At 66.4% G+C, this 57,157-nt stretch carries 50 protein-coding genes and 1 tRNA gene (2 of these 51 cut by a window edge); 35 read left to right on the top strand and 16 right to left on the bottom strand.

Annotated features, from left to right (window positions below):
- Both efeB and efeO read left to right on the top strand, forming a co-directional pair.
- A protein-coding gene (gene efeB / locus F9929_RS01815; RefSeq protein ID WP_152044811.1) for an iron uptake transporter deferrochelatase/peroxidase subunit crosses the window boundary here: on the top strand, positions 1–1,029 show its 3' portion. The gene continues 273 nt to the left of window position 1, outside the view; the window shows 1,029 of its 1,302 coding nt (coding positions 274–1,302); the start codon falls outside the window, past its left edge; its stop codon occupies positions 1,027–1,029.
- 16 nt (positions 1,030–1,045) lie between these two features.
- Positions 1,046–1,867: an iron uptake system protein EfeO gene (gene efeO, locus F9929_RS01810; RefSeq protein WP_152044810.1), complete on the top strand. Its 822-nt coding sequence runs from the start codon at positions 1,046–1,048 to the stop codon at positions 1,865–1,867.
- A gap of 189 nt (positions 1,868–2,056) precedes the next feature.
- On the opposite strand, the gene F9929_RS01805 is transcribed toward efeO, so the two are convergent.
- Complete coding sequence (locus tag F9929_RS01805; RefSeq protein ID WP_152044809.1) at positions 2,057–4,549, bottom strand: cation:proton antiporter; 2,493 nt, start codon at positions 4,547–4,549, stop codon at positions 2,057–2,059.
- 169 nt (positions 4,550–4,718) lie between these two features.
- On the opposite strand from F9929_RS01805, the gene F9929_RS01800 reads away from it, so the two are divergent.
- A complete protein-coding gene (locus tag F9929_RS01800) occupies positions 4,719–5,933 on the top strand; it encodes an aminotransferase-like domain-containing protein (RefSeq protein WP_152044808.1) in 1,215 nt (404 codons plus the stop codon).
- Positions 5,934–5,945: 12 nt separating this feature from the next.
- Here the strand turns inward: F9929_RS01800 and F9929_RS01795 are convergent, their stop codons facing one another.
- The 6 genes from F9929_RS01795 to F9929_RS01770 all read right to left on the bottom strand — a co-directional run bounded on the left by F9929_RS01795 (position 5,946) and on the right by F9929_RS01770 (position 11,384).
- On the bottom strand, positions 5,946–6,917 hold the full coding sequence (locus F9929_RS01795) for a nucleoside hydrolase (protein ID WP_152044807.1): 972 nt from the start codon (positions 6,915–6,917) through the stop codon (positions 5,946–5,948).
- Positions 6,918–6,980: 63 nt separating this feature from the next.
- Complete coding sequence (locus tag F9929_RS01790; RefSeq protein WP_152044806.1) at positions 6,981–8,021, bottom strand: sulfate/molybdate ABC transporter ATP-binding protein; 1,041 nt, start codon at positions 8,019–8,021, stop codon at positions 6,981–6,983.
- Positions 8,022–8,033: 12 nt separating this feature from the next.
- On the bottom strand, positions 8,034–8,930 hold the full coding sequence (cysW, locus tag F9929_RS01785) for a sulfate ABC transporter permease subunit CysW (protein WP_152044805.1): 897 nt from the start codon (positions 8,928–8,930) through the stop codon (positions 8,034–8,036).
- Complete coding sequence (cysT, locus tag F9929_RS01780; RefSeq protein WP_152044804.1) at positions 8,927–9,775, bottom strand: sulfate ABC transporter permease subunit CysT; 849 nt, start codon at positions 9,773–9,775, stop codon at positions 8,927–8,929. Before cysT ends, cysW begins: the two co-directional genes overlap by 4 nt.
- A gap of 48 nt (positions 9,776–9,823) precedes the next feature.
- Positions 9,824–10,840, bottom strand: a complete 1,017-nt coding sequence (locus F9929_RS01775) for a sulfate ABC transporter substrate-binding protein (protein ID WP_152044803.1) — start codon at positions 10,838–10,840, stop codon at positions 9,824–9,826.
- 88 nt (positions 10,841–10,928) lie between these two features.
- Complete coding sequence (locus F9929_RS01770; RefSeq protein WP_152044802.1) at positions 10,929–11,384, bottom strand: RrF2 family transcriptional regulator; 456 nt, start codon at positions 11,382–11,384, stop codon at positions 10,929–10,931.
- 256 nt (positions 11,385–11,640) lie between these two features.
- On the opposite strand from F9929_RS01770, the gene F9929_RS01765 reads away from it, so the two are divergent.
- Positions 11,641–12,015: a DUF6481 family protein gene (locus F9929_RS01765; protein ID WP_152044801.1), complete on the top strand. Its 375-nt coding sequence runs from the start codon at positions 11,641–11,643 to the stop codon at positions 12,013–12,015.
- 164 nt (positions 12,016–12,179) lie between these two features.
- On the opposite strand, the gene F9929_RS01760 is transcribed toward F9929_RS01765, so the two are convergent.
- On the bottom strand, positions 12,180–13,196 hold the full coding sequence (locus F9929_RS01760; protein WP_152044800.1) for an LLM class flavin-dependent oxidoreductase: 1,017 nt from the start codon (positions 13,194–13,196) through the stop codon (positions 12,180–12,182).
- 424 nt (positions 13,197–13,620) lie between these two features.
- Between F9929_RS01760 and F9929_RS01755 the strand changes: the two genes are divergently transcribed.
- The 10 genes from F9929_RS01755 (at position 13,621) to F9929_RS01710 (ending at position 25,546) form a co-directional block, all read left to right on the top strand.
- Complete coding sequence (locus F9929_RS01755; RefSeq protein ID WP_152044799.1) at positions 13,621–13,902, top strand: STAS domain-containing protein; 282 nt, start codon at positions 13,621–13,623, stop codon at positions 13,900–13,902.
- Between the two features lie 30 nt (positions 13,903–13,932).
- Entirely contained in the window at positions 13,933–14,301 is a 369-nt protein-coding gene (locus tag F9929_RS01750; RefSeq protein ID WP_152044798.1) for a response regulator, read from the top strand.
- Between the two features lie 2 nt (positions 14,302–14,303).
- Positions 14,304–16,298 (top strand): chemotaxis protein CheA, encoded by a 1,995-nt coding sequence (locus F9929_RS01745; protein WP_152044797.1) that lies wholly within the window; start codon positions 14,304–14,306, stop codon positions 16,296–16,298.
- A gap of 11 nt (positions 16,299–16,309) precedes the next feature.
- Complete coding sequence (locus F9929_RS01740) at positions 16,310–16,798, top strand: chemotaxis protein CheW (RefSeq protein ID WP_152044796.1); 489 nt, start codon at positions 16,310–16,312, stop codon at positions 16,796–16,798.
- 47 nt (positions 16,799–16,845) lie between these two features.
- Entirely contained in the window at positions 16,846–19,023 is a 2,178-nt protein-coding gene (locus F9929_RS01735; protein ID WP_193227569.1) for a HAMP domain-containing methyl-accepting chemotaxis protein, read from the top strand.
- A 107-nt stretch (positions 19,024–19,130) separates the two neighbouring features.
- Positions 19,131–21,224, top strand: a complete 2,094-nt coding sequence (locus tag F9929_RS01730; protein WP_152044794.1) for a HAMP domain-containing methyl-accepting chemotaxis protein — start codon at positions 19,131–19,133, stop codon at positions 21,222–21,224.
- The gene (locus F9929_RS01725) at positions 21,221–21,742 is read left to right on the top strand and encodes a chemotaxis protein CheW (protein ID WP_235918946.1); all 522 of its coding nucleotides are present in this window, start codon (positions 21,221–21,223) and stop codon (positions 21,740–21,742) included. Before F9929_RS01730 ends, F9929_RS01725 begins: the two co-directional genes overlap by 4 nt.
- 41 nt (positions 21,743–21,783) lie before the next feature.
- On the top strand, positions 21,784–22,674 hold the full coding sequence (locus F9929_RS01720) for a CheR family methyltransferase (RefSeq protein WP_152044793.1): 891 nt from the start codon (positions 21,784–21,786) through the stop codon (positions 22,672–22,674).
- Complete coding sequence (locus F9929_RS01715) at positions 22,671–23,765, top strand: protein-glutamate methylesterase/protein-glutamine glutaminase (RefSeq protein ID WP_152044792.1); 1,095 nt, start codon at positions 22,671–22,673, stop codon at positions 23,763–23,765. Before F9929_RS01720 ends, F9929_RS01715 begins: the two co-directional genes overlap by 4 nt.
- Positions 23,762–25,546: a hypothetical protein gene (locus tag F9929_RS01710; RefSeq protein WP_152044791.1), complete on the top strand. Its 1,785-nt coding sequence runs from the start codon at positions 23,762–23,764 to the stop codon at positions 25,544–25,546. Before F9929_RS01715 ends, F9929_RS01710 begins: the two co-directional genes overlap by 4 nt.
- An 81-nt stretch (positions 25,547–25,627) precedes the next feature.
- Here F9929_RS01710 and F9929_RS01705 read toward each other — a convergent pair whose 3' ends face one another.
- Positions 25,628–26,536: a sugar phosphate isomerase/epimerase family protein gene (locus F9929_RS01705; protein ID WP_152044790.1), complete on the bottom strand. Its 909-nt coding sequence runs from the start codon at positions 26,534–26,536 to the stop codon at positions 25,628–25,630.
- 184 nt (positions 26,537–26,720) lie between these two features.
- Here F9929_RS01705 and F9929_RS01700 point away from each other — a divergent pair, with 184 nt between their 5' ends.
- The 10 genes from F9929_RS01700 (at position 26,721) to F9929_RS01655 (ending at position 38,253) form a co-directional block, all read left to right on the top strand.
- Positions 26,721–27,746, top strand: coding sequence for a LacI family DNA-binding transcriptional regulator (locus F9929_RS01700; RefSeq protein ID WP_235918944.1), 1,026 nt, complete (start codon positions 26,721–26,723; stop codon positions 27,744–27,746).
- 26 nt (positions 27,747–27,772) lie between these two features.
- Entirely contained in the window at positions 27,773–28,783 is a 1,011-nt protein-coding gene (locus F9929_RS01695; RefSeq protein WP_152044789.1) for a substrate-binding domain-containing protein, read from the top strand.
- Between the two features lie 61 nt (positions 28,784–28,844).
- Positions 28,845–30,338, top strand: a complete 1,494-nt coding sequence (locus F9929_RS01690) for a sugar ABC transporter ATP-binding protein (RefSeq protein WP_152044788.1) — start codon at positions 28,845–28,847, stop codon at positions 30,336–30,338.
- A complete protein-coding gene (locus tag F9929_RS01685; protein ID WP_152044787.1) occupies positions 30,331–31,356 on the top strand; it encodes an ABC transporter permease in 1,026 nt (341 codons plus the stop codon). The genes F9929_RS01690 and F9929_RS01685 overlap by 8 nt, the downstream gene beginning before the upstream one ends.
- Positions 31,349–32,419, top strand: a complete 1,071-nt coding sequence (locus F9929_RS01680) for an ABC transporter permease (protein ID WP_235918942.1) — start codon at positions 31,349–31,351, stop codon at positions 32,417–32,419. Before F9929_RS01685 ends, F9929_RS01680 begins: the two co-directional genes overlap by 8 nt.
- Positions 32,416–33,804: an FGGY-family carbohydrate kinase gene (locus F9929_RS01675; RefSeq protein ID WP_152044786.1), complete on the top strand. Its 1,389-nt coding sequence runs from the start codon at positions 32,416–32,418 to the stop codon at positions 33,802–33,804. The genes F9929_RS01680 and F9929_RS01675 overlap by 4 nt, the downstream gene beginning before the upstream one ends.
- A complete protein-coding gene (locus F9929_RS01670; RefSeq protein WP_152044785.1) occupies positions 33,801–34,505 on the top strand; it encodes a class II aldolase/adducin family protein in 705 nt (234 codons plus the stop codon). Before F9929_RS01675 ends, F9929_RS01670 begins: the two co-directional genes overlap by 4 nt.
- A gap of 145 nt (positions 34,506–34,650) precedes the next feature.
- The gene (locus tag F9929_RS01665) at positions 34,651–36,234 is read left to right on the top strand and encodes a sugar ABC transporter ATP-binding protein (protein WP_152044784.1); all 1,584 of its coding nucleotides are present in this window, start codon (positions 34,651–34,653) and stop codon (positions 36,232–36,234) included.
- Positions 36,231–37,220 (top strand): ABC transporter permease subunit, encoded by a 990-nt coding sequence (locus tag F9929_RS01660; protein ID WP_152044783.1) that lies wholly within the window; start codon positions 36,231–36,233, stop codon positions 37,218–37,220. Before F9929_RS01665 ends, F9929_RS01660 begins: the two co-directional genes overlap by 4 nt.
- An 82-nt stretch (positions 37,221–37,302) precedes the next feature.
- Positions 37,303–38,253, top strand: a complete 951-nt coding sequence (locus F9929_RS01655) for an ABC transporter substrate-binding protein (protein ID WP_152044782.1) — start codon at positions 37,303–37,305, stop codon at positions 38,251–38,253.
- Positions 38,254–38,298: 45 nt separating this feature from the next.
- On the opposite strand, the gene F9929_RS01650 is transcribed toward F9929_RS01655, so the two are convergent.
- The 5 genes from F9929_RS01650 to F9929_RS01630 all read right to left on the bottom strand — a co-directional run bounded on the left by F9929_RS01650 (position 38,299) and on the right by F9929_RS01630 (position 43,686).
- The gene (locus F9929_RS01650) at positions 38,299–39,546 is read right to left on the bottom strand and encodes an ABC transporter permease (protein WP_152044781.1); all 1,248 of its coding nucleotides are present in this window, start codon (positions 39,544–39,546) and stop codon (positions 38,299–38,301) included.
- Entirely contained in the window at positions 39,543–40,217 is a 675-nt protein-coding gene (locus F9929_RS01645) for an ABC transporter ATP-binding protein (protein WP_152044780.1), read from the bottom strand. Before F9929_RS01645 ends, F9929_RS01650 begins: the two co-directional genes overlap by 4 nt.
- Before the next feature lie 11 nt (positions 40,218–40,228).
- Entirely contained in the window at positions 40,229–40,690 is a 462-nt protein-coding gene (locus F9929_RS01640) for a hypothetical protein (protein ID WP_152044779.1), read from the bottom strand.
- Between the two features lie 82 nt (positions 40,691–40,772).
- Positions 40,773–42,515 carry an alkaline phosphatase gene (locus F9929_RS01635; RefSeq protein ID WP_152044778.1) on the bottom strand — a complete coding sequence of 581 codons (1,743 nt, stop codon included), beginning with the start codon at positions 42,513–42,515 and terminating at the stop codon, positions 40,773–40,775.
- 136 nt (positions 42,516–42,651) lie between these two features.
- Entirely contained in the window at positions 42,652–43,686 is a 1,035-nt protein-coding gene (locus F9929_RS01630) for an aldo/keto reductase (RefSeq protein WP_152044777.1), read from the bottom strand.
- A gap of 368 nt (positions 43,687–44,054) precedes the next feature.
- On the opposite strand from F9929_RS01630, the gene fdnG reads away from it, so the two are divergent.
- The 9 genes from fdnG to F9929_RS01585 all read left to right on the top strand — a co-directional run bounded on the left by fdnG (position 44,055) and on the right by F9929_RS01585 (position 54,426).
- Positions 44,055–47,144, top strand: coding sequence for a formate dehydrogenase-N subunit alpha (fdnG, locus tag F9929_RS01625; protein WP_210251292.1), 3,090 nt, complete (start codon positions 44,055–44,057; stop codon positions 47,142–47,144).
- Positions 47,141–48,115 carry a formate dehydrogenase subunit beta gene (gene fdxH, locus F9929_RS01620; RefSeq protein ID WP_152044775.1) on the top strand — a complete coding sequence of 325 codons (975 nt, stop codon included), beginning with the start codon at positions 47,141–47,143 and terminating at the stop codon, positions 48,113–48,115. The genes fdnG and fdxH overlap by 4 nt, the downstream gene beginning before the upstream one ends.
- The gene (locus tag F9929_RS01615) at positions 48,115–48,804 is read left to right on the top strand and encodes a formate dehydrogenase subunit gamma (protein WP_152044774.1); all 690 of its coding nucleotides are present in this window, start codon (positions 48,115–48,117) and stop codon (positions 48,802–48,804) included. Before fdxH ends, F9929_RS01615 begins: the two co-directional genes overlap by 1 nt.
- A 109-nt stretch (positions 48,805–48,913) precedes the next feature.
- Positions 48,914–49,831 (top strand): formate dehydrogenase accessory protein FdhE, encoded by a 918-nt coding sequence (fdhE, locus tag F9929_RS01610; protein ID WP_152044773.1) that lies wholly within the window; start codon positions 48,914–48,916, stop codon positions 49,829–49,831.
- A gap of 1 nt (position 49,832) precedes the next feature.
- Positions 49,833–51,233 (top strand): L-seryl-tRNA(Sec) selenium transferase, encoded by a 1,401-nt coding sequence (gene selA / locus F9929_RS01605; protein ID WP_152044772.1) that lies wholly within the window; start codon positions 49,833–49,835, stop codon positions 51,231–51,233.
- Entirely contained in the window at positions 51,230–52,012 is a 783-nt protein-coding gene (locus F9929_RS01600; RefSeq protein ID WP_152044771.1) for a tetratricopeptide repeat protein, read from the top strand. The genes selA and F9929_RS01600 overlap by 4 nt, the downstream gene beginning before the upstream one ends.
- Positions 52,009–53,916 (top strand): selenocysteine-specific translation elongation factor, encoded by a 1,908-nt coding sequence (gene selB, locus F9929_RS01595; protein WP_152044770.1) that lies wholly within the window; start codon positions 52,009–52,011, stop codon positions 53,914–53,916. The genes F9929_RS01600 and selB overlap by 4 nt, the downstream gene beginning before the upstream one ends.
- 15 nt (positions 53,917–53,931) lie before the next feature.
- A tRNA-Sec gene (locus F9929_RS01590) sits at positions 53,932–54,028 on the top strand.
- A 23-nt stretch (positions 54,029–54,051) separates the two neighbouring features.
- A complete protein-coding gene (locus F9929_RS01585; RefSeq protein WP_152044769.1) occupies positions 54,052–54,426 on the top strand; it encodes a hypothetical protein in 375 nt (124 codons plus the stop codon).
- A 2-nt stretch (positions 54,427–54,428) separates the two neighbouring features.
- Here the strand turns inward: F9929_RS01585 and F9929_RS01580 are convergent, their stop codons facing one another.
- Both F9929_RS01580 and selD read right to left on the bottom strand, forming a co-directional pair.
- On the bottom strand, positions 54,429–54,791 hold the full coding sequence (locus F9929_RS01580) for a hypothetical protein (protein ID WP_152044768.1): 363 nt from the start codon (positions 54,789–54,791) through the stop codon (positions 54,429–54,431).
- 59 nt (positions 54,792–54,850) lie between these two features.
- On the bottom strand, positions 54,851–55,927 hold the full coding sequence (selD, locus tag F9929_RS01575; RefSeq protein ID WP_152044767.1) for a selenide, water dikinase SelD: 1,077 nt from the start codon (positions 55,925–55,927) through the stop codon (positions 54,851–54,853).
- Positions 55,928–56,152: 225 nt separating this feature from the next.
- On the opposite strand from selD, the gene F9929_RS01570 reads away from it, so the two are divergent.
- Together F9929_RS01570 and F9929_RS01565 are read left to right on the top strand one after the other, a co-directional pair.
- Complete coding sequence (locus F9929_RS01570) at positions 56,153–57,124, top strand: aliphatic sulfonate ABC transporter substrate-binding protein (protein WP_152044766.1); 972 nt, start codon at positions 56,153–56,155, stop codon at positions 57,122–57,124.
- A protein-coding gene (locus F9929_RS01565; protein WP_152044765.1) for an ABC transporter permease crosses the window boundary here: on the top strand, positions 57,121–57,157 show its 5' portion. Its footprint extends 800 nt past the window's final position; only the first 37 of its 837 coding nucleotides appear in the window; it begins with the start codon at positions 57,121–57,123; its stop codon lies beyond the right edge, outside the window. Before F9929_RS01570 ends, F9929_RS01565 begins: the two co-directional genes overlap by 4 nt.

Below are 57,157 nucleotides of genomic sequence, written 5' to 3'. Positions count from 1 at the left end.
GAGCGGCTTTTCCGCGTTCTCACCGAACGCTGCCGTTTCCTTGCCGAAGGCGGCACCGTGCCTGAACTCGACCCGAAGCTTCCACCCGCCGATTCCGGCATTCTGGGGCCGGTGATCGCGCCGGACAGCCTGACGGTCACCGTTTCGCTCGGCGCCTCCTTCTTCCATGATCGCGAATGGCTGGCGCCGTTGAAGCCGGCGCGCCTCCAGCGCATGACGAAGTTTCGCAACGACGCGCTGAACGCCGACCTCTGCCACGGCGACCTGTCGCTTCAGATCTGCGCCAACACGCCGGACGCGACGATCCATGCCCTGCGCGACGTCATCAAGTCGCTGCCCGATCTGATGGTGATCCGCTGGAAGCAGGAAGGCACCGTGCCGATCCTGCCGCCCCGGCCGGACGGAGCCTCGGAAAGCGCCCGCAACCTTCTCGGCTTCCGCGACGGCTCGGCCAATCCGAACTCGGGCGATGCGACCGAGATGGAGCGCGTCGTCTGGGTCGGGGCTGACGATGGGACGGAGCCCCGCTGGACGGCGGACGGCACCTATCAGGCCGTGCGCATCATCCGCAATTTCGTGGAGCGCTGGGACAGGACGCCGCTGGCCGAGCAGGAACGCATCGTCGGGCGGCGCAAGGCGAGCGGCGCTCCCTTCGACGGCAAGACCGAAAGCGACGTGCCGGATTTCGGGCGCGATCCCGACGGGGCGACGACCGCGATGGATTCCCACATCCGGCTCGCCAATCCGCGCAACCATGGCTCTGAGGCCAATCTCATCCTGCGCCGGCCGTTCAACTATTCCAACGGCGTCACCAAGAACGGCCAGCTCGACCAAGGCCTCCTGTTCATCGCATATCAGGCCGATCTCGAAGCCGGCTTCATCACCGTCCAGAAGCGCCTCGATGGCGAACCGCTGGAGGAATACATCAAGCCGGTCGGCGGCGGCTACTTCTTCACCCTGCCTGGCGTGCGCGACGCGCAAGATTTCCTCGGCCGTTCGCTCCTGGAAGCGGCGGCGGCCCGTTCTTGAGAAGGAGTATCCGCCCATGACCTCGTTTTCCGCGCGAAGCCTCGGCCTCGCCGTCCTCCTCGCCACCACGGGCCTCGCCTCGGCCAATGTCTTGCCGCTCGACATCGTCCAGCCGGTGGCCGAGTACAAGATCTACGTCTCCGAGAAGCTCCAGCAGCTCACGGCGGACACCAAGGCCTTCACCGACGCCGTGAAGGCGGGCGACGTGGAGAAGGCCAAGGCGCTCTTCGCCCCGACGCGCATGAGCTACGAGGCGGTGGAGCCGATCGCCGAACTCTTCAGCGATCTCGACGCCTCCATCGATTCGCGCGCCGACGACCACGAGCAGGCCGAGAAGGACCCCGGCTTCATCGGCTTCCACAAGATCGAGCACGGGCTTTTCGCCGAAGGCACGACGGACGGCCTCGCGCCCGTCGCCGACAAGCTGATGGCCGACGTGTCGGATCTGGAAAAGCGCATCGGCGAACTGGCCTTGCCGCCCGAGAAGGTGGTCGGCGGCGCGGCGGCGTTGATGGAGGAAGTCGCAGCCACCAAGATTTCCGGCGAGGAAGACCGCTACAGCCGCACCGATCTCTGGGACTTCAAGGCCAATTTCGACGGCTCGAAGAAGATCTTCGATCTCGTGCGCCCGTTGATCGAAAAGAACGATGCGGCGTTCGTGACGAAGGTCGATACGAGCTTCAAGACGGTGGACGAGACGCTCGCCAAGTACCGCGCCGGCGAAGGCTTCCAGTCCTACGAGAAGCTGACGGACGGCGACCGCCGGGTGCTGGCCGCCAACGTCAACACGCTGGCCGAAGACCTCTCGACGCTACGCGGCAAGCTCGGCCTCAATTGAAACTCTAGAAACGCAAAAGCCGCCGAATGCTGATCCGGCGGCTTCCTTGTCGTCCCCGACTTTCGTCTCGCCAGTACATCCGTGGTCGGACTGGATCGGGGACTGTCGCACCCGCGCGGCCTTTGCAGGCCGGGATGCGTTGAAAGCAATATGTGGCGCCCTTCCCTCCCCTGCAAGGGCTGACGCCAACTATTCGGCGGCGACCGTTTCGGACCGGGCGTTCTCGTCCAGCCGGCTTCGCCCGATCGCCTCGATGCTGTGGCGAAGGTCGGGATGGGCGGCGAGGAAGCGGTCGAAGTCGGCCTTGGAAAGGCGCAGCATCGTGGAATAGGCGATGGCGCGCACCGTCGCCTGCCGCCGGACGTCGAAGAGAAGCGCCAGTTCGCCGAAGAACTCGCCGCGCCCCAGCCGATGGACGCCGCGCCCCGTGTCGATTTCGACGGCACCGGACGAGATGAAATAGGCCTCCGTCCCCCGGTCGCCGCGATGAATGATCGGGAAGCCCGGCACCTCGAAACTCGGGCGCAGCAATCTGGCGAGACCGTCCTTGTCCTTTTTGCCGAGCGGATCGAAGAGCGAGCACTGGTCGATGAGCTTTCTCGGATCGATCCGAAGATCGAGATCGGGGCTGCGCATGGACCATCCGCCCCGGCGGTTCAGCCCTTTCAGCGCGTCGCGCTCGACCTCCTGGTTGATGAGGCCGGTGGCGCGCATCTCGCTGACCTCGGCGATCTCGAAGGCGTGAAGCGAGCGCTCCACGATCCATCGCTCCAGCTCGCGCACGTATTTGGGATATTGCAGCCGGACGGCGGCGATCTCGCGGTCTATCCGCGTTTGGCGCTCAGTGATGAGGTCGCCCGCCGCCTCGGCCGCTTCCGCGCCCAAGATCGGCTGGAGGCCGGTGCGGCAGAATTCCAGGAGATCGTTGAGGATCAGCGTGGTGTCCATCAGCTTCTGGAAACGCGCGGACAAGCGGCGGGCGAGCGGACGGCTGAGGCCGAAGCGCCGCTGGAGCGAGACCGCGACGCTGTCGAGCCAGATGAACTCGACCTCGTCGGCGGTCATCTCGCGATAGCCTTCCGCCCCCGACGCGCGAACCGCGTCGAGACGCCGCCTGCCGTCGGACACAAGCCAGCGGGCGATCGCCGGGGATACCGTGCCGCGCGCGAAATGCGACAGGATGAGGTCGCGCTCATGCGCCGTCACGGAGATCAACGCCAGGGTCAGGCGCTCGGAGGCTCCGAGCCCTTCGGTTTCGCGCTCCCTTTTTTCCTCCGACACGGGAAGCGAGGAGGTCTCAGGGCGCTCGCCGCTTTTTTCGGCCAGATGCGCGACGAGTTCCGTCTTCAGCGCCGAAACGCGCATCGCCGTGGCATCCAGCGCGAAGTCGCGGACCGCCCGGTCGATGCCGGTAAGTTCGGTGAGGCCGAGGCGCTGGATGACCCAGCGCAGCGTCGTGCCCTGCACGAAAAGCGTCAGCAGCGTATAGCCGGTGGCGAGCGTCGCGACAAAGGCGGCGACATTGCCGGGGATCGCCGGGTTTTCCGTCACGGCCAACGCCAGCGCCAGGGTCATGGAACCGCGAAGCCCGCCCCACAGCGTCACGAAGCGGAAGGGCGCGGTGAGCGGCGGCGTCAGATCGAGGCGCGATAAAAGCGGAAACAGGCCGTAGAGGATCACCGCGCGGGCGCCAAGCGCCGCGACGAATAGAATGGCGAGCAGGCCGAAATCTGCCCATTGCGCCCCCGCGACGAGTTTCGGCACCAGAAGCGCCGTCATGAAGAAGATCAAGACCGCCGACCACGCGGCGAGCTGCTCCCAGATATCCTGCAGGTAGCGCCAGATTTCCGGCGTCATGCGGCCGGGCGCGAGCGAGGCAAGCGTGACGCCTGCCACCACGAGGGCGATGATGCCCGACACGTGGAATTCGTGCTCGGCCGCCCAGAAGGAGATGAACGGCACCATCAAAGATAAGGACACGGCGGCGAGCCGGTCGTTCGGCACGAAGCGCAGAAGGAACAGGAGCGTCCAGGCGAGAAGGAAACCGACCGCCGCGCCCCCGAGCGGCATCACAGCCAGGGACAACAGCGCCTGCGACATGCGAAAGCCGTCCGGGGCGACCAGCGCGCCGGTGAAGATCAGGAACAGCGAGATCGCCGCCGCATCGTTGAAAAGGCTTTCCCCTTCCACGAGGCGCGTCAGGCGCTCGGGCGCGCCGACATCCTTGAAGATGCCGATCACGGCCACCGGATCGGTGGTGGCGACGAGCGAAGCGAGGATCAGGCAGGCGAGGAGCGGCAGGCCGGTGAAGGGCGTCAGCGCATAGGCGACGCCAAAGGTCGCGACCACCACCGCGACGAGCGCCAGGATCAGGATCGGCAGCAGATCCTCGCGCACACGGTGGATGTCCACCTGCAGCGCGCTCTGGAAGATCAGCGTCGGCAGGAAGACATACAGGAAAAGCGAGGAGCCGATGGGCAGCGAGGTCATCGCCTTGGCAAATTCCACCGGCACCACGGCGCCCGGATGAACCAGTGAATAATGGCTGGCGAAGCCGATCACGAGGCCGGCGAAGGCCAGCACCACCGAGGAGGGGATACGCAGCCACGCGGCGACCGGCTGCGCCAGTGCCCCAAGCGCCAGGATCGCCACGAAAAGGATAACGGCATCGGAAAGCGCCATGACGACTCGCTGCCGGGAACGTGATAGAATCGTTGATAGAAAGCTTGTTGCCGGCACGCAATATCGATGGCGATGCCGACCTGCTCTCACGCAGCCGAAGCCCGATAATTAGGTCAGCACTGTTGACCTATCTTGCCCGGCATGGCATCCACCCGGTCGGAGGATTTCCATGACCCTGACCGAACTCTTCGCCACCCGTTCCGACCGCATGCGCGCATCGGAAATCCGCGAGCTTCTGAAGCTTCTGGACCAGCCCGACATCATCTCCTTCGCGGGCGGCATCCCGGACCCGGCCCTTTTTCCGCGCGAGGAGTTCCAGGCGGCCTATGCCGACGTCCTTGGCGGCAAGGAGGCCTCGGCGGCCCTGCAATATCAGGTGAGCGAGGGCTACCTTCCCTTGCGCCGCTGGCTCGCGACTGAGATGGGCAAGCTCGGCGTGTCCTGCGACGAGGGCAACATCTTCATCACGTCGGGCTCGCAGCAGGGGCTCGATTATCTCGGCAAGCTGTTTCTGTCGCCGGGCGACACGGCGCTGGTGACATGGCCGACCTATCTCGGCGCGCTTCAGGCCTTCAACGCCTACGAGCCGCGCTACGACCGTCTGTCGCCCGCTGGGGGCAACATGACGCCCGCCGCCTTCGCGGACGCGGCGGCGGCCAACGGCGGCAAGGCGAAGTTCGCCTATCTCGTGCCCGACTTCGCCAATCCGACGGGCGAAACCATGGCGAAGGAGCAGCGGCTGTCGGCGCTGGATCTGGCGCAAGAACTCGGCGCCGTGGTGATCGAGGACGCCGCTTATCGGGCGCTGCGCTACGAGGGCGAGCCCGTCGCGCCGATCCTCGCGCTCGATTGCGAGCGCTCAGGGGGCATCGAGAATGCCCGCACGATCTATTGCGGCAGCTTCTCCAAGATCCTGGCGCCGGGCCTTCGCGTCGGCTGGATCTGCGCGCCGCGCGCGATCGTGGACAAGCTCGTCCTCATCAAGCAGGCCTCCGACCTCCACAGCCCGTCGATCAACCAGATCGTCATCCACCGCGTGGCGAGCCAAGCTTACGACGCGCAGATCGAGAAGCTGATCGCCGCCTATGGCGCCCGGCGGAACGCGCTGCTCGGCGCCTTGGAGGCGACGATGCCGGCCGGCATCCATTGGAGCCGGCCGGAAGGCGGCATGTTCGCCTGGCTGACGCTGCCCGAAGGCGTCGACACGACGGCCCTTCTCGCCGATGCGGTGCGCGACGCGCGCGTCGCCTTCGTGCCGGGCTCGGCCTTCTTCGCCGATGGCTCCGGCACCAACACCCTCCGCCTGTCCTTCACGCTGGCGGACAGGCGCGCGGTGGAAGAAGGCATCCCGCGTCTCGCCGCGCAGATCGCGCAGCGTCTTTAAGGCGCGCGAAAGTCAGCGGGTGGAGAGTTCCACCATCCGCTGCTTATAGAGCGCGAGGAAGGCGGTCGCATCGACGCCCGTCGCGATGAGGTGCGAGCGGCGGTTCTCCCAGCCCTCGACCTCGTGCTTGCGCGTGTCCGGGCGCTGCACGGTGAGGCCGCGCACGAAATCGTCCAGAACCACGCGAATGGCCCCTGCCCTGGTCGAGACGAGTTCGGGCGCCGTCAGATAAGCGGCGGCCAGCGAGTCGTGCGCGAAGATGCCGTCGACGCCCATGACGGAATGATAGAAGCCGGCATAGGACCGCGTGATGTCCCAGACGAACTGCCCGACCGCGCCGGATGCATCGCGCAGATCGGCCAGGTAGGCGTTCGACATGAGCGTTTCCATGGTCGCGTCGAGCCCGATGGCGACGAGCGGCCAATCGGCGGCGAAAACCATGTCGGCCGCTTCCGGATCGTTCCAGATATTGGCCTCGGCGGAGGGCGAAACGTTGCCGAGATGGCCGTTATAGCCGAAGGCCCCGCCCATGATCACAACCTCTTTCACGAGGCTGGCGAAACCTGCGTCCTCGCGTAGCGCGAGCGCCAGATTGGTCATCGGCCCGACTGCGAGGATCGTCACCTCGCCAGGATTCGCCCGAACCGTGTCGATGATGAAGCGATGGGCGGGGCGCGGATCGATGCGGGCATCACCGGGTTCCGGCAGTTCGATATCGCCGAGCCCGTTCTGGCCGTGAATGGCCGGATCGGTTTCCACCGAGCCGCCGCGGATGGACCCGGCCGCGCCCTTGGCGACGGGCGCGTGGAAGCCGAAACGCTCTTTCAGGAAAAGCGCGTTGCGCGTCGTCGTCTCAACCGTCGCATTGCCCCAGACCGTGGTGAGCCCCAGAAGCTCCACCGCCGGGTCGGCCAGAAGGAACAGGAGCGCGGTGGCGTCGTCGACGCCCGGATCGGTGTCGAAGATGACCTTGCGTGTCGTCATGGCGGCGCTCCCGGAGAAGTTTTGCCGCCGCGATAGCACGTGGGCCGCGGTCCCGCGAGGCCGTCAGGCGGCGGGAAAGAGCTTCCAGCGCTTGGGCCGCACATGCACGGTGCCCGACAGATGCACGGCATCCTCGGCGGCTAGTTCGATCTCGACGCGGGTCTTCGCCGCGCCGGCCTCGATCTCGATCATGCGAACCGGCCCGGCGCGACGCACCACGCTGACCTCGCCGGAAATCGCCCCTTCCGCGCTTTCCACGAACTGGAGATCGTGGGGCCGCGCGAACAACCGCGCTTCGCCGTTCGGCGTGCCGCTGGCGTCGATATCAAGCGGGCGGCCGTCGAAAAGGACCCTGCCCTCCGAAACCGTCACGGGAACGGCCGAAGACTCGCCGATGAAGGAAAAGACGAAGGGGGTCGCCGGCCGGTCGTAGATGTCGTCGGCGCTCCCGACCTGCTCGATGCGGCCCTGGCTCATCACCACGACGCGGTCGGCGAGTTCCAGGGCTTCTTCCTGGTCGTGGGTCACGAAGACGGTGGTGTGGCCGGTCTCGTCGTGAAGCTCGCGCAGCCAGCGGCGAAGGTCCTTCCTCACCTTGGCGTCGAGCGCGCCGAAGGGTTCGTCCAGAAGCAGCACGCGCGGCTCGATGGCGAGCGCCCGGGCGAGCGCGACGCGCTGGCGCTGGCCGCCCGAAAGTTGCCGGGGAAAGCGCTTCTCCAGCCCCGGAAGCTGGATGAGCTCCAGAAGCTCGGACGCGCGGCGGCGGATTTCGGCCGCAGGCGGCCGCGTCGCTTTCGGGCGGACCGACAGGCCGAAACCGATATTGTCGGCGATCGTCATATGCTTGAACAGCGCATAGTGCTGGAACACGAAACCGACATTGCGCTCCTGCACGCTTTTGGCCGACGCGTCTTCCGGGCCGAAGAAGATCTGGCCGCTCGTCGGGAACTCCAACCCGGCGATGAGGCGCAGAAGCGTCGTCTTGCCCGAGCCCGACGGCCCGAGCAGCGCGATCAACTCGCCGGAACGGATGTCCAGCGAAACATCGTGCAGCGCCGGATAGCGGTCGAATTCCTTGCGGATATTGCGAACGGAAATGTCCATCGGATCAGCTCGTCAATGTCCGGGCTGCGACAACGACATCTCGTCCGCATAGCGCCATTCGAGGAAGGTCTTGAGGCTCAGCGTCACGAGGGCGAGGAGCGCCAGGAGCGAGGCCACGGCGAAAGCCGCCGAGACCGGGAATTCGTTGGACAGGATCTCGACCTGAAGCGGCATGGTGTTGGTTTCGCCGCGGATGCGGCCCGAAATCACGGCCACCGCGCCGAATTCTCCCATCGCCCGCGCGTTGCAAAGCAGAACGCCGTAAAGGAGCCCCCATTTCACGTTCGGCAGGGTGACGCGCCAAAAGGTCTGCCAGCCGTTGGCGCCGAGCGAAACGGCCGCTTCCTCGTCGCCCGTGCCCTGCTCCTGCATCAGCGGGATCAGCTCGCGCGCGACAAAAGGAAAGGTCACGAAGATCGTCGCCAGCGCGATGCCCGGCAGCGCGAAGACGATGGTGATGTTGTGCGCCTGAAGCCATGGGCCGAAAGTACCCTGCGCCCCGAACAAAAGGACGTAGATCAGGCCCGCGATCACCGGCGACACGGAGAACGGCAGGTCGATCAGGGTGATGAGGAGGCTTTTGCCCTTGAACTCGAACTTGGCGATCGCCCAGGCGGCGGCGATGCCGAACACGAGGTTGGACGGCACGGAGATCGCCGCGACGATCAGCGTCATGTGGATCGCCGACACGGTGTCGGGCTCGGTGATCGCTTCCCAATAGCCGTCGACGCCGTTCAGGAAGGCTTCGTAGAAAACGGAAACGAGGGGGAGCCCAAGAAACAGCGCCAGGAACAGGAGGCTGACAAGGAGAAGAAGCCCACGCACGAACGGCGTTTCCGTCGTCACCGGGCGCGGAGGCCGCCGTTTCGCAGGGCTGCCCGCCGCGTCGAAGCTCGGCTCGACCGTCATGCGCCGAACCTCCGCCGGCTCCAAGCCTGAACGAGATTGACCACGAGCAGCATGGCGAAGGACACGAGAAGCATTAGGGTCGCGATGGCCGTCGCGGCGGCGTAGTTGAACTCTTCCAGGCGGAACACGATCAAGAGCGGCACGATCTCGGAGCGATAGGGCTGGTTGCCCGCGATGAAGATGACCGAACCGTATTCGCCGATGGAGCGCGCGAAGGCGAGCGCGTAGCCGGTGAGGATCGGGGGCAGGAGCGAGGGCAGAATCACGCGCGTCACCGTCTGGAACCGGTTCGCGCCGAGCGTCGCGGAGGCTTCCTCGTATTCGCGGTCGATCTCCTCGACCACCGGCTGCACGGTGCGCACCACGAAGGGCAGGCTGATGAAGGTCAGCGCCACCACGACGCCGAGCGGCGTATAGGCGATCTGGTAGCCCAGCGGCGCCAGAAACTGGCCGACCCAGCCGTTGCGTCCGTAAAGGGTGGCGAGCGTCAGGCCGGCGACCGCCGTCGGCAGAGCGAAGGGCAGGTCGATGGCGGCATCCACCAGCCGGCGGCCGGGAAAGCGGTAGCGCACCAGCACCCAGGCGAGCAGCACGCCGAACACGACGTTGATCGTCGCGGCCGCGAACGACGCGCCGAAGGTCAGCCGCATGGCCGCCACGAAGCGCGCGTCGAAGGCGATCGCCCAAAACTCAGACCACCCGATGCCGGACGCGCGCAGGAGCAGCCCTGCGAGCGGGATCAGCACGAGAAGGCCGAGATAGGTCAGCGTAAAGCCGAACGCCAATCCGAAACCCGGAATGACGCTCGGCTGCCGAAAGACGGCGCGCCCGGCAAGGTTCGCCATCAGGTCTTCATCGATGAGAGCATGGAGTGCCGAAGCTTATCTAAAGGGTCAGTTCTTCGGCTTGTATAGCTGATCGAAGATGCCGCCGTCGCCGAAATGCTGCGGCTGGACCTTCGCCCATCCACCGAATTGCGCGTCGTCGATGGAAACGAGTTCGAGTTTGGGGAAGCGGGCGATATCTTCGGGCGCCGCCGATTCCGGCTTGAACGGGCGATAGAAGTGCTTGGCCGCGATGGCCTGGCCTTCCGGCGAGTAGAGATATTGAAGGTAAGCCTCGGCCACCTTGCGGGTGCCCTTGGCATCGACATTCTTGTCGACCACGGCGACCGGCGGTTCGGCGACGATGGAGAGCGAGGGCACCACGATGTCGAACTGGTCGGACCCGAGCTCCTCCAGCGTCAGGAAGGCCTCGTTCTCCCAGGCGAGAAGCACGTCGCCGATGCCGCGCTGCGCGAAGGTGGTGGTGGAGCCGCGCGCGCCGGAATCCAGAACCGGCACATGGGCGAAGAGGTCGGCGACATAGGCCTTGGTCTTGGCTTCGTCGTTGCCGTACTGCTTGTTCGCCCAGGCCCAGGCGGCCAGATAGTTCCAGCGCGCCCCGCCCGACGTCTTCGGGTTCGGCGTGATGACCTCGACGCCGTCCTTGACGAGATCGCCCCAGTCCTTGACGCCCTTCGGATTGCCCTTGCGGACCAGGAACACGATGGTCGAGGTGTAGGGAGCGGAATTGTTTTCGAGCTTGCCGCGCCAGTTGGCGTCGATCTTGCCGGTCTTCTGGACGATGGCGTCGATATCGGCCTGGAGCGCCAGCGTCACCACGTCGGCGTCGAGACCGTCGATCACGGAGCGGGCCTGCGCGCCCGAGCCGCCATGCGACTGGCGGATGGACACGCCCTCCCCACCTTCCTTTTCCCAATGCTTGGCGAAGGCGGCGTTGTAGTCCTTGTAGAGTTCGCGCGTCGGATCATAGGACACGTTGAGGATCGTCTGGTCGGCCATGGCCGGCGCGACAAGCGCAACGGCCAGCGCGGCGGCGGCGGCGAGACGACGAAGCGTTCCGGTCATGTGCTTCTCCCAAATATCGACAAATCCAGTAGTGATTAAGTCGCAGGCGATCGGCGTGCTTGTCAAGCGGGGATGCGGCGCGACCGGCTCAGGCCGCATCCGCATCGAAGGCGGACAGCGTCTTCCAGGCCGCCTCCGTGCCGCCCGCATCGGCGATAGTGGTGCGGTCGAGGATGTCGCGGGCGGAATTGGCGACCCGGGCGAACACGCGCCGGATCTCGCAGCCCCCTTCGTCCGGGCAATCGGCGCAGCGCTGATAAGCCGAGCGGCTGAGGCAGGGAAGCGGGGCGATCGGCCCATCCATCAGGCGCAGAACCTCGCCGAAGGTGATGGTGTCGGCAGGGCGCTCCAGCACGTAGCCGCCGGCCTTGCCGCGCCGGCTGGCGACCAGTCCTTCGCGCTTCAGGTCGAGAAGGATCTGTTCCAGGAATTTGCGCGGGATGGACTGGCGCCGGGCGATCTCGCCCACCGACAGGGACTGCCCCTTTTCCTGCGCGAGGAGAAGAAGGGAACGGAGCGCGTATCTGCAACGTTGGGAAATCATGCTTCGAACGGAGCGATCCGCGCTTCTAATTTCTACCTAACGGGTCGTGTTTAGCAGGTTTGTTCGCGGCATGTCACCGATTTTTCGCATAAAGCGATCCGTTCACGATGACGAACGAACCGGGTTGATTTTCGAAACCGATGGCGATAAGCGAAAAACCGCCTCGGCCGTTGCGTCGTGCGTTGTTTCGCGCGCCCTCAAGACCTAAGTAACCGTCGAGACCGACTAGCTGACCTCATAGCGATCAAGGCACGCGTTGAAGACCCCCAAGGATACCGATTTCAACGAGCGCAAGAAGGCTGCGCTCGACGCCAAGAAGGCGTTGCTCGAAAAGTTCAAGGTCAAGCCCGACGAGAACGATCCGGCCGTGCAGGCTCGAATCGCCGAGCGTCAGGCACGGGCCGAGGCTAAGCGTGCCCGCGAGGAGGCCAAGCGCCTCGAAGCAGAGCGCATCCGGCAGGAAGAAGAGGCTCGTCGCGCCGCCGAGGCCGAGCGCAAGCGCTTGGAAGAAGAAGAAGCGCGCCGGATCGAGGAAGAGCGTCAGGCCCAGCTCGCCAAGGACCCGATCGCCCGCATGATCGCCGAACAGGCGGCGCTGATGGGCTCGCGCAAGCGCGGCGGCCGTCGCTAGGAATTTCCCGCGAAGCCATCATCGGCTTCGGTGATTCGACAGAACCCTCCCTTCCCAGGCGGATCGGAGGGTTTTGCATTTTGAAGGACCCGTCTGCCCTTGTCTCTAAGAACACGGCGCCGGGTTCGACGCCGTGAAACGCTTCATCTCTCGGAGGCCTTCCCTCACCGCCAACCGAGCGCCGGCGCCACATGGCGCAGGATGGCTTCGATGAGATGGGCGTTGTAGGCGACGCCGAGCTGGTTCGGAACGGTCAGAAGCAAGGTGTCGGCTTCGGCGATGGCTTCGTCGCCGCGCAACTCCTCCACGAGCCGGTCGGGCTCGGCCGCGTAGGAACGGCCGAACACGGCGCGCATGTTGTCGATGACGCCGATCTGATCGCTGTCCTTGCCCCGCCCGAAGAAGGCGCGATCCTGGTCGTCCATGAGCGCGAAGATCGAGCGCGACACCGAAACGCGAGGGCTGCGCGTGTGGCCCGCATCTTTCCAGGCCTCGCGATAAAGCCGGATCTGCCGGGCCTGCTGCACGTGGAAGGGCTCGCCGGACTCGTCCTCCTTCAAGGTCGAGCTTTGCAGGTTCATGCCCTGCTTGGCGGCCCAGACCGCCGTGGCGTTGGAGGCCGAGCCCCACCAGATGCGATCGCGCAAGCCTTCCGAATGGGGCTCGATGCGTAAAAGGCCGGGCGGGTTGGGAAACATCGGACGGGGATTGGGCTCGGCAAAACCCCGTCCCGCCAGGACGCCCATCAGCACTTCGGCGTGCCGACGGCCCATGTCGGCATCGCTTTCGCCTTCGGCCGGCTCGTAGCCGAAATAGCGCCAGCCATCCACCACCTGCTCGGGCGAGCCACGGCTGAGCCCTAGTTGAAGCCGCCCGCCGGAAATGAGGTCGGCCGCGCCCGCATCTTCCGCCATGTAGAGCGGGTTTTCGTAGCGCATGTCGATGACGCCGGTGCCGATCTCGATCCGGCTCGTTCGCGCGCCCACCGCCGCCAGGAGCGGAAAGGGCGAAGCGAGCTGCCGGGCGAAATGATGGACGCGGAAATAAGCGCCGTCCGCGCCGAGTTCCTCGGCCGCGACGGCGAGGTCGATGGACTGAAGCAGGGTGTCGCCGGCCGACCGCGTTTGCGAACCCTGCGAGGGCGACCAATGTCCAAAGGACAGAAAACCGATCTTCTTCATGCGATGTCCTTCATGGCGTCGACGGGGACGCAACAGCCGGCCGATCCAACGGCCCGTGCGATCGAGGCGTCGGTAAAGACGCCGCGCGACGGGCCGAGGAGTCCCGAACCCATTTCGGACGAAAGGGTAGGTTCGCGGCCGAATCGCCACAATGCCATCGGCAGGCGAAGCAGAGTTCGATGATTGCGAACGATCGCCAACGCTGGCTCGCGCTACAACCTTTGCGGGACGCGCGGGCTGCCGGCGAACGACATCGGTCAGGTCGGACAGGCTCCCTTGGGTGGCCCGAAGTCTCCGATCGAGCGTTCCGGCGAAATTTCCAGATAATTCGAACGATTAGCCGGCGGAACCATAGCTTGGAACATGATTCATTAAGGCCTCGAGGGCACCCTGCATTCACTGAACATCATCTCGGGTCCTTCCCTTGTCCGACTCTGTCATCATGGAGCCGGCTTGCTCGCTTGGGCAAGCCGATCTCCTTCGCGACCGCCTTTCCGGCACTCTGGCGGATTGTACCGGCGACGAACTGACCATCGATCTGTCGCCGGTCGTGGAGGCCGATGTGAGCCTCGTTCAGGTGCTGGTCTCCGCAGCCAGAACCGCCGCGGCCAGGAACATCGCACTCAGATTCCGATCGAGCGATTACGTCAACGACCTTTTCGCCAGATCCGGCCTGCCGTCCTGGCTCGCCGACCCCCGCATCTAGATTCCACCACAGACGGAACAGACCAACGCCATGGGCAAACCCGTTCTTTGCGTCGATGACTCGGCGAGCGTTCGACAGATGGTGTCCTTCACGCTGGAAGCGGCGGGCTATGCGCCGACAACGGCCGTGGACGGGATGGACGCCTTATCGAAGCTCCAGTCGGCGCGCTTTTCCCTCATCATCACCGATCTCAACATGCCCAATCTCGATGGCATCGGCATGATCCAGCGCATCCGTCAGATGCCCGGCCATGCGGGCGTGCCGATCGTCATGCTGACCACCGAATCGGACGAGGCCAAGAAGGCGGCGGGCAAGGCGGCCGGCGCCACGGGCTGGATCGTCAAGCCCTTCGACCAGACCCGGCTCGTGTCCGTGGTCAACAAGCTGATCGGGGCCTGAGAATGAACGCCGGAAACGCCGTCGAAGTCTTCCTGAACGAAGCGCGCGACCTTCTGGAACAACTGGAAGCGGCGCTTCTGGATCTCGAGGCGCGGCCGGACGATGCCGAGCTGATCAACACGACCTTCCGGGCGCTCCATACCCTGAAGGGCTCGGGCGGCATGTTCGGGCCGCCAGACATGGCCGCCTTCGCCCACCGGCTGGAAGACGCCTTCGAGACCGTGCGGCGCGGCGAAACGGCGTTGACGCCGGCGCTGGTCGGCCTGCTTTTGGCCTCCGCCGATCACATCCGCCGTCTCCTGTTCGAACCGGGCGGCGACCATGCGGCCAGAAGCGCCGAACTGGTGGAGGCTCTCGGCCGCGAAGTCGGACAGGCGGTCGCCCAGCCGACCTCCAGCACGAACGCTTTGGCCGCACCCGTCTCCAAACCCGCCGGGCTTTTCCGCGTCACGCTCCGCCTTCCCGCCAACGCCCTTTTGTTCGGCACCAATCCGCTCGCGCTTCTGGACGAACTGCGGGCGCTCGGGCCCGCTGAGGTCGAGGCGCTGACGGACGCCGTTCCCGATCTCGCGACCCTGGTGCCGACCGAACTGCGCCTCGGCTGGCGGATCACCTTAACGCCGGCCGGCGGACGGGAGGCCATCGAGGACGTCTTCATCTTCGTGGACGAGCCGGGCGCCGTCCTCATCGAGGAACTGGACGGCGCTTCGGACGCAGACGCCTCCGATCTTCCGCCTGCCGCCGCGACGCCCGACCAAGCCGTACCGGTTGGCAAGCCCGAGACCAAATCTCAGCCCGCAGCGTCTTCGAGCGCCTCGTCCACGCCCGAGTCGAGCGTGCGCGTGTCGGCCGGCCGGCTCGATACGCTTCTCGATCAGGTCGGCGAGCTCGTGATCGCACAGGCGAGGCTGTCGGCGCTCGCTCATGCCCGGCGCGATCCCGTTCTCACCGCCGTGGTGGAAGAGATCGAGCGCCTGGCGGCCGACCTTCGCGATTCGGCGATGGACATGCGCATGTTGCCGATCGACTCGCTCTTCAGCCGCTACCGGCGCGTCGTGCGCGACCTGTCCTCCGATCTCGGCAAGGAGATCGACCTCGTTCTGACGGGCGAGGACACCGAACTCGACAAGACCGTTCTCGACCGCCTCGGCGACCCCCTCGTCCACATCATCCGCAACTCGATCGACCACGGCATCGAGGCCCCCGACAAGCGTCTCGCTTCCGGCAAGTCGCAACGCGGTTCCTTGCGCCTGTCGGCCCGTCAGGCCGGCACCGAGGTCCTGATCACCATCGAGGACGACGGCGCGGGGCTGAACCGGGCGCGCATCCTGGAAAAAGCGCGGGCCGCCGGCATCGTGGCCGAGGGCGTGACGCCGTCCGATCGCGAGGTGGACGAACTGATCTTCCATCCGGGCCTGTCCACGGCCGCTTCCGTTTCCAACCTGTCGGGACGCGGCGTCGGAATGGATGTCGTCCGGCGCACCATCGGCGAGCTGCACGGCACCATCGAGATCGCGACGGAGCCGGGTCGCGGCACGCGGTTCACCCTTCGCCTTCCCCTGACGCTCGCCATCATCGACGGACTTCTGGTGCGGATCGGCGACACGAAATGCATCCTGCCGCTGGCCAGCATCGAGGAATGCGTCGAACTCGCCTCCATCGCGACGCGCGCCTCCACCGGCCGCAACTTCGTGGACATCCGCAACACCCTGGTGCCGATCCTGGAAATGGACCGCATCTTCGGAACGGCGGGCGGACAAGGCAGCATCGTCGTGGTGACCGCGACTGAGAACGGCAAGGTCGGCGCCCTGGTGGATCAGGTGATCGGCCAGCACCAAACGGTGATCAAGCCGTTGTCGCCGCTCCATCGCGCCATTCCGGGGCTTGCCGGCGCGACCATCCTCGGCGACGGCTCGGTCGCGCTGATCCTCGACATCAACCCGCTCGCACGCCAGACCGGCGTCGCGTCCCGGCCGGCTCTGCCGGTCGCCGCCTGAGAAGCCGCGCCATGACGTCCCTCCCTCTCCCAAGCGACGCTTCTTCGACCGACGGCGATTATCTCACGATCTCCATCGACGACGATCTCTTCGCGCTGAAGGTCGATCTCGTTCACGAGGTTCTCGACCCGCCGCCCGTGACGCTCGTGCCGAACGCCCCGGCCTTCGCGCCCGGCCTCGTCAACGTGCGCGGCAACATCCTGCCGCTCGTCGACATGCGGCGGCGTCTCGGTCTCGAGCCGAAGGCCGATACCGAGCATTCGCGCGTCATCGTCTCGAAGGCGGGATCGGGCCAGGACGATTTCCTCGTCGGCATCAAGGCCGACGCGGTGCACGAGGTTCTGGCGATCGCTTCCTCCGAGATCGAGGCTCTGCCCGAAAACAGCACCCGTTGGCCCGCCGGCCTCCTGTCCGGCGTCGTCAGGCATAACGGCCGCTTCGTGATCCTTCTCGAACTCGAACGCATCCTGCGGACCGACGATCCCGCACCGCTGCACTGACGCCTTTTCCAGCTTCCGCCTATTCCATTCGGAACAATCCCATGCGCATGACCATCAAGACAAAGCTGCTGGGCTCCTTCGGGGCCGTCCTCGCGCTTCTCGGCACGGCCGGATATTTCGGCATCGCGAGCCTTTCGCAAAGCAACGGCATGATGGCGGATTTCGCCGCGCGCCCCTTCGTGCAGGTCGCGGCCGCCAAGGAAAGTCAGACGGCGATGCAGGTGATCCGCCGCAGCCTGATGGCGACGCTCTTCACTTCCGACCCGGTTCTGCTGGCCCCCTTGAAGGCCGGCTATGACGATGCCTGGAAGCAGATCGACGCCAATACCGAGCGGATGAGGGCGAGCGCCGACGACGCGAGCCGGGCGGCGATAGCCGAACTTCCCGCGATGCTGGCCGATCTGAGGACGATTTCGGACGACACCTTCGCGGCCGGCGCCAATGCCGATGCGAGCCTTGCCGAAACTGCGCTGGTCACAAGCCGGGTTCCCGCGGGGCAGTTCCAGAAGAGCATCGACGCTTTGGCCGGACAGTTCGCGACCGAGCCCGGCGAGAACGCCCTGAAGGCCCGACTCGCGATGGACCAGATCAGCACCTGGTCCTCCAATGCCAAGGTCGCGACCCTGGCGGCGATCTCCTATTCACAGGACGCCGACATCGTAGCGGCCAGCAACGAGCTGAACGCGATCAACGAGCGCATCGGAGCCAAGCTCGGCGAACTCGCCGCGCTTGGGCTCCGCTTCGCCGGCCCGGCGGAACAGTTGCGGAGCGAGTGGAGCGCCCTCTTCTCGGCGCTTCGCCCGAAGGCCGACCTCGGCGTCGCCAACTGGACCGCCAAGGCCACCGACCTCCTCACCAACCGCCAGAACCCGATGGCCGACAAGGTCTCGGCCAAGCTCGATGAGCTCGGCGGGCTCGCGAACCGCGCCGCCGAGGGCTTCGTGGCCGACGCCAACCGCAGCTACGAGACGACGCGCAACATGCTGATCGCCCTCGTTATCGGCGCCATCGCCATGGGGATCGCCGCCGCCCTCTGGATGTCTCTGTCGATTTCGCGCGGCCTCAACCGTTCGGTGAAGCTCGCCGAGGATATCGGCGCCGGCGACCTGACGCAGACCGTCGATGCCAGGGGCCATGACGAAATCGGCGATCTCCAGCGCGCCATGAACACGATGACGGTTCGCCTGCGCGAGATCGTCGGCGATGTCGTCACCTCGGCCGAACAGGTCGCAGCGGGCTCGCAGCAGTCGGCGGCGACCGCCGAGCAACTCGGCCAGGGCGCGGCGGAACAGGCCGCCACCACCGAACAGCTTGGGCAGGGCGCGTCCGAGCAGGCGGCGGCCACGGAACAGGCCTCCTCGGCGATGGAGGAAATGGCCGCGAACATCCGCCAGAACGCGGAAAACGCCACCACCACGGAGAAGATCGCCGGCCAAGCCTCGCTCAACGCCGAGAAGAGCGGCCGGGCGGTGGCGAACTCCGTGGACGCCATGCGCACCATCGCCGACAAGATCCGCATCGTGCAGGAAATCGCCCGCCAGACCGATCTTCTGGCCTTGAACGCGGCGATCGAGGCGGCGCGCGCCGGCCAGCACGGCAAGGGCTTTGCCGTCGTCGCCTCGGAAGTCAGGAAGCTCGCCGAGCGCTCGCAAACGGCGGCAACGGAGATCGGCGAGCTTTCCACCTCGACGCTCCAGATCTCCGAGGAAGCGGGCCGGATGCTGGAACAGCTCGTGCCCGATATCCAGCGCACCTCGGAGCTGGTGGGTGAAATCTCGGCCGCCTGCCGCGAGCAGAATGCCGGCGCCGAGCAGATCAACCAGGCGATCCAGCAGCTCGACCAGGTGACGCAGCAGACCAACGCTTCCGTGCAGCAGCTCGATCAGGTGACGCAGCAGAATGCTTCGGCCGCCAACGAGATGGCCGCTACCGCCGAGCAACTGTCGGCCGAGGCCGGGCGCCTGCGGGATCGCGTCGCCTTCTTCCGCACCGGCGAGGAAACGGCGCTCCGTGCCACCCCGCCCCGTCGCGCCGCCGCGCCGGAGCGGGACGTGCACTCGCTCCAGGCTCGGGTCGGTGGCTTCGCCGCCACTCGCCCGGTCGTCTCGGCGAAGACCGCCCCGAAGAAGCTCGCCACCGCGCCCAAGCCCGCAGCCAAGGGCGGCTTCGCCCTGGATCTCGGCAACGACGACGCCGACGGCGGCTTCGAGAAGATGAGCGCCTGACGGACTGGAATACCCTCTGAACCCATCCCGGTTTCGCGGCAAGGACGCGGAACCGGCATCCCTTCCACGAGACCGGTTTCCCGGCAAAGGACGAGAAGCGTGAACCCATGCGTCTAACCATCAAGACCAAGCTGATAGGCTCGTTTGGAGCCGTTCTCGCCCTTCTCGGCACCGCCGGCTATCTCGGCATCTCGAGCCTTGGTCAGAGCAACGCCGATATGGAGGCCTTCGCCGCGCGGCCCTTCGCGCAGGTTCAGGCCGTCCAGACCGTCGACGGCGAAGTGATGAACGTCCGGCGCGGCATCCTGCGGGCTCTGGCCGCAAACAGCGACGCCGCGCGGGCCCCGCTCAAGGCCGACTACGATGCCTCCTGGACGCTGATCGACGAGTCGGTCTCAAACCTTCTGCGCAGCATGACGCCGGACGAGCAGCGCGACATCGCCGATCTCAAGCCGATGATCGACAACTTCCGGACAATGACCGACAAAGCTTTCGCGATGGCCTCGATGGCCGATACCGAACTGGCCGACAAGGCCTTGAACGCCACGGAAGCTCCCTTCGCCCAGTTGCTGAAGGAGATCAACGAACTCGACGATATCCAGTCCAGCCCTGCGACGAACGAGATCCTCGGTGACGCGGTCGCGTCGCTCGGCAGCAACGCCTATGCCGCGCGGCTGGCCATGGTTTCCGCCGTGGATCTCGGCGAACCGGCGAAGATCGGCGCGGCGAGCGACAGCCTGAACGGCGCCGACCAATCGTTCCGCGCAACGTTGGAAACGCTGCGCAAGACGCCTGGCGCGCCACTGGACCTTATCGCGCGGCTCGAAGGCGACTGGACGGCGCTCTTCAAGACGCTCCGCGGTTTCACCGACATCGCCGTCGAGAACGCCACCGCCGAGGCCTCGAACTACATCTATACCGTGCTGGCGCCCGAATCGGGCAAGGTTTCCACCCGGCTGGACGCGCTGAAGGACCGGGCGAACGGGACTGCGAACGGCTTCCTCGCCCAAACGCAGGCGAACTACGCCTCCGCCCGCAACATGCTGATCGCGATCGTCGTCGGCGCCATCGCCATGGGGCTCGCCGCCGCGCTCTGGATGTCCTTGTCGATTTCGCGCGGCCTCAACCGTTCGGTGAAGCTCGCCGAGGATATCGGCGCCGGCGACCTGACGCAGACCGTCGATGCCAAAACCCGCGACGAGATCGGCGATCTCCAGCGTGCCATGAACACGATGACGCTGCGCTTGCGCGAGATCGTCGGCGACGTCGCCAATTCCTCTTCGCAGGTGGCGTCCGGCTCGCAGCAGTCCTCCGCCACCGCCGAGCAGCTCAGCCAGGGCTCGACCGAGCAGGCGGCCGCGACGGAACAGGCCTCCTCCGCCATGGAGGAGATGGCCGCCAACATCCGCCAGAACTCCGAGAACGCCACCACCACGGAGAAGATCGCCGGACAGGCCTCGCTTAACGCCGACAAGAGCGGCCGGGCGGTGGCCAATTCCGTGGAAGCGATGCGCACCATCGCCGACAAGATCCGCATCGTGCAGGAGATCGCCCGTCAAACCGACCTCCTCGCGCTCAACGCCGCGATCGAGGCGGCGCGCGCCGGCCAGCACGGTAAGGGCTTTGCCGTCGTCGCCTCGGAAGTCAGGAAGCTCGCGGAGCGCTCGCAGACCGCCGCCGCCGAGATCGGCGAGCTGTCTTCCTCGACGCTTCAGATCTCCGAGGAAGCCGGCCGGATGCTGGAACAGCTCGTGCCGGACATCCAGCGCACGGCCGAACTCGTCAGCGAGATCTCGGCCGCCTGCCGCGAACAGAATGCCGGCGCCGAACAGATCAATCAGGCGATCCAGCAGCTCGACCAGGTGACGCAGCAGAACGCCTCGGCCGCCAACGAGATGTCGGCCACCGCCGAACAGCTTTCGGCCGAAGCTGGGCGCTTGAACGAACGCGCCGCTTATTTCCGCCTCGACGCTTCCCCGGCCACCGTCATGTCGACGCCTGCCGCCGCATCGAAAGGGGTCCACGCGTTGCAGGCACGGGTCGACCGCTTCGCCGCCTCCCGCCCGGTCGCCAAGAAGCAGCCGGCACTGAAGCGCCCCGCTGCCCCCGCCCCCGCCCCCGCCCCCGCGAAGGACGGCTTCGACTTCGACCTTTCCGCCAAGGACGCGAGCAATGGCGGCTTCGAAAGGATGAGCGCTTGAGCCTCGGATCACCCCTCCCCTCCTCCGGCGAGCTTACGCCGGAGGAAAACGGCACGCAGGAGGTCCTGACCTTCCGTCTGGGAAAACAGGCCTTCGGCATCCGCGTTCTTCATGTGCGCGAAGTGCTCGACCACAAGCCCATCGCCCCGCTCGCCAACGCGCCCGAAACGCTTCTGGGCATGATCGACGTGCGCGGCATCGGCGTTCCGGTGGTGGACTTGAAGCACAAGCTGCGCATGTCCGTCGGCCGGGCCGGCGAGCCGACCACCGACAGCCGCATCGTGGTGCTGGAATTCGACGAGGCCGAAGGCCGGCGGACGCTGGCGGTGATCGCCGACGCCGTGTTCGAGGTCGCCGACATCGACGAGACCGGGATCGAGGACGCGCCGCGTTTCGGCGAAAGCTGGAACAGCGACTTCATGACCGGCATCGGACGACGCGACGGGGACTTCCTGACCCTTCTCGACATCCCGCGCCTTTTCGCTCCGGACGCGGTTTCGGATCGCCCGGCGGCCTGACCGGCCGCCACCCTTCTCGTCAATGCCAGCGAACGGACGCGATGACTCTCGCTCCCACCTCCGCGATCCACCCGAACCGTCCCGTTCACCCGGTGCCCGCCGCATCCGGCGCTATCCTGGACGCGGACAGCCTCAGAACGCTCATCGAGATCGTTCGGGAAACCTGCGGCATCACCATGTCGGCGGCCAAGCGCACGATGCTGGAAACGCGGCTGCGCCGGCGTCTGGCGGCCAACGGCCTCGACGACTTCGCCAGCTATGTGCGCTTGCTACGCACGCCCGGCGGCAGAGCCGACGAGTTGCAGGCCTTCACCGACTGCGTGGTGACGAACCAGACCTCGTTCTTTCGCGAGGCCCCGCATTTCGACCACCTGACGGGCGCTGAGCTTCGTCGCCTCGCCGAAGCTTCCGACCGATCGCTGAACATCTGGTCGGCGGCCGCGTCGAGCGGTCAGGAAGCCTACAGCCTCGCGATGATCGCGGACGCCGCGTCCGAAGGCGGCAGGCTCTTCGACTGGTCGGTGTTGGCAACCGACATTTCCGTTCGAATGCTGGAAGCGGTGCGCGAGGGGATCTACAGCGAAGAGGACATCCAGCCGGTCCCCACGACGCTTCGCCAGCAATATCTGCGGCCGTTGAAAGGCGGGCGGGCCGAGGTCTGCCGGCCGCTTCGCCAGCGCGTGCGGATCGGGCAGATCAATTTGATGCACGAGCGCTACATGCCCGGCCGGGTGATGGACATCATCTTCTGCCGCAACGTTCTCATCTATTTCGATCCCCAGACCCAGGTCGAGGTGGTGGAGAAGCTTTGCCGGCATCTGCGGCCGGGCGGCCTTCTGGTTCTCGGGCACTCGGAAGCCCTGCGCACCAAGCACCTGCCGTTGAAGCTCCTTCGCAGCAACATCCACGAGCGCGTCGAGGCCCCGCTATGAAGCCCCTGCGCGTTCTGATCGTGGACGACTCGGCGAGCGTTCGCACCATCCTGTCGGACATCGTGTCCCAGGAGCCCGACCTCGAAGTCATGGGCACCGCGTCCAACCCCTTCTTCGCCGCCGAGCGGATGCGAGAGGAACTGCCGGACGTCATCATCTGCGACATCGAGATGCCGCGCATGGACGGCATCACCTTCGTCACCAAGCTGATGAGCCAGCGGCCGATCCCGGTGGTGATCTGCTCGTCGCTGGCCGAAGCCGGCTCCAAGATGGCCCTCCAGGCGCTGGAAGCGGGCGCGGTGGAGATCATCACCAAGCCGCGCGTCGGCACGCCCCAGTTCCTGACCGAAGCGAAGACACGCATCTGCGACGCGGTGCGCGCGGCTTCCAAGGCCCGCCTCGCGCCGCGCGCCGCCAAGCCGCTGGAAGGACAGGCCAAGCTCACCGCCGACGCCGTGCTGCCCCCCGCGCCCGGCCGACCCATCGAGCGCACCACCGACAAGGTGGTGGCGATCGGCGCGTCCACCGGGGGCACCGAGGCCCTGCGCGTTCTCCTCGAAGCGCTTCCCGCCGATGCGCCGGGCACCGTGATCGTGCAGCACATGCCGGCGGGCTTCACCACGGCCTTCGCGCGCCGTCTCGACGGCTTGTGCCGCATCGAGGTGCGCGAAGCCGAAACCGGCGACCGCGTCGTGCCGGGCCTCGCGCTGATCGCGCCCGGCAACCGGCATCTCCTGCTTCAGCGCTCGGGCGCGCAGTATCGCGTGGAAGTGCGCGACGGGCCGCTCGTCGCCCGGCACCGCCCGTCGGTGGATGTCCTGTTCCGCTCCGCCGCGAGGGCCGCGGGCGCGAACGCGCTTGGGCTCATCATGACCGGCATGGGCGACGACGGCGCCAAGGGCCTTCTGGAACTGCGCCAGGCCGGGGCGCGAACGCTCGGCCAGGACGAAGGAACTTGCGTCGTCTACGGCATGCCCAAGGAAGCGATGAAGATCGGCGCCGTGGAAACCGAACTCCCCCTCCCCCTTCTGGCGGGGGAAGTGATGCGCTTCGCCAACGATCATTCCGCACGAACGGGAACCGCCAAATGATCGGAGCCACCTTGTCTTCACGAGCTCCGTCCGCCCAAGCGCCGTGCCATTCGCCGGGCGGACACGACGTTCTTCGCCTCGCCAATGCCATCACCGCCTGGATCGAAGCCGATGAGGCGGTGTTTCTCGATGCCGGAAGCCGGCTTCGCAGCGTTCACGGGCGTTTGGCGCGGGTGCGCGACGGCATCGGCCGCTCCACCGAGCTTCTGTCGGCCGACCGGATGGCATCGATGCGCGAGGATCTCGCCCGCGCCGCCGGCGATGCCGGACGGATCGAGACGCTGTCGGGGGAGCGCGCCGATGCGCTTGCGGGCTTGCGAACCGCGATCGCCGATGCGGCGGTCGGCGCCAAGGCGCTGCGCGGCGTCTTCAAGACGCTGGACTATGTCGCGCTGATCGCCCGCGTGCAGGTGGAGCGGATGCGCTCGCGCCACGAGGAACTCGTGCCCTTCGCCATGCATGTCGACGAACTCGTGGATTCCGGCGAAAAGGTCGTGCGCGTCATCGATCAGCGCATGGAAGCTTTGTGCGGGCAGCTCGATGGGAGCCGCACGGTCGAGGACCGGCGGAGCGACGAGGCGACCGGACCCGCGCTGATCGACGGCTTCATGCAGCTCGTGACGCTGATCGAATCGCAGCAGCGCGAAGCCGGCCGCCAGCGCGAAGACGCCGGGCGGTCCTTCACCGCCCTGTGGCAGGCCATCGCGCAGGTCGTGATGGGTCTTCAAGCGCATGACATGGTGCGCCAGCGCTTCGAGCATACCGCGCGAAATCTCGCGATCTTCGCCGACCTCGCCGCCGACGGCACGCTCGGCGACGGCGGCGAACCGCTCGCCCCGCACCTGCGCCCGGCCGCCCGGCGTCGCATCGTTCTTCTGGAAATCGCGCAGATCGAGGATCTTTCGGAGGTCTACAACGAAAGAACAACCAAGATCCGCGCCGATCTCGGCAGCATCGCCACTGAGCTCGGCGGATGCACGGCGCTGCTCGGGAGGCTGATGCCGGAGCGCAGCGGACAGGGCGGGCTCGGACAGCTCGACGCCGAGGCCAGCCGCCTGCGCGAAGGCTTCCATGGCGGCCGCGAGGCTCGCGAGAAAACGACCGAGAGCGTCGAGCGAAGTGTCGTCGCCACCCAATCCCTGATCGAACTGACGAACCGCCTCGTGGAACTCGAATACGAGCTTCGCCTGGCCGGCTTCAACGCCGCCGTGCGTGCCGCCCATGTGGATGGCGGCGACGAAACGATCAGCTATGTCGCGGGCGTCATCCGCGAACAGGCCTCCAAGGCGCGGGACATGGCCGAGCAGGTGCGCAACGGCATCGAAAGCGCCGCGTCGGTGACGGAAAGCCTTTCGCAGCGCATCCTGCCGACCCTCGGAAACGCGGAATCTTCCGTGGAAACCGCGCTGACTTCGGCGGCCACGCTCTTGTCCGATGCGGAAGCTTCCTGCCGCACAGCGCTGGCCGAAAGCACGGAGGCCGCGCAGGGTCTCGGGCCGGAAGTCGAGGACGTGCATCATCTGATGAGCGCGTCGGAGGACGGCGGCGCGATGATGCAGGCGCTCGGGGCGGCGCTCGCCGCCTGTCTTGCGGAGCTTGCCGCCGAAGACCTGCCGGAAGACGACGCGGCCCGGCTCGACCGCGTCCTGACCGCTTCCTACACGATGGAGGAAGAGCGGGCGGTGCATGCCAGATGCTTCGGGCTGGCGCCGGTTTCCGCCATCCCCGCCCCCTCCCCCGCGCCGGCGGGGGACGACGATTTCGACGACATCCTGTTCTGAACATCGCTCAAGGCGAAAGCGGTCGGTTGAAAGGAACGGGCAACGGCGCGGCAACGCTTCGAACCGTCGCCCGGACCTCCTTCAACCGCGGCCCAAGGGCAGGCGGCTGCGCTCGCGCGCTTGCCGTTCGGCTTCCTCAGCCGCCTTCAACTGCGCCTTAGTATACATCAGAGCGTGGGACGCGAGGTCCTCCCCGTCCTCCCAGAGGTTGCGCCAGATGCCGAGGATGCCCTCCAGTGGCTGGCCGACGACGCGCGAGGAAAAGCTCTCGAAAGTGATCGGCCCCCGATACTTCGCCCGCACCAGGGCGCGGAACACGGCGGTGAGGTCGATCGAGCCGGAGCCGAGATAACCGCGATGGGAATCGCCGGTGTGGAAGTAGCCGAGATGCTCCCCGGTATCCACGATCGCGCTGGCGATGTCCGATTCCTCGATGTTCATGTGGTAGACGTCGAGATGCACCTTCACGTTGGGAGCGCCGACGAGTTTGGCCATCTCCACGCCCTGCGCGGCCGTGTTGCAGATGTTGGTCTCGTAGCGGTTGACGACTTCCAGAACGAGCGTGATGTCGCTTTGGGCGGCCATCTCGGCAACCGCCCGTAGGGTCTCGGCCGATTCCTCGATGCCGCGCGCGGTCGGCTGCGTCGTGTATTTCCCAAAGGCCGAATAAAGGATGCCGCCGATGATCGAGCCGCCGCAATCGCGGCAGGTGCGAACGGCGTTCTCCAGCTTGGCCTTGCCCCGCGCCCGTTTTTCCGGATCGCCCGACGAGATGTCCTCGTCGAAGTCGAGGCCGAGCGAGAAGTTGATGCCGAGCCCCGCCTGTTCCAGCCGGCGGCGGGTGTAGTCCGCGTCGATCACGGACGGGTCGAGCGCGGCGGCCTCGATGAAATCGTAGCCGACCGCCGCCGAGCGATCGATTGCGCGCGCCGCCTCGTCCTGGCTCCAGCCCTTTTCCCAGACGAAGGCGTGCACTCCGAGCTTGTTCATGATGTCCTCCCATCGTTCGAAGATCGAAACCTTCGCGATTGCGAAGGAATGCTGCACCGCCGCTCCATTCTCCTAGTAGAGCAGCCGTCCTACCATGATTGACAAAGTGGAGGCTCGTGTCTAGCGTCCAATAAAACGTTTCACGAAAACGTAGCCGACTGAAATCGTCTTGGGAGGGGCGAACGTGTCGAAGCCGCAGACCCCGTCCATCCGCATGGTGGCCGAGCGCGCCGGCGTCTCGGTCGCCACCGTTTCCAACGTCCTGAACGGCAAGGCGAGCGTGTCGCCGGACTTCGCCGAGCGCGTGACAAAGGCGGTGCGCGAACTCGGCTACGTGGTGGATGTCGCGGCCTCGCGGCTGCGCTCCGGGAAAGCGGCGCTGGTCGGCACGGTGGTGCCCGACCTCACCAACCCGATGTTCGCGAGCTTCGTGTCGACGCTGGAACATGCCGCGCGGCTCGACGGCTTCGATCTCGTGGTGGTGTCCTCGCGTAACGACCCGAAGGAGGAAGCCGACCGCCTGTCGAACATCCGCTCGTGGCGGCCGGCGGGCATGATCGTCATCCCCTGCGACGGCGCCTTCACGGCGCGCCTGCCGGAAGGCTGGCATTTTCCGACCGTGGTGGCCGACCGCATTCCCGACGTGTCCGCGCACGACCTCGTCGCGGTCGACAACGGCCCGGCTTCGGCGAGGATCGCCCGCCACATGGGCGAGGCCGGCATCCGCCGCTGCCTCGTGGTGGGCACGAGCCTTGCCATCAGCAATGTCCGCGAGCGCTGGGAAGGCGTTCTGTCCGTGGCGGGGCCGACGGAGTTCACGATGGCCGAGATCGGCTTCGGCGCGGATGGCGGCGCGGATGCGCTGCGCCAACATTTGGCCGGCGAGAAACGGCCGGATGCGCTTTTCGCGCTCGACCACATGACCTCGCTCGCGCTCTACCGCCTCGTCGGCGAACTCGGTCTCAGCATCCCGGCCGACATGGCCTATGCGAGCTTCGACGAGATGGAATGGATGCGGCTCGTTGCGCCGGGCCTGACGGCGGTGCGCCAGCCGGTGGAGGCGATGGCGGAAGCGGCCTGGAGCCTTCTCGTGAAACGCATGAAGGGCGAAGCGGGCGAGCCGGTGAACCGGCGGCTCGAATGCGCCGTGGAGATCCGCGGCTCGACGCTGCGGCAGGAGGCGGCCTCGAAGAGGAACGAGGCGGCCTGACAATAATGGGAAACGGGAGGAAAAGCATGAGCATCACAAGAAGAACCGCGCTCGGAATGCTCGGCGCTGGCGTGGCCCTGTTATCGATGGGCGGCCTCCCTCCGGCCTTTGCGCAAGGGGCCGAGCCGCAGGCGGGGATCGTCGTGAAGACTGGCGGCATTCCGTGGTTCAACGCCATGGAGGAAGGCATCAAGAAGGGCGCCGAGGCCTACAAGGTCAACGCCTGGATGGTCGGCCCGACGCAGGCCGACGCCGCCCAGCAGGTGCGCGCCATCGAGGACCTCATCGCGCGCAAGGTGAACGTCATCGGCATCGTGCCCAACGATTCCGCCGCGCTGGAACCTGTCCTCGGCCGGGCGCGCGCCGCCGGAATCAAGGTCATCGCCCATGAAGGCCCGGACCAGAAGGAAAAGGACTGGGACTTCGAGCTGACGACCACGGAAGCCTATGGGCAGGCCCATATGGATCTCCTCGCCAAGGAAATGGGCGAGGAAGGCAAGTACATCACCTATGTCGGCTCGCTGACCGTCCCGCTGCACAATGCCTGGGCGGACGCCGCCATCGCCTATCAGAAGCAGAAGTATCCCAAGATGCAGATGGTCGGCGACCGCTTCGGCGTGGCCGAAAGCCTCGACGAGAGCATCAAGACCACGCAGGACCAGCTTCGCGCCAATCCCGACCTGAAGGGCATCCTGACCTTCGGCAGCCAAGGCCCGATCGGCGCGGCGCGCGTTCTCGACGATCGCGGCAAGGCCAAGACGGTGGCCCTGATCGGCGGCTTCTCGCCCGGCCAGGGCGCGCGCTACGTCAAATCCGGCGTGATCCGGGGCGGCTTCATCTGGAACCCGCTGACGGCGGGCGAAGTCTTCGTCGAACTTGCCTCCATGCTTGCGAGCGGCAAGGAGCCGACCGACAACATGGAGATCACCGGCGTCGGCCCGGTGCGGGTCTACCCCGACAAGAAGCTGATCCAGGCGCAGAAGCTGGAATCCCTCGACAAGGCCAATATCGATCGCCTCGTCGCGCTCGGGCTTTGATCTCAAGCCGGCGGCCCGACCCGGCCGCCGGTTCCTCATCTCGGACGTTGGGAGGCGGCCGATGGCGAACGACGTTCCCTTTCTCAAATTAACGAACCTGTCCAAGCGCTTCGGCGGCGTTCGCGCGCTGGAGAACATCGACTGGGACGTGCGCCCCGGCGAGGTCCATTGCCTCGTCGGCGAGAACGGCTGCGGCAAATCCACCCTCATCAAGACGGTGGCGGGCGTTCACCCGCCGAGCGAAGGCACGATCGAGATCGAGGGCGTCGATGTCCTGCCCTTGACGCCGGCCAAGGCCAAGGCCCTCGGCATCCAGGTGATCTTCCAGGACCTGTCGCTTTTTCCGAACCTCTCGGTTGCCGAGAACATCGCCGTGGAGTGCCATCTGGAAGGCGCGCTGAAGCCGGTGAGGACCGGCCATATGCGGCGCATCGCGGTGGATGTCCTGAAACGCCTCGACTTCCCGCTCGACCCGGCCGCCCTTCTGTCCGACCTGTCCGTCGCCGAGCGCCAGATCGTCGCCATCGCGCGCGGGCTGGCGGGGCAGGCGCGCCTCATCTTCATGGACGAGCCGACGGCCTCCCTGACGAGAGCCGAGGTGGTACGGCTCTTAGGCATTGTCGGGCGGTTGAAGGCGGACGGCATCGCCGTCGTCTTCGTGTCGCACCGCCTCGAAGAGGTGGTGGAAATCGCCGAGCGCGTCACCGTGTTTCGCGACGGAAAGAAAGTCGGCACCTTCGACGCGTCGCAAGTCGATCAACGCCGGATCGGCCATCTGATGACCGGCCTCGAGATCGACCATGGCCTCGCCGCCCGCGACATGAGCGCGGCCGAGCCGCTTCTCAAGGTGGAAGGCCTGTCGCGCCGGCACGAATTTGCGGATGTGAATTTCACGCTTCGCCGGGGCGAGGTGCTGGGCATCGTCGGGCTCCTCGGGGCGGGACGCACGGAACTCGCGCTGACGCTCTTCGGCATGACGCGGGCGGAAGGCGGCACGATCGAGCTTCACGGCAAGCCCCTGTCCTTGCGCTCGAACCGCGACGCGGTGCGCGCCGGCATCGCCTATGTGTCGGAGGACCGACTCAGCCTCGGCGTGATCCTGCCCCAGTCCATCGAGGACAACATGGTGCTGGCGGTCATGAAGGGGCTGGCCGGCCGGTTCGGGCTCATCTCCAGGCGGCGTCGGCAGGGCCTCGCGCGCGACTGGGTGCGCCGGCTCGCGGTGAAGGTGCCCGATGTCGACCGCCCGGTGCAGACCTTGTCCGGCGGCAACCAGCAGCGCGTGGTTCTCGCCAAATGGCTCGCCACGCGGCCGAGCGTCCTCATTCTCGATTCCCCGACGGTCGGCGTCGACATCAAGAACAAGCAGGGGATCTACGAGATCGTCGCGGAACTTTCGCGCGAGGGCGTCGGCGTCATCGTCATCTCGGACGAAGTGAGCGAGGCCTTCGCCACCTGCGACCGCGTCCTCCACATGCGCGCCGGGCGCATCGTCGATGAGGTCGTGCCGGGACGCATCACCGAAGGGCAACTGGAGGAGCGCATCTATGCCTGATCCGACCCATCGCGGCGCTTGGGGGCGCCGTCTCCAGCGCCGGCCGGAAGCCTGGCTTTTCGGCGTGATCGCGCTCGCCGTCCTGTTCTTCGGGATGACGGCGCCCGGTTTCCTGACGCTGCCCAACGTCATCGACCTTCTGGAAACCTATTCGGTGCAGGCCATCATGGCGATGGGCCTCTTCGTGGTGCTTGTTTCGGGCGGCATCGACATCTCCTTCGCGGCGACCGCCTCCGTTTCGCAATATGCCGCCGCGCTTCTCGCCGCCCGTCTCGGTCTCCCCGCCCCGCTCGTCATCGCCATCGGTCTTGGCGTCGGAACGGCGCTCGGCTGCCTCAACGCCGCGTTGATCCACTTCGCGCGCATTCCCTCCATCATCGCGACCATCGCCATGATGAGCGTCAGCTTCTCGCTTCTGATGTATTTTTCCGGCGGGCGCTCAATCTACGATCTGCCGGAATGGTGGGTGACCCGCGTCACTTTCTTCGAGCACGAAACGGCGTCGGGCGACCTCGTGCGCGTCACCCTGCCAATCGTGGCGATGGCGGTGGTCAGCCTTGGAACCTGGGCGCTGATGACGAAAAGCTCGGTCGGCCGCCAGCTCTACGCCATGGGCGGCAACGGGGAAGCGGCGCGGCGCATCGGCATCTCCATCGGCCGCCTCCATTTCGTCGCCTACGGCTTTCTCGGCTTTCTTGCAGCCCTCGCCGGCCTTCTTCAAGCGCACCGCGTCGGCGAAAGCGTGCCGAACGCCATGGCCAATACGGAACTCGCCGTCCTGTCGGCCTCGGTTCTGGGCGGCGCGAGCCTGACCGGCGGCATCGGCACGGTGCCGGGCGTTCTTCTCGGCATCGTGCTTCTCGCCGTTCTCCAGAACGGGCTGAACCTTCTTGGCGTCTCGTCCTACTTCTTCCAGATCGTGATCGGCCTGACGATCCTCGCCTCCACCTCGCTGACCGTTCTGTCCTCGCGTCGCGGGCGGCGGCATCGCACGCTGGGGGAGGCCGCCCATGCTTGAGGATCGCTCCCACCTCGTCAGTCAGGACGGCCCGATCGCCGATTTCATGACGCGCCTCAAGGCCGGCATTCCCAACGCCCATCTCGGCCTTCTGGCGCTCTTGGTGCTGCTCGTCCTTGGCTTCTCGAGTTTGGTTCCGGGCTTTGCCAGCCTCGGCACGCTTCAGTCCTTCATGTTCCAGATGCCGCTTCTGGGGCTTTTGTCGCTTGCGATGATCGTGCCGCTCATCACCGGCGGCCTCAATCTCGCAATCATCGCCACCACCAATCAGGCTGCGCTTCTGATGGTCTTCGTGATGCAGACCGTCATCCCGACGGATGCGGGATCGGCCACGGTCTTTGCCGGCGTGGCGCTCGCGATGGCGGCGGGGCTTCTCCTATGCTTGGCGATCGGCCTCGTGACCGGCGCGCTCGTCGCCTATACCGGCGTTCACCCGATCCTCGTGACGCTCGGCACCAAGTCGCTGATCGACGGGATCAGCATCTACCTCACGCGCGGTATGGCCCTGTCCGGCGTGCCTGCCGAAGTCTCGCGCATCGGCAATTCGAGCCTCCTCGGCGTGCCCATGGTCTTCGTTTTGATGGTGCTCGTGGCGATCCTCGTCGGGGTGATCCTGAAGAAAACGGCCTTCGGCATCGCCTGCCACATGATCGGCTCCAACATGGAGGCGACGCGCTACTCGGCGATCGATACCAAGCGCGTTCTCGTCGGCGTTTATACCCTGTCGAGCCTCGTCTGCTTCGGAGCGGCGCTCGTGATGCTGGTGATCTTCAACTCGGCCAGCGCCGATTATGCGCAGTCCTATCTCCTCGTGACCATTCTCGCGGCGGTGCTGGGCGGCGTCGACCCGTTCGGCGGCTTCGGCACGGTGGGCGGGCTGATGGTGGCGCTCGCGATCCTCCAGGTGATCTCGTCGGGCTTCAACCAGTTCGGCCTGTCGAACTACCTGACGCTCGCCATCTGGGGCGCGACCCTCATCGCCGTCGTGGTGGCGCAGGCCGTGCGGCCGCATCTCGGCACGCTGCCGCTCGTCTTGTCGCGCCGCCGGGGCAATGCTCCATGAGCACTGTTGCGGTTCTCGATGTCGGCAAGACCAATGTGAAGCTCTTCGTCGCCGACAAGGGGGGCGACATCCTCGCCGAGATCTCGACGCCGAACCGCGTTCTCGACCGACCGCCCTACCGCCACCACGACCTTGATGGGATCGAGGATTGGTTGCTCGACGGGCTCGCCGGCTTTGCGCGAAGCCATGAGATCGAGGCTATCGTCACCTCCTCGCACGGGTCGGGCGGGGTTCTGGTGGGCGAGAGCGGCGCGGCCATGCCGATGATCGACTACGAGCAGGAGCCGCCGGAGGGGATCGTTGCGGACTATGCGTCGCTCGCCGGTTCCTATCGCGAACGCGGCAGCGCGGTGATGCTCGGCTCGGCGCATCTGGCGCGCCAGATGCTCTGGCTGGAACGCGGCTGGCCGGATGTCTTCGCCAAGGCGAGAGCCTTCGTCGCCCCGCCGCAATACTGGGCCTTCCGCCTTTGCGGCACGCTCGCCTCGGAAGTCACGAGCCTTGCCGCGCAGTCGCATATCTGGTCGAGCGCCGACAACCGCCCGGCCCGTCTCGTGGCGGCGCGCGGCTGGGAGCGATTGATGCCCCCGCTTGCCCGCGCATACGAGACGCTGGGGCGTATCAAGCCGGACCTCGCCCGGCGTTGCGGCCTGTCGCCGGACACGCGCGTTCTTTGCGGCATTCATGATTCTTCGGCGAACTTCTACCGCTATCAGGCGGCGGGCCTCGAAGACTTCACCGTCGTTTCCACCGGCACCTGGATCGTGGCTTTGAGCGATCGCGGCGGGGTCGATTTCGACGACGAGCGACCGGGGCGTTCCTGCAATGCCGATATCTTCGGCCGCCCCGTTCCGGGTGCCCTCACCATGGGCGGGCGCGAATTTGCCGCCGTCGCGGGCGAAGGCGGCGGCAAGGCGAGCCGGGAAGACCTTCGCCGGATCGTCGCGAGCGGCACGATGGCGCTTCCTTCCTTCGGCGCGGATGACGGGCTGTTCCCCGGCACCGCCCGGCGCGGCCGGATCGAAGGGCCACTGGCGGAAGAGACAGGCGCGCGCTTCACTCTCGGTACGCTCTACGCCGCGCTTCTGACCAGTGAGGCCTTACGCGAACTGCCGCCCGTCCGAACCGTGGTGCTCGACGGCGCCTTCGTGCGCGAGCCGCTCTTCGGCGCGCTCGTCGCCAAGCTCAATCCCGCCGCGCGCGTCCTTGTGGATCACGACAGCTTCGGCACGGCGACCGGCGCGGCGCTTCTGGCATCCCACGAAACTCGGGATCAACCGGCTGCGCTCGCGCTGGAAGAACCCGACCTGTCCGAGCTGCCGGACCTTGCCCCTTACGCGTCGCGATGGCGCGAACGTGCCCATTCCATGGAGATGAAACGATGAGCGCCTATGACGATGCCGCCCTTCGCGAAGAGATGGTGTCAACCTGCCGCCAGATGAATGCGACCGGGATCAACCAGGGCACCGCCGGCAACCTTTCGGTGCGCAACCCCGCCGGCTTTCTCGTCACCCCGACCTCCCTGCCCTACGACCGGATGCGCCCGAGCGATCTTGTGCAGATGTATTTCGACGGCTCCTTCGAAGGGGAACGGCGGCCTTCCTCGGAATGGCGCTTCCATCGCGACATCCTTGCCGCTCGCCAGGATGTCGACTGCGTGCTCCACTGCCATTCCGTCTATGCAACGACGCTCGCCGTGCATCATCAGACGATCCCGAGCTTCCACTACATGACGGCGGTGGCCGGCGGCACTACGATCCGCTGCTCGCGCTATGCGACCTTCGGGACGCAGGCCCTGTCCGACGCGGCTCTGGAAGCCCTGGAAGACCGCCTCGCCTGCCTTCTCGGACAGCATGGGCAGATCTCGCTCGGGAAAACGCTGAACTCGGCTTTGGCGCTCGCCGTCGAGGTCGAGACGCTGTCCCGCCTTTACGTCCAGGCGCGCGTTCTCGGCGAACCGCCGGTGCTGAGCGACGAGGAGATGGAGCGCGTCATCCAGCAGATGAAGAACATGAGCTACGGCCACGCGCCCGATCTCGACGGCACCAACGATACGCCGCAGAGCCGGACGGACGGCCAGCGCTGAAGGCTCCACACTTTCGAGTTGCGCCAAGGGCTTACAACTCTTGGGGAAGAGCCGGAATCATCTCGACGGGCACGGAGGGTTCCGCTACCCAAACGGACGGGAAGGGCGAATCGGTGAGATCGCCGTTGGGGGAGGAAGCGTTCGCATGAGCGTGGGCGGCCATTCGATCGGAGGCGGCGTGCCCCGCCTGGAAATGCGCGGCATCTCGAAGACCTTCGGCCCCGTGCGTGCGCTTTCGAACGTTTCGCTGACGGCCAATGCCGGCGAGGTTCATGCCCTGATGGGCGAGAACGGCGCGGGCAAATCGACCCTGATGAAGATCCTGTCCGGCGCTTACCGCGCCGATGCGGGCGGCGACGTCCTGATCGACGGCCAGCCCTTGGTGATGGGCGATCCGATCGCGTCGAAAGCGGCCGGCGTCGCCGTGATCTACCAGGAACTGTCGCTGAGCCCCAATCTCTCGATCGCCCAGAACATGTTTCTGGGCGCCGAGCCGAGCCGCTTCGGCCTCGTGGATCGCGGCGAGATGCGCCGGCGGGCCGAACCCATCCTGAAGCGTCTCGGACTTTCCCTTCAGCCCGAAACGAAGGTGGAAAGCCTGTCGCTCGGCGAGCGGCAGATGATCGAGATCGCCCGCGCGCTCACCACGAATGCCCGGCTCATCGTGATGGACGAGCCCACGACATCGCTGACGACGCGCGAAACGGAACGGCTCTTCGAGGTGATCGCCGGCCTCAAGGCCGAGGGCATCGCCGTGATCTATATCAGCCACCGGATGGAGGAGATCTACCGTCTGTCCGACCGCGTCAGCGTTTTGCGCGACGGCGCCTATGTCGGCTCGCTGGACAGACCTGAGCTTTCCGCCGACAAGCTCGTGTCCATGATGGTCGGGCGCGACCTGTCCTCCTTCTACAAGAAGGAGCACCGTGCGCCGAGCGGCGAGCGCCGGACCGTTCTGTCCGTGCGCGGCATCGGTGACGGGCGGCGCGTCCACGACTGCTCCTTTGCCGTCGCGGCCGGCGAGGTCCTCGGCGTCGCCGGGCTCGTCGGCTCGGGCCGAACCGAACTCGCCCGCCTCGTCTTCGGCGCCGACCGGCGCACGAGCGGCACGGTGGAACTCGACGGCAAGCCGCTCGCGCTTTCCTCAGCCCGCGAAGCGATCGACGCGGGGATCGCCTATCTGACCGAGGACCGGAAGGGGCTCGGCCTGTTTCTCGACATGTCGATCGCCGACAACATCAACATGGGCGTCGTGGCCCGCGACGCCGGCCCGGCGGGCGTGCGCAACTTCGCCAAGGCCAACGAGCGGGCCGAGGACGCGGTGAAGCGCCTGTCGATCCGCACCAAGGGCACCAAGATCAATGTCGGCGCCTTGTCGGGCGGCAACCAGCAGAAGGTGCTTCTGGCGCGTCTTCTGGAAACGAAGCCCCGCGTCATCATTCTCGACGAGCCGACGCGCGGCGTCGATGTCGGCGCGAAATCCGAGATCTACCGCATCATCGACGAACTCGCCTCGAGCGGCATCGCCATCGTCGCCATTTCCTCGGACCTGCCCGAGATCCTCGGCATCGCCGACCGCGTCATCGTGATGCGCGAAGGGCATATCGCGGGCGAGGTTTCGGCCGCGCCGGGACGCCCGATCGAGCAGAAATCCATCATGGCCTTGTCCACCGGCCCGGTGGCCGAGGCTGCGCCGCAACGAAGCCTCGACACGGGAGCCAGCCGATGACCACCGCCGAGACCGGCCCCGCCGCGAAGGCCACGGACCGGGCGCGTTTCCGGACCATGCTGACGGCGCTCGGCATGCTGCCGGTGCTGATCATCCTCAGCCTCGGCTTCCATTTCCTCAGCGGGCGCTTCCTGACGGTCAACAACCTGTCGATCGTCACACAGCAGGCTTCCATCAACACGGTGCTGGCCGCCGGCATGACCTTCGTGATCCTGACGGGCGGCATCGACCTGTCGGTCGGCTCGATCCTCGCCGCCTCCGCCATGGTCGGCGTGATCGTCTCGCTCTGGCCCGATATCGGCATGCTCGGCATTCCGGCGGCGATCCTCGTCGGCCTCGCCTGCGGCGTCGCCAACGGCGCGGTGATCGCGGGACTGAAGCTGCCGCCCTTCATCGTCACCCTCGGCTCCTTGACCGCCATGCGCGGCATCGCGCGGCTCCTCGGCGGCGACACCACCGTGTTCAACGCCGACCTGCCCTTCGCCTTCATCGGCAACGGCAGCCTGTTCGGCGTGCCGTGGCTCGCCATCATCGCGCTTCTGACGATCCTCGTGTCCTGGTTCATCCTGAAGCGCACGGTGCTCGGCAACTGGATCTATGCCGTCGGCGGCAATGCGGAAGCCGCGCGCCTGACCGGCATCAAGGTGCCGCTGGTGCTGCTCTTCGTTTATTCCATGTCGGGGCTTCTGGCAGGCGTCGGCGGCGTCATGTCGGCGGCGCGTCTTTACGCGGCGAACGGCCTGCAGCTCGGCCAGGCCTACGAACTCGACGCCATCGCCGCCGTGATCCTCGGGGGCACGAGCTTCGTCGGCGGCGTCGGCTCCATCTGGGGCACCCTGATCGGCGCGCTGATCATCGCCGTTCTGTCCAACGGCCTCATTCTCGTCGGCGTGTCGGACATCTGGCAGTACATCATCAAGGGCCTCGTCATCATCGTCGCCGTCGGGCTGGATCGCTACCGCCTGAAGGGCCTCAACCGGACCTGACGGCAACCATTAGCCGGCTCCGGCCGGTTCGATACGGGCGACGCCGTTCAGCGTCGCATTTCTCGGGAGGAGTGAACCAACCATGCGCATGTTCTCGAAGCTGATCGCCGCCACCGCGCTCGGCGCACTGAGCCTTGGCCTTGCAGCCGCGCCGGCCTCGGCCAAGGATCTGGAAAAGATCGGCATCTCGGTCGGCCTTCTCGGCAACCCGTTCTTCGTGGCGACCATCAAGGGCATCGAGGACCGGGCGAAGGAGATCAACCCGAACGTCCAGGTGACCTCGGTTTCGGCCGACTACGACCTCAACAAGCAGGTCAGCCAGATCGACAGCTTCATCGCCGCCGGCGTCGACATCATCATGCTGAACGCCGTCGACGCCAAGGCCATCGCCCCGGCCGTGAAGAAGGCGCAGGCAGCCGGCGTCATCGTCGCGGCCTTCGACGTGTCCGCGCCCGGCGCCGACGTCACCGTGATGACCAACAACGTCAAGGCCGGCGAGGAAGCCTGCCAGTACCTCGTCGAGAAGCTCGGCGCCAAGGGCAATGTCGTGATCATCAACGGCCCGGCCTCGTCCTCGATCATCGACCGCGTGCAGGGCTGCAAGAACACTCTCGCCAAGAACCCGGACATGAAGATCCTGTCCGACGACCAGAACGGCCAGGGCTCGCGCGACGGCGGCCTGGCGGTGGCGCAGGGCCTTTATACGCGATTCGACAAGATCGACGGCATCTTCGCGATCAACGATCCGACGGCCATCGGCGCCGAACTCGCGGCCAAGCAGCTCGGCCGGAACGAGTTCATCATCACCGCCGTCGACGGCGCGCCGGACATCGAGAAGACCCTGGCGAATGGCAACTCGCTCATCAAGGCCTCGGCCTCGCAGGACCCCTACACGATGGCGGGCCAGTCGCTTCAGATGGCCGTCGACGTTCTGAAGGGCAACAAGCCGGCCGAGGCGACGGTGCTTCTCGACCCGAAGCTCATCACGGCCGACAACCTCAAGGACTACAAGGGCTGGACGGCGGCTCGCTGAAGCCTCCCGCAGTAAAGGGGATGGGCCTCGACGGCCCCTCCCCGCTCAATTTCGCAGGGCCGATGCCGGCGATTGCCGATAAGCGAGGGAGGCCGGCGCGAGCGCGGCGATGCTGCCGACCGTCAGAAGCGACAAAAGCGTCCACACGTCCTCGTTCCTGAATTCCACGGGCAGGACCACGCCGCTCGCCGCCCCGACGCTCCGGGCCAGAAGCGCCGCTCCGCCCGCGCCGAGCGCGAAGCCCGCGACGACACCGATCCCGACGATCGCCATGACTTCCAGCCAGACGGTGAGAAACACCGCATGGCGGGGAGCGCCGAAGGCGCGCAGCGCCCCGATCTGCCGACGCCGGCCGAGAACATGGGCGACCACCGTCAGAAGGATCGCCGCGCCGACGAGCGCCTGCGCGCCGACAGCCACGACGCTGAGGATCGCGCGCGCGTCGCCGAGCGTGCCGTAGAGGCGGGTCAGGACCTCGGCGGGAAAAACGCCCAGCGTCCCCTCGCCTCGATATTGCTGGCGCAGCTTGTAGGCATCGGCGATCGTATTGGGCTTCACCAGGATCGCCGGAACGCCCGGCGCGGCGGGATCGGCGAGAGCCGCCATGTCGAGAGCGGCGTTTGCCGGTGCATCGTCGTGGTCGTGACCCTCTCCGCGATGGGCGGCGGCCAGAAGCGGCGGCACCGCGTTTTCCTCCTTCCGGTGCGCCCGCCACACCGCCTGGATCGGCACGAGAACCGCCTTGTCCCAGGGCGTGCCGGTCGGCGCCATGCGGCCGACGACACGATATTCCACCTCCCTGTGCGAATGGCCGCCCTCGGTCGCGCGACCGTGCAAGGGGTGGAACCTCGACCCGACGGGCCGGTCGACGCCGGCGCCGACCACAGCCTCGTCCAGATGCTGGAAGACCTCGCCTTCCGCGAGGTGGCCGAGCCCGGAAACGACCTCGGCCACCGTGCCGACCACCGGATCGTCGCCGACGAAATCGCCGAAGCCGACCGGGGCAGCATAGGCGACGCGCGGGTCGGCCCGAAGGCTTGCCAGAACATGGCCCGGCAGGAGCGGCAGGGGCGCGGGCTGGAGGAAGACGGAGGACAGAACGAGCTGCGTTTCGCTGCCCGGCGCACCGACCACGAGGTCGAAGGCGCTGGCGGCCCGCGCGCTACCGAGCCGCACGGCCCGTTCGCTGAGGTTGATCGCGAGGCCGAGCGCGCTTGCGAGCGCGATCAGAAGGCCGAGCGCCAGAACGCCCGCCGCGTGACGCCTGAGATCGGCGAGGATGAGGCTCATCATGGCGCGGCTCCCGCCCCGTCGAGGATGCGCCCGCCTTCGAGCGCGAGGACGCGGTCGAGACGCGACACCAATCGCCGGTCGTGGGTGGCAACGATCAGCGTCGCGCCGGCTTCGCGGGCGAGTTCCAGAAGAAGCTCGGCGACGGCCGCGCCCGCCTCTTCGTCGAGGCTCGCCGTCGGCTCGTCGGCGACGAGAATGCCGGGCCGGCCGGCGAGCGCTCGCGCCACGGCAACGCGCTGCATCTGCCCGCGCGACAGGGTCTCGACACCTTGCGCGTGGCGGGCGATCCCGACCCGGCCCAGAAGACGTGCCGCTTCCGCCTTGTCCGCCCGCCGCCCCTGCATGCGCTGCGGCAGGACCACGTTGTCGATGGCCGACATGCCGGGAAAAAGATGGAAGTCCTGCATCACGAGGCCGACATGCTCCCCCCGCCAGCGGTCGCGGGCGCGCTCCGACAGGGCGCCGAGATCCGTCCCGTCCCATCGGATGCGACCGACCGCCGCCCGGTCGAGCCCCGTCAGCATGTTGAGAAGCGTCGTCTTGCCGGAACCCGACGCGCCCGTGACGGCGACGCGCTCGCCGGCTTGAAGACGCAAGCTCGGAACCAGAAGGGCCGGCGCGTCGAGGCCGGGATAGCGGACTTCGAGGCCGTCGACATGGAGCGGGATCATGGAACGAGCAGTCAAACGGTCGCGAAGGAAGCGTCCACGATGCGAAGGAGGCTGACGAAGCCGGTCTCGGGATCGCGCCAAGAGCCGACCTCCAAACGCCCCGACGCCTCGATCGGCCGGTTCGCCTGAACGAAGGTCTGCGCTTGCGTCAGATACACCACGACGATGTTGTCCGGCCAATCGGCATCGGTCGAGCAGAAGGGGCAAAGCGACATCGGGATTTCGGTCAAAACGAAGAACTTGGCCTCCGCCTTCAAGGGCGGCGCCATGAAGCCGCGCATGGTGACGGATTGGCCGGCGAGCGCCTTCGTTTTCCCTGAAAATTCGAGCCCGAGGACGCCGACCTTGCCATAGAGCTCGTCGAAGGACAGCCCTTCTGTGGCGCGCGCCGGCCAAGCGCCGACGAAAGGCGCGAGCCCGAGACCGGCCAGCGAAGCCAGAACTTGGCGGCGGGCGGCAAGATGGGTCCGCATGAGCTTCGTGTCTCCATCCCGAAATGCGTTCGGCCCCGGACAACGACATCCGGAGCCGTGGTTTTGCCCTGGTCTTGGGGCGTCAGTTCTTGGTCGGCGCCAGGGCGAAGGTGTCGGCGAGCACGCGATAGATGTCGCTTTCCTCCATATAGCCCTTGAACTCCTCGGCGCCCGGACCGCTCGCCTGAAGCACCACGTCGTCCACCGCGTGAACGGCGGTATCGGCCGTTCGCGGCAGGTTGCCGATGCGAAGCGTCGCGCCCGGCTCGTTCTTATAGGCCTCGTTGGCGACGTATTCCTTCTTCTCGTTCTGGACGGCCGGCTCGAAGGGGCCGTTCATCTTCGGGCGCCAGGTCTCGTAATAGTCCGGGAAGTTGCTGGAAAAGACCGCGAGGCGCTTGGACACGTTGATGTCGTCCGGATAGCCGTCGTTGTTCTCGTCCTTGTAGTTCGGGAAGCCGGCCTTGTCGTAGACGCCGACCTTGTCGCGCATGTCCGGGCCGGCCGCGTTGTCGTCGATCGTGCCGATGATCGAAATGCCGTGCGTATGGTCGCCGGTCGCCACGATCAGCGTGTCGGGATGGGACTTCTGGAACTCGCGCGCGACGCCGACCGCCTTATCGAACTCGATGGTTTCCATGAGCGCGCGGTCCCAGTCCATCGGATGGGACATCTTGTCGATCGACGCGCCTTCCACCATCAGGAAGAAGCCGTCCGGGTTCTTCGAAAGCCGCGTCAGCGCAGCCTGCGTCATCTCCACGAGCCCCGGTTGGTTCGGGAACTTGTCGACCGTGCCCTTGCCGAGGAACTGACGGTCCAGGATCGTGTCCATGTTGGCGGGATGGAAGAGGCCGAGGAGCTTGGCCGAATTGGAGCCGACCGCCGCTTCGAGTTCGGTCTTGTCGGTGGAGACGGCATAGCCCGCGTCGCGCGCTTGTTGGATCAGGTCCTTGTCGTCCTTGCGCTTCGAGCCGGGGGTCGACTGGGGCAGGAAATAGGCCGAACCGCCGCCGAGGATCACGTCCGGCTGCGTCCAGAAGAACATCTCGGCGATCTCGGCCTTGTCGGCGCGCTTGCGGGTATGGGCGACGACGGCCGCCGGGGTCGCGTCCTCGATCTCGGCGGTGGACACGACGCCGATCGCCTTCTTGCCGGTGCGGCGCAGCGCTTCGGCGATGGTCTCGACCTTCGGATCGTCGAGAGAGTCCTTCGTGCGGTCGGCATAAACGCCGAGCGCGTTGATCGCCGACTTGTGGCCGGTCATGTAGGAGGACATCGTGTTGGCGCTGTCGGTGGCGATGGAGTTCGTCGCCGAGGTGCCGACGAAAGCCATGTGGTCGAGATCGTCCATGGCGAGGCGGCCATTGGCCTTGCCCTCGGTCATGCCCTTGGACATCAGGCGCGCGCCGGTGCGGTGGGCGACCGACAGGCCGTCGCCGAGAAGGAAGATGATGTTCTTCGCCTTCGCCTCGGACGGCGTGCCCACGACGTCCCAGGTCACGCGTTTGACCTCGTCGCCCGCTTTCGCCTCGACCGTGTAGGTGCCGGGCGCGGAAATGACGACGTCGTGCATACGCACGGCGCTCGCCTCGACATCGCCGTCCTTCCCCAGGAACTCGGCGGGCTTGCCGAGCGCTTCGGCGGCGGGCCGGCCGTTCACGGTCACGCTCACGTCGCCTTCCGCGACCGTCTTGGAAAACTCGACCTTCACGTCGAAGGCCGAGCCGGCGAGGATCGTCGCGCGGTCGAGCGGCATCACGGTCGCGGCGCCGGCCGCCGAGGACAAAAGGGTGGTGGCGAAAAGAAAGGCGAGAGTACCGCGCATGCCGCAGCTCCGGTCGGAGAGGATGGCGGGTCAGTTAAGCGCTTCGTATAACAAAGACGTGACAGAAGTGGGCGTGTCCCTCACGCCCACTTCAAATCACTCGCGGCACTTCAGCCGCGATGCGAACCCGCCCGACCTACCAAGCCGTCGGCTTCGGGTTGCGCTCCTCGAAGCCCTTCTGGTGCCAATACGGATAGGTGGGCTCCTTGTGGCTCGCCTTGTCCAGGTGCTCGATCTGCTCGGGCGTCAGCGTCCAACCGACCGCGCCGAGATTCTGGCGAAGCTGCTCCTCGTTGCGCGCGCCCACCACGATATTGGTGACGGTCGGGCGCGACAGGAGCCAGTTCAGCGCGACCTGGGACACGCTCTTGCCGGTTTCCGCCGCCACCGCGTCGAGCGCGTCCACGACGTCGTAGACATAGTCGTCCGAAACCGGCGGGCCGCCGACCGCGCCGCCGGAGGCGATGCGCCCGCTCCCGGAATTTTCCTGGCCGCGCCGGATCTTGCCGGTGAGACGGCCCCAGCCGAGCGGGCTCCACACCATGAGGCCGACACCCTGGTCGAGGCCGAGCGGCATCAGTTCCCATTCGTAGTCGCGGCCGATCAGCGAATAATAGCCCTGATAGGCGACATAACGGGCGAGACCGTTCTTTTCCGATGTCGCCAGCGCCTTCATCAGGTGCCAGCCGGAGAAGTTGGACGCGCCGATATAGCCGATCTTGCCGGCGGTGATGAGGTCGTCCAGGGCGCGCAACGTCTCGTCCACCGGCGTCAGCGCGTCGAAGCCGTGCATGAAGTAAAGGTCGATATGGTCGGTGCCGAGGCGCTTCAGGCTGGCCTCGCAAGCGCGCACGAGGTGATGGCGCGAGGACCCGACATCGTTCGTCCCCTCGCCGTTTCGGAAGGTCGCCTTGCTGGAAATCAGCACCTTGTCGCGGCGGCCTTTCACCGCCTGACCGAGGATCTCCTCCGACGCGCCTTCGGAATAGATGTCGGCGGTGTCGAAGAAATTGACGCCGTGTTCCAGGCACACATCCACGAGCCGCGAAGCGCCCGCGACGTCGACATCGCCCCAGCGCTTGAAGAATTCGTTGGAGCCGCCGAACGTGCCGGTGCCGAAGGACAGAACCGGAACCCTGAGGCCCGAGCGCCCGAGTTGGCGTGTTTCCATGGGAATGCTCCTTATGCTTGCGCCCCACCTCGGCGGGTGCGGGCTTTCCAGCGGAAGCTAGACGACGCCTCGGGCGAGGAAAGGCCGGACGGCGAGCTGGACATTGCGCCGCGGCGGGAAAGGGCGACCGGGACCGCGGACGTCGAAGGACACGAAGATGTGTCGAACTTCAAGCCGGAAGGCGCGACGCATGGCAGCGGCGGTGCCGCCGGCCGGATGGGTATCGGGCTTGAAAAATCGTTTCCTTTCAATAGGATGAAAATCCGATCTATCCCACCCCCCAACCTCCGCCGCGCTTGACTTTGGAACAGTTCAAATCTAGCGATGAAGGTTATGGATAGGACCATGAACCCATTGAGGAGGGTGCCATGAACATGGAACTCTCGCGGCGCAGCTTCCTGAAAGTTGCCGGCGCGGGCGTTGCAGCGACATCGCTTGGAGCCATGGGCTTCGGCGAAGCGGAAGCGGCGGAGATCGCCCATGTCCGCCCGTTCAAGCTGGCGACGACGACCGAAACGCGCAACACCTGCCCTTATTGCTCGGTGGCCTGCGGCATCATCATCTATTCGAAGGGCGATGTGCGCAAAGGCGAAACGGCCGAGATCACCCATATCGAGGGTGATGCCGACCATCCGACCAATCGCGGCACGCTCTGCCCGAAGGGCGCGGCGCTGAAGGACTTCGTGAAGGCGCCGACCCGCCTGACGCAGCCGAAAATCCGGCGCGCCGGCTCTGCGACGCTGGAGCCGATCTCCTGGGACGAGGCGCTGACCAAGATCGCCCGTGCCATGAAGGACGATCGCGACGCGAACTTCCTGCTCGCCAACGAGAAGGGACTGCCCGTCAACCGCTGGACGACAACCGGTTTCCTCGCCGCGTCCGCCACCACCAACGAGACCGCCTGGGCGACCTTCAAGGTCGTGAAAGCCCTCGGCATCGCAGGATTCGACAACCAGGCACGCGTCTGACACGGCCCAACGGTGTCCAGTTTGGGCCCAACATTTGGTCGTGGCGCGATGACGAACGCCTGGACGGATATCAAGAACACCGACCTCGTCGTCGTCATGGGCGGCAACGCGGCGGAAGCGCATCCGTGCGGCTTCAAATGGGTGACGGAAGCCAAGGCCCATCGCGGTGCCAAGCTCATCGTCGTCGACCCGCGCTATACGCGCACCGCATCCGTCGCCGACTTCTACGCGCCGATCCGTCAGGGCTCGGACATCGCGTTCCTGAACGGCGTCATCAAATACTGCATCGACAACAACAAGGTGCAGTGGGACTACATGAAGGCCTATACGAACGCTTCCTTCCTGGTGAAGGACGGGTTCGCCTATCAGGACGGCCTTTTCACCGGCTATGACGAGGAAAAGCGGGACTACGACCGCTCATCCTGGGACTATGTCATCGGCGATGACGGTTTTGCCGTCACCGACCCGACGCTCCAGCATCCGCGCTGCGTCTGGAACCTCCTGAAGGAGCATATCGCGCCGTTCACGCCCGAAATGGTGGAGCGCATCTGCGGCACGCCGAAGGACAAGTTCCTGAAGGTCGCGCAGATGATCTCGGAATGCTCGGCGACCGATAAGGTCATGACGTCGATGTATGCGCTCGGCTGGACGCAGCATTCCCACGGCTCGCAGAACATCCGCGCCATGGCCATGCTGCAGCTCATCCTCGGCAATATCGGCCTTCGCGGCGGTGGCATGAACGCGCTTCGCGGCCATTCCAACATCCAGGGTCTCACCGACCTCGGGCTGATGTCGCACCTTCTCACCGGCTATCTCAACATGCCGACGGAGAAGGAGGCCGATCTCGCGACCTATATGAAGTCGCGCGAGTTCAAGCCGCTCCGGCCCGGCCAGACGAGCTATTGGCAGAACTACAAGAAGTTTTTCGTCTCGTTCCAGAAGTCGATGTGGGGGGATGCCGCCCGCGCCGACAACGACTGGGCGTATGAGTACCTGCCCAAGCTCGACGTGCCGGCCTACGATATCCTGCGCATGTTCGAGCTGATGGATAACGGCCGGGTCAACATCTACTTCTGCCAGGGCTTCAACCCGATCCTCGCCTTCCCCAACCGGGGCAAGGTGACGCGGGCTTTGTCCAAGCTGAAGCTCCTCGTCACCATGGACCCGCTCGACACCGAGACCTCGCGCTTCTGGGAGAACCATGGCGAGTTCAACGATGTCGACACGGCCTCCATCCAGACCGAGGTGATCCAGCTTCCGACGACCTGCTTTGCGGAAGAAGAAGGTTCGCTCACCAATTCGGGCCGGTGGCTGCAATGGCACTGGGCCGGCGGCACGCCGCCGGGCGAGGCCAAGCACGACACCTGGATCATGGCGCAGATCTTCCTTAAGGTGCGGGAACTATATCGCAAGGAGGGTGGCCCCTTCCCCGATCCGATCCTCAACCTTTCCTGGGAATACAAGGACGAGAACGAGCCGCACCCGGAAGAACTCGCCAAGGAGATCAACGGCCGCGCCCTGACACCCGTCATGGACACGACCGACCCGACCAAGGTGCTGGTGGAAGCCGGCAAACAGGTGGTGAACTTCTCGCAGCTTCGCGACGACGGCTCCACCATGTCGGGCTGCTGGATCTATTCGGGCTGCTGGAACGAGCAGGGCAACAACATGGCCCGGCGCGACAACCACGACCCGGACGAGACCGGCGCTTATCTCGGCTGGACCTTCGCCTGGCCGTTGAACCGCCGCACGCTCTACAACCGGGCGTCCGCCGATCTCGACGGCAAGGCGTGGGACCCGACGCGCAAGATCATCGAATGGGACGGCGCGAAATGGGCGGGCTACGACGTGCCCGACATTTCGCCGACCGCCAACCCGCGCGATGTCGGGCCGTTCATCATGAACCAGGAAGGCGTGTCGCGCCTCTTCACGCGCGGTCTCATGCGGGACGGACCTTTCCCGGCCCATATGGAGCCTTTCGAGTCGCCGGTGGCCAACGTCTTCAACGCGCGGATGGTCGGCAACCCGGTCAGCCGCGTGTTCGAAAGCGACGCCAAGACCTTCGGCACCTCGGCCGAGTTCCCCTATGCCGCGACGACCTACCGGCTGACGGAGCATTTCCACTACTGGACGAAGCATAACCGCGTGAACGCGGCGCTTCAGCCGGAATTCTTCGTGGAAATCTCCGAGGAGCTGGCGGCCGAGAAGGGCATCGAAAAGGGTGGCTGGGTTCGCGTCTGGTCGAAGCGCGGCTCGATCAAGGCCAAAGCAGTGGTCACGAAACGCATCCGGCCGCTGATCTGCGACGGGGTCACCGTCCACGTGGTCGGCATCCCGCTCCATTGGGGCTTCACGGGCGCGGCGAAGAAGGGCTTCGGCCCGAGCTCGCTGACGCCGTTCGTGGGCGACGCCAATATCGACACGCCGGAATCGAAGGCCTTCCTCGTGAATATCGAGCCCTCCACCGCGCCGCAGGAGGCAACGGTATGATGGACAGCCCCAGAACTGCGGTCGCCAACCCGCCGGTTCAGCCGATGGACTCGAACTTGGGCGTTCGCGACCTCGTGCGCCGGTCGGCGACCAAGGACCTGCCGGCGCCGGAGCGTCAGTTGACGCCCGTCGCCAAGCTTATCGACGTGTCGAAATGCATCGGCTGCAAGGCCTGCCAATCGGCCTGCGTCGAGTGGAACGACACGAACCCAAGCGTCGGCGAGAATGTGGGGGTCTATACCAACCCCCACGATCTCACCGAGAATATGTTCACGCTGATGCGCTTCACCGAATGGGTGAACCCGGACACGGACAACCTCGAATGGCTGATCCGCAAGGACGGCTGCATGCATTGCGCCGACCCGGGCTGCTTGAAGTCCTGCCCGGCGCCCGGCGCGATCGTGCAATACTCCAACGGCATCGTGGATTTCGTCCACGAGAACTGCATCGGCTGCGGTTATTGCGTGAAGGGCTGCCCCTTCAACATCCCGCGCATCTCCAAGACCGATCACAAGTCCTACAAGTGCACGCTGTGCTCGGACCGCGTTGCGGTCGGCCAGGGCCCTGCCTGCGCCAAGGCCTGCCCGACGCAGGCCATCGTGTTCGGCACGAAGGAGGACATGAAGAAGCATGCGGAAGGACGCATCGCGGACCTGAAGTCACGCGGGTATTCCAATGCGGGTCTCTACGATCCGCCGGGCGTCGGCGGCACGCATGTCATGTATGTGCTGCACCATGCCGACAAGCCGCATATCTACGCGGACCTGCCGGACGCGCCGCGCATCTCGCCGGTGGTTGAAACCTGGAAGGGCGTGACGAAATATGTCGGCCTCGCCGCCATGGGCCTCGCGGCCGCCGGCGCTGCGATCCACGGCATTCTCGGCAAGCCGAACCGCGTCACCCGCCATGACGACGAGAGCGCGGAGAAGCTGATCGAGAACAAGGACAGTGGCTCGGAGGAGCGCGTCTGATGGCGGAGGCAGAACGCGTCCAGCCGGGCGACGCGATCCATGTGAAGCCGGGCGAGATCACGGTGAACCGCTACGGGCCGCTCGCCCGGGCGAACCACTGGATCACGGCGGCGGCCCTGATCCTTCTCGCCGTGTCGGGGCTGGCGCTGTTCGATCCGTCCTTGTTCTTCCTCACCGCCCTTTTCGGCGGCGGGCAGAACACGCGCGCCCTCCATCCCTGGTTCGGCGTCGTCCTCTTCGTCAGCTTCTACGTCTTCTTCCTCCAGCTCTGGCGGGCGAACCTCCCGACCCGCACCGACGTCAAATGGGTCTCGCAGATCGGCGACGTCATCTCGGGCAACGAGGAGAAGCTGCCGGAAGTCGGCAAGTACAATGCGGGCCAGAAGTTCATCTTCTGGGCGATGGCAGGCCTGATCGTGGTCCTGATCGCGACGGGCCTCATGGTGTGGGAAGCCTATTTCGCCGAGTACGTGCCGATCCCGACGCAGCGCGCGGCGCTTCTGACCCACGCCATCGCGGCCGTTCTCATCATCTGCGTCTTCATCCTCCACGTTTATGCCGGCATCTGGACGCGCGGGACCTTGAGGGCGATGACGAAGGGCACGGTGACTGGCGGCTGGGCCTATCGGCATCACCGCAAATGGCTGCGCCAGCTCGTCGGCGCCCGCAAGGTCGATCCGGCGGAATAAGCGGCCCGATGGTCGCGATCTCTACGGGTCCCGGCGCGAGGTTTCCCTTCGCGCCGGGACCCGATGCATTCTGGACATGGGTGCCCACGGCCCCATCTGAACGGCGACCATGACAGGCTCCCCTCCCCTTCAGCCCGATCCCTCCGCGATCTCCGGCATCGCCAAGGCGCCCTTCGCCTTCCTGCCACGTCCGGACCGCTTGTTTCGAGGACGCGCCGACCGCTTCGCGGTTCTTGCGGAAGGCAGTCGGTTGCAGCCTTACCTCCGGTTCCTGGAAGCCATCGCTCGAGCGCAGGACGCGGTGGTCGCCGAGACGCCGGAGCCCGAAGCCCTTCCACCATCGCAGGTCGAGCAGGCGCGGGCCGGCGCGATGCCGCCGATGGACCGCGCGGCCCTCCCCTTCCATCCGGACATGAAACCGGTGCTTCGCTTGTTTCTCGACAAGGCCGAGGCTATCGGCAAGCCGGCACCGGCCGCGACGGCCTTGAGCGCGCTGCGCGGGATGGGCGACGAAGACCTGAGCGAACGCCTGACCGACGCCGTTTCGCAGGAAACCGAGCCTGAACGCGCCGCCGAACTCCTTTATCTGTCGGCCGCCACGCAGATCCTTGCCGCCCGGCTCGCCGCGCCGCTCGATGCGAGCCGCCTCGTGCCGGTTCGCGCGGGCCTTTGCCCGGTCTGCGGCGCGCGGCCTCTCGCCTCCTTCGTGGTCGGCGTTCCGGGAGCGGAAGGCGTTCGCTACGCCGTCTGCTCCTTTTGCGCGACGCATTGGAACGAGGTGCGCGTGAAGTGCCTCGCCTGCGGCTCCACCCAAGGCATCGGCTATCGCTCGGTGGAAGCGGAAGACGCCGTGATCAAGGCGGAAATCTGCGACACCTGCCATTCCTGGGTGAAGATCCTCTACGCGGACCGCAACCCGTCGCTCGAACCCGTCGCCGACGACGTCGCGAGCCTCGGCCTCGACCTTCTGATGCGGGACACCGACTATCGCCGCGCCGGCTTCGATCCGTTTCTGCTCGGATACTAAGATGGACGAGCGTTCGAGCCTCCGCGCTCTGCCTTCGGTCGATGTGGTCCTGAACGGGGCGCGCGGCGCGGCTCTCGTGGAGCGGCACGGCCGGGCGAGCGTGGTGGACGCCGTTCGCACGGTCCTCGCCCGCCACCGGGAGGGCATCCGCGAGGGGCAGCCCGCGCCGAGCCTCGAAGGTGTGGCGATCGACGCCGGAAACCTTCTCGACGCGCGAAACCGCTCGAACCTTCGCCCGCTCTTCAACCTGACGGGAACCGTCCTCCACACCAATCTCGGCCGCGCGCTTCTGGCGGAAGCCGCCGTGGAAGCCGCGACCACAGCCATGCGCGAGGCATTGGCGCTCGAATTCGATCTCGACACGGGCCGGCGCGGCGAGCGCGACAGCCATCTGCGCCGGCTTCTTTGCGAGCTGACGGGAGCCGAGGACGCGACAATCGTGAACAACAACGCCGCCGCCGTGCTGCTTGCCCTCAACGCCGTGGCGGCGGGACGCGAGGCGGTGGTTTCGCGCGGCGAACTGATCGAGATCGGCGGCGCCTTCCGCATGCCCGACATCATGGCGCGCGCCGGCGTGAAGCTCGTCGAGGTCGGCACCACCAACCGCACGCATCCGAAAGACTATCGCAGCGCGCTGAGTGCGGACACCGCACTTCTCATGAAGGTCCACACCTCGAACTACCGGATCGAGGGCTTCACGGCGGAAGTGGACGGGCGGGAACTCAGCGCCATCGCGCACGAAGCCGGCCTGCCGATGATGAACGATCTCGGCTCCGGCACGCTGGTCGACCTGTCGCGCTGGGGCCTGAAACGCGAGCCGACGGTGGCGGAGGCCGTCGCCGAAGGCGCCGATCTCGTGACCTTCTCGGGCGACAAGCTTCTGGGCGGGCCGCAGGCGGGCTTCATCGTCGGCAAACGCGACCTTATCGCCCGGATCAACGCCAATCCGATGAAACGCGCCTTGCGCGTCGACAAGATCCGCATCGCGGCGATGCAGGCGACGCTGCAACTCTACCGCGATCCCGACCGTCTCGCGACGCGCCTGCCGACACTGCGCCTCCTGTCGCGCCCGCAAAGCGAAATCCGCGCGCTCGCCGAACGGCTTCTGCCTGAGGTCGCCGCCTTTCTGCCGGAAGGCTTCACCCCGAGCGCGGCCGAATGCCATTCGCAGATCGGCTCCGGCGCGCTGCCGACCGACACGATCCCGAGCTTCGGCCTTTCGATCGAGGCGAGCGGCTCGGCGCTGGAGCGCCTGGCCTCGATTTTCCGCGCCCTGCCCCGCCCGGTGATCGGCCATCTTCACGCCGGCGCGCTGCGGCTCGACCTTCGCTGCCTCGAAGACGAGAGCGGCTTTATCGAGAACCTCCGGTCCATTCGCCAAGCGGAACTCTTCAGCGCATGAACTGGCTGAAACGCCTGCGCCGCCAAGCCTCCGACCCCGTCGTGCAAGCGATGGAAGAGGCGCTGGAAGCGGCCAAGCGCGGCGACCACCAGACCGCGCTCGCCCTTTGGGAGCCGCTGGCGCGTTCCGGCGTGGCCCGCGCGCAGAACAATATCGGCGCCTGTTTCGCCGAAGGCCTCGGCGTCGAGGTGGACCTCGCGCTCGCCGAAAAATGGCTGGCGCTCGCGGCCGAGGCCGGCGACCCGGTCGGCCAGCGCAATCTCGCCGCGCTTCACATGCGCGACCGGCCCGGCCGTGAGCCGAATTACGCGGAAGCCTCGCGGCTTTATCGCCTCGCCGCCACGCAAGGCGACGCCCCGGCGCAGGACATGCTGAGCTGGATGCTTCTGGAAGGCGAAATCCTGCCCTCCGATCCGCAGGGCGCGCGCCATTGGGCGGAGCAGGCGGCGGCCGAGGGCATCGCCTCCTCCATGACGCGGCTCGGAATGCTCCACCACAACGCCATCGGCACCGAGCGCGACCCTGGGCAGGCCGCGCGATGGTGGCGAATGGGGGCGGAAGGCGGCGACGCCGACGGGCAGGCCATGCTCGGCGCGGCGCTCCATCTCGGCAACGGCGTGGCCAAAGACGATACGGCGGCTTTTTCCTGGCTTCTACGCGCGCAAAGCGGGGGCAGCGCACTGGCCACCCCCTTCCTGCCCACTGTGCGCGCCGCGCTTTCGGCAACCGAAATCGCCGAGGCCGAGCGGCAGGCCGCACTCCCCCTGGAGCCCGCATGATCGTCGGAACCGCCGGCCATATCGATCACGGCAAGACGGCCCTCGTGAAGGCGCTGACGGGCGTCGATGCGGACCGTCTCAAGGAAGAAAAGCAGCGCGGCATCACCATCGACCTCGGCTTCGCCTACCAGGACTTGGGGGCCGGCGTCACCGGCTTCGTGGACGTGCCGGGCCACGAGCGCTTCGTCCACACGATGCTGGCGGGCGCGAGTGGGATCGACTTCGCGCTGATCGTCGTGGCGACTGATGACGGCGTCATGCCCCAAACGCGCGAGCATCTGGCGATCCTCGATCTTCTCGGCCTTTCGCGCGGCCTCGTCGCCCTGACCAAGGCGGATCTCGCCGGCAGCGAGCGGCGCGCGGAAGCGACCAGCGAAATCAACGCGCTTCTGGCCGACACGCCCTTTCGCGATGCGCCGGTCGTCCCGGTGTCCACGCTCACCGGCGAAGGCGTCGAGACCTTGCGCGATCTCCTCGCGAAGGCCGAGCAAGAGGTCTCGCGCCCGACCGCGGCAGGCCGCTTCCGCCTTTCGGTCGACCGCTCCTTCACGCTCCAAGGCTCAGGAACGGTGGTGACGGGAACGGTTCTGTCCGGTGCGGTGTCGGTCGGCGATCAGGTCTTGGTGTCGCCGAGCGGCCTTTCGGCGCGCGTGCGCTCCATCCACGCGCAGAACCGCGCAGCAGAAACCGGCATCGCCGGCCAGCGCTGCGCGCTGAACCTTGTCGGCGAGGCCATTTCCAAGGACGCGCTTCATCGCGGCGACACCGTGCTCGACCCTGCCCTCCATGCGCCGACGGAGCGGATCGACGCCGAGCTTCGGCTTCTCCCATCCGAAACCAAGCCGCTCGGCATCTGGGCCTCGGTGCGCTTCCACCATGCGAGTGCCGAGCGCGGCGCGCGGATCGTGCCGCTGGAAGGCGATGTCGAGCCGGGGCAGAGCGCCCTCGTCCAGATCGTGCTCGACCGGCCGATTGCTGCGGCGGTGCTGGATCGCTTCGTCATCCGCGACGTGTCGGGACAGCGCACGGTCGGCGGCGGCAGGCTGCTCGATCTGCGCCCACCTGCCCGCAAGCGCCGCGCGCCCGAACGCCTGGCGCAGCTTTCCGCCCTCAGTCAGCCCGATCCGGAAAAGCGCCTCGCCGCGCTTCTCGCGCACGCCCCCTTCCATGTCGATCTCGACGCCTTCGGCCGAGATGCGGCGCTTGGTCCCGAGGCGGTCCAGGCGCTAGCCGAAAGCCTCGTCGTGCTCAACCACGGGGCCCGGCGTTTCGCGCTGTCGCCAATCGTGCACGAGCGCTTCCGGGAAAGCCTCCTGTCCGAAATCGGCCGCTTCCACGAAGAGAACGCGGAACTTCAGGGTATCGGCCGCGAGCCTTTGCGCCTTCGCACCGAACCCCGTCTTCCCGCCCTCGCCTTCGCGTCGGTTCTGGCGCGGGAAGCGGCAATGGGTACGATCGCGCTCGAAGGCGGCTTCGTTCGCCTCGCCACCCACGAGGTTCGCCTCAGCGAAGCCGACGAGGCTCTCTACGCTCAGATCGCCGAGCGGCTCGGGCAGGACGCCCGCTTCCGGCCACCGCGCGTGCGCGATCTCGGCAACGAACTGGCGCGTGACGAAGCCGAGATCCGGCGCGTCCTGAAGCTTTGCGCCCGGCTCGGTCGCGTCGATCAGATCGCCCACGACCATTTCTTCCTGCGCCCCGTGACGGCCGAGATGGTGGCGCTCGCGGGGGACGCCGCCATGGACGGCGAGGACGGCTGGTTCACCGCCGCCGCGTTCCGCGACCGCGTGAACAACGGCCGCAAGGTCGCCATCGAAATCCTCGACTTCTTCGACCGCCACGGCGTCACCTTGCGCCGCAAGGACCTGCGCCGTATGAATCCGCATCGGCTGGACCTTTTCTGAGGCCCTGGCCGCGATGGAAGAGCATCGTTCCCCGGTGGGGCGTCCGGACTTCAAATCCGGGTGGGGCAGCGAGCCTGTCCTAGGTGGGTTCGACTCCCATTCTCTTCCGCCATTTCCCGAAGGCTATCCGAACCCATGAGCGCCGAAACCGATTTCGACGATTGGCTGATCGCGACCTATCGCGAGATGGGCTCCTTCACGATGCTCTTCGTGCTCGTCGGCATCACCGAGACCAAGGTCGATCTCCTGCGTTCGGCCTATCTCCACGTGATCGGCGACGAATTGCGCTGGCCGGAAATGGAGCGCGTCTTCGCGGGCTCCGGCGTCGAATGGTCTGGCGCGGTGTTCTTTCGCGCCGGCATCGAGGGACTGGTGGCGGACGGCGAGGCGAAAAGCCGGCTTGCCGCTCTGGTGCGAAAGATGAACGAGGACCGCACCATCATTCGCGAGGGCGAGTTCTTCAACCGCGACGGGCTGAAGCTACGGCTCGAAGAACAGCACCGCCACTGACGTCAGCAGCCCTTCGCCGGGGCGCTGGCGGGCGCCGGCGCCATGGCGAGGTCGAGCCCCCGCGCAGTCGGCGGCTGCCACGTCTTCGATTCCTTCACCGCGCCGGCCGAGGTCGTGCCGATGAACGAGCCGCCGAGGCCGCCGCTCCAGCCGGTGGACCCGGTTGAGCCCGGCGCGGTGCCGTCGGCGCTGCCCTGCGCGGGCTTCGTCGGCGTCTCGGCGACGGTCTTGGAATCGCAGGCCTGTGGTGTCTCCAGGCTTTGCTTGGACGGCGGATCGCTCTGCGCGACCGCGTTCGGAACTCCCGCCAGCATGAGCGAGCACACGATAGCCCCCGCCCCGATGATCGCCTTTGCCCGAACCATGCCAGCCTCCATCACTTCGCGTCCTCAACCATCGAACATTCAAGCGCGTTCCAAAGCCTTCAGGAAAGGCGAATGCCGGCGGGACCCGCGCCAACCGTGCCGATGCGCGTCGCCAACGGGTAGCCGGCCGAGCGGATATGTGCTGCGAGGCCATCCGCCGCGCTTGCCTCGCAAGCGATCAGAAGGCCGCCCGATGTCTGCGGATCGGTCAGGAGCTTCTGCTGCCAGGGCTCGAAATAGTCCGGCAACGCGACTTCCTCGCCATAGCTTGCCCAGTTACGCGTCGAAGCGCCCGTCGAGAAGCCCTCCCGCACCAGCCGCTCCGCCTCCGCCAGAAACGGGATGGCCTGCCACTTCAGATCGAGCGAAACGCCCGCGCCCCGCGCCATTTCCAGGCCGTGGCCCAGAAGCCCGAAACCCGTGACGTCGGTGACGGCATGAACGGCCGGATCGACGGCCAGATCCGTGCCGATCCGGTTCAAAAGCGTCACCGATCCCATCATCTCGCGATAGGCCTCGTCGGACAGCGCGCCGCGCTTGATCGCGGCGGAATAGATGCCGATGCCGAGGCCCTTGGTGAGGATCAGCGCGTCGCCTTCCCGCGCGCCGGAATTGCGCTTCACATCTTCGGGCCGGCAGATGCCGATCACGGCAAGGCCGTAGATCGGCTCAGGCGCGTCGATGGAATGGCCGCCCGCCACGGGAATGCCGGCCTCCGCGCAGACCGAGGCGCCGCCCTTCAGAATCTCGCGGATGGTTTCGGGCGCGAGCTTGTCGATCGGCATGCCGAGAATGGCGAGCGCCATCACCGGCTTGCCGCCCATCGCGTAGACATCCGAAATGGCGTTGGTGGCGGCGATGCGGCCGAAATCGCGCGGATCGTCCACCATGGGCATGAAGAAGTCGGTGGTGGCGATGATACAGGTGTTCTCGTCCACCTGCCAGACGGCGGCGTCGTCGGCGTTCTCCGTTCCCACCAGAAGCTGCGCGAAGGGCGCGGCGTGGGGCTGATCGGCAAGAAGCGACTGGAGAACGGAGGGCGCGAGCTTGCAGCCGCAACCGCCGCCATGCGCGAGCTCCGTCAAACGCTTGAAGCCTTCGGACAAGATACTCTCCCTTCCATCATGCAGGGCCATTCGAACCCGCGACCGGCAATGGCTGTTCCATGCCACGGGGCGGGCCGAATCGTCATGACCCGATATGGGGACGACAACCACCGGAACGCCATCCCAACACTGGCGAAGAATATGTTTCTATTCCGATTGTGTATTTTGTAGACATATCGCTCGCGGAAGCCGGGCTAGGCCTGTAGATTTTGCCTTATTCCGAAGGCTTGGTTTCCCCGCGAAAGGTGTCCCCCGATGTCGCTTCCTCCTATCTCCCGCCTCCTGTCCTCGGCGGTGATCGGGCTCCTTCTGGCGACGGCCTCGGCGTCGGCAGCGGACTTGAAGGAAATCCGGATCGACTGGGCGACCTACAATCCCGTTTCCATCTTGTTGAAGAACCGGAAGCTTCTGGAAAAGGAGTTCGAGAAGGACGGCATTTCGATCCGCTGGGTGCAGTCGGCGGGCTCCAACAAGGCGCTGGAATTTTTGAACGCCGGGTCGATCGATTTCGGGGCGACGGCGGGCGCGGCGGCTCTCGTCGCTAGGATCAACGGCAATTCGATCCGCTCCGTCGGGGTTTATTCGCAGGCCGAATGGACCGCCCTCGTGGTGCCGAAGGACAGCCCGGTCGCCAAGGTCGAGGACCTCAAGGGCAAGCGCATCGCGGTGACGCGCGGCACCGACCCGCACGTCTTCCTGGAACGCGCCTTGTCCGATGCCGGGCTGTCGGACAAGGACGTGACGCTGGTTCTCCTCCAGCATGCCGACGGCAAGCAGGCGCTGCTGCGCGGCGATGTGGATGCCTGGGCGGGTCTCGACCCCTTGATGGCCTCGGCGCAAATCGAGGACGGCGCCAAGCTCTTCTATCGCAAGCCCGAATATAACAGCGGCGGCGTCATCAATGTCAGCGAAACCTTTGCCGAGGCCCATCCGGACCTCGTGAAGCGGGTGCTGGCCATCTACGAGACCGCCCGGCAGGAAGCGGTGAAGGACCCGGCGGCGCTGGAGGAAGCGCTTGTCGCCGCGACGCGCCTGCCGGAGCCCGTGATCGAAAAGCAGTTGGAGCGCACCAGCTTGAAGACCTCCAAGATCGACGCCGCGCAACGTCAGGCGATCGTGGAAGCCGGCGTCGCGCTTCAAAAGGCGGGCGTCCTGCCGGGCGACGTCGATATCGCCCGGACCACGGATGAACTCGTGGACGACCGCTTCACCCTGGCCAGCCGATGAGCCGCAGCCTCGCCGAGCCGGCACCACCCTCCA

Origin of the sequence: Aureimonas psammosilenae (genome assembly GCF_009176975.1) — a bacterium.
Lineage (GTDB): Bacteria > Pseudomonadota > Alphaproteobacteria > Rhizobiales > Rhizobiaceae > Plantimonas > Plantimonas psammosilenae.
The sequence above is the reverse complement of the archived record's forward strand: the minus strand, read 5'-3'. Positions and strand labels throughout refer to the sequence as shown.

Coding starts and splice junctions, on each gene's coding strand:
- F9929_RS01720 (WP_152044793.1), top strand. CDS start 21,784: ATGACTCTCGCTCCCACCTCCGCGATCCACCCGAACCGTCCCGTTCAC.
- F9929_RS01795 (WP_152044807.1), bottom strand. CDS start 6,917: ATGACGACACGCAAGGTCATCTTCGACACCGATCCGGGCGTCGACGAC.
- F9929_RS01615 (WP_152044774.1), top strand. CDS start 48,115: ATGGCGGAGGCAGAACGCGTCCAGCCGGGCGACGCGATCCATGTGAAG.
- F9929_RS01570 (WP_152044766.1), top strand. CDS start 56,153: ATGTCGCTTCCTCCTATCTCCCGCCTCCTGTCCTCGGCGGTGATCGGG.
- F9929_RS01645 (WP_152044780.1), bottom strand. CDS start 40,217: ATGATCCCGCTCCATGTCGACGGCCTCGAAGTCCGCTATCCCGGCCTC.
- cysW (WP_152044805.1), bottom strand. CDS start 8,930: ATGACGGTCGAGCCGAGCTTCGACGCGGCGGGCAGCCCTGCGAAACGG.
- F9929_RS01640 (WP_152044779.1), bottom strand. CDS start 40,690: ATGCGGACCCATCTTGCCGCCCGCCGCCAAGTTCTGGCTTCGCTGGCC.
- fdhE (WP_152044773.1), top strand. CDS start 48,914: ATGACAGGCTCCCCTCCCCTTCAGCCCGATCCCTCCGCGATCTCCGGC.
- F9929_RS01735 (WP_193227569.1), top strand. CDS start 16,846: ATGACCATCAAGACAAAGCTGCTGGGCTCCTTCGGGGCCGTCCTCGCG.
- F9929_RS01690 (WP_152044788.1), top strand. CDS start 28,845: ATGGCGAACGACGTTCCCTTTCTCAAATTAACGAACCTGTCCAAGCGC.
- cysT (WP_152044804.1), bottom strand. CDS start 9,775: ATGGCGAACCTTGCCGGGCGCGCCGTCTTTCGGCAGCCGAGCGTCATT.
- F9929_RS01805 (WP_152044809.1), bottom strand. CDS start 4,549: ATGGCGCTTTCCGATGCCGTTATCCTTTTCGTGGCGATCCTGGCGCTT.
- F9929_RS01580 (WP_152044768.1), bottom strand. CDS start 54,791: ATGGTTCGGGCAAAGGCGATCATCGGGGCGGGGGCTATCGTGTGCTCG.
- F9929_RS01750 (WP_152044798.1), top strand. CDS start 13,933: ATGGGCAAACCCGTTCTTTGCGTCGATGACTCGGCGAGCGTTCGACAG.
- efeO (WP_152044810.1), top strand. CDS start 1,046: ATGACCTCGTTTTCCGCGCGAAGCCTCGGCCTCGCCGTCCTCCTCGCC.
- F9929_RS01760 (WP_152044800.1), bottom strand. CDS start 13,196: ATGAAGAAGATCGGTTTTCTGTCCTTTGGACATTGGTCGCCCTCGCAG.
- F9929_RS01685 (WP_152044787.1), top strand. CDS start 30,331: ATGCCTGATCCGACCCATCGCGGCGCTTGGGGGCGCCGTCTCCAGCGC.
- selD (WP_152044767.1), bottom strand. CDS start 55,927: ATGGCCCTGCATGATGGAAGGGAGAGTATCTTGTCCGAAGGCTTCAAG.
- F9929_RS01655 (WP_152044782.1), top strand. CDS start 37,303: ATGCGCATGTTCTCGAAGCTGATCGCCGCCACCGCGCTCGGCGCACTG.
- F9929_RS01630 (WP_152044777.1), bottom strand. CDS start 43,686: ATGGAAACACGCCAACTCGGGCGCTCGGGCCTCAGGGTTCCGGTTCTG.
- F9929_RS01770 (WP_152044802.1), bottom strand. CDS start 11,384: ATGATTTCCCAACGTTGCAGATACGCGCTCCGTTCCCTTCTTCTCCTC.
- F9929_RS01730 (WP_152044794.1), top strand. CDS start 19,131: ATGCGTCTAACCATCAAGACCAAGCTGATAGGCTCGTTTGGAGCCGTT.
- F9929_RS01705 (WP_152044790.1), bottom strand. CDS start 26,536: ATGAACAAGCTCGGAGTGCACGCCTTCGTCTGGGAAAAGGGCTGGAGC.
- F9929_RS01715 (WP_152044792.1), top strand. CDS start 22,671: ATGAAGCCCCTGCGCGTTCTGATCGTGGACGACTCGGCGAGCGTTCGC.
- F9929_RS01650 (WP_152044781.1), bottom strand. CDS start 39,546: ATGATGAGCCTCATCCTCGCCGATCTCAGGCGTCACGCGGCGGGCGTT.
- selB (WP_152044770.1), top strand. CDS start 52,009: ATGATCGTCGGAACCGCCGGCCATATCGATCACGGCAAGACGGCCCTC.
- F9929_RS01745 (WP_152044797.1), top strand. CDS start 14,304: ATGAACGCCGGAAACGCCGTCGAAGTCTTCCTGAACGAAGCGCGCGAC.
- F9929_RS01775 (WP_152044803.1), bottom strand. CDS start 10,840: ATGACCGGAACGCTTCGTCGTCTCGCCGCCGCCGCCGCGCTGGCCGTT.
- F9929_RS01695 (WP_152044789.1), top strand. CDS start 27,773: ATGAGCATCACAAGAAGAACCGCGCTCGGAATGCTCGGCGCTGGCGTG.
- F9929_RS01675 (WP_152044786.1), top strand. CDS start 32,416: ATGAGCACTGTTGCGGTTCTCGATGTCGGCAAGACCAATGTGAAGCTC.
- F9929_RS01600 (WP_152044771.1), top strand. CDS start 51,230: ATGAACTGGCTGAAACGCCTGCGCCGCCAAGCCTCCGACCCCGTCGTG.
- F9929_RS01670 (WP_152044785.1), top strand. CDS start 33,801: ATGAGCGCCTATGACGATGCCGCCCTTCGCGAAGAGATGGTGTCAACC.
- fdxH (WP_152044775.1), top strand. CDS start 47,141: ATGATGGACAGCCCCAGAACTGCGGTCGCCAACCCGCCGGTTCAGCCG.
- F9929_RS01665 (WP_152044784.1), top strand. CDS start 34,651: ATGAGCGTGGGCGGCCATTCGATCGGAGGCGGCGTGCCCCGCCTGGAA.
- F9929_RS01710 (WP_152044791.1), top strand. CDS start 23,762: ATGATCGGAGCCACCTTGTCTTCACGAGCTCCGTCCGCCCAAGCGCCG.
- F9929_RS01740 (WP_152044796.1), top strand. CDS start 16,310: ATGACGTCCCTCCCTCTCCCAAGCGACGCTTCTTCGACCGACGGCGAT.
- F9929_RS01680 (WP_235918942.1), top strand. CDS start 31,349: ATGCTTGAGGATCGCTCCCACCTCGTCAGTCAGGACGGCCCGATCGCC.
- F9929_RS01585 (WP_152044769.1), top strand. CDS start 54,052: ATGAGCGCCGAAACCGATTTCGACGATTGGCTGATCGCGACCTATCGC.
- F9929_RS01635 (WP_152044778.1), bottom strand. CDS start 42,515: ATGCGCGGTACTCTCGCCTTTCTTTTCGCCACCACCCTTTTGTCCTCG.
- F9929_RS01790 (WP_152044806.1), bottom strand. CDS start 8,021: ATGGACATTTCCGTTCGCAATATCCGCAAGGAATTCGACCGCTATCCG.
- F9929_RS01800 (WP_152044808.1), top strand. CDS start 4,719: ATGACCCTGACCGAACTCTTCGCCACCCGTTCCGACCGCATGCGCGCA.
- F9929_RS01660 (WP_152044783.1), top strand. CDS start 36,231: ATGACCACCGCCGAGACCGGCCCCGCCGCGAAGGCCACGGACCGGGCG.
- selA (WP_152044772.1), top strand. CDS start 49,833: ATGGACGAGCGTTCGAGCCTCCGCGCTCTGCCTTCGGTCGATGTGGTC.